The organism is Nocardioides alpinus, assembly GCF_900112035.1.
Lineage (GTDB): Bacteria > Actinomycetota > Actinomycetes > Propionibacteriales > Nocardioidaceae > Nocardioides > Nocardioides alpinus.
In genome coordinates this window covers 338029-394918 of the sequence record NZ_FOKC01000003.1, presented here as the reverse complement: position 1 = coordinate 394918, position 56890 = coordinate 338029, and the positions used below count along the sequence as shown (strand labels likewise).

The following is a 56890-nucleotide window of genomic DNA, read 5'->3' as shown; positions in this document are numbered from 1 at the left end:
GCGGTCGGCGCGGACCTGCGCCTGCACGGGGCTCGCTCCTGCGCCTGCCACCCCGTACGTCGACACCGCCAGCGTCGACACCACCAGCGCCACGGCGCCCACCAGTCCAGCTCGTCTCGTCGTCATGGCCTTGAGACTCCGTCAGAACAGGACAAGGTGCAAACTGTGCAGGATCTGCCGATGAATGCGCGTCTCGTCGGCAACGTCTGCCGTGGTCGGCACCACTCGAACCTCGGTTGAATCGTCCCCATGGCGCACACCCCCCGACGGATCAGGATCGGCATCGACACCGGTGGCACGTTCACCGACGTGGTGGCCTTCGACGAGGACTCGGGGGAGCTGGTCACCACCAAGACGCCCAGCACGCCGGGCAACCCGGCGGACGGCTTCATCGCCGGCATCGAGAAGATCCTCGGGATCGTCGGTGCCGAGGGCAGCGACATCTCGGCGGTCTCGCACGGGACCACCGTCGCGACCAACAAGCTGCTCGAGGGCAAGGTCGAGGCGCTCGGCTTCATCACGACCGAGGGCTACGAGTTCATGCTCGAGATCGCCCGGCAGTCGGTGCCCGACGGCTACGGCAACTCCTACTTCTGGGTCAAGCCCGACCGCATCGTCCCGGCCGACCGGGTCCGTACGGTCGGTGGCCGTCTCGACTTCACCGGCGCGGAGATCCGCCCCTTCGACGAGGACGCGGCCGTCGCCGCCGCGCGGTGGTTCAAGGCCCAGGGGATCGCCACGATCGGCGTGTGCCTGCTCCACGCCTATGCCAACGACGAGCACGAGCTCCGGATGCGCGACATCCTGCGCAGCGAGCACCCCGAGGCGATCGTCTCGATCTCGAGCGAGGTGCTGCGCGAGTACCGCGAGTACGAGCGCGCGATGACCACGCTCGTCGACGCGGCGGTCAAGCCCAACGTGAGCCGCTACGTCACCAACATCTCCGAGCGTCTCGTCGCCTTCACCGGCGGGCAGAGGACGGGCAACGTGATCCCGTTCTACGTGATGAAGTCCAACGGCGGCGTGCTGTCGGCCGACGAGGTCGTCCACCAGCCGATCACCACAGTGCTCTCCGGTCCGGCAGCCGGTGCTCTCGGTGCCGCGCTGATCGCCAAGGTCGCCGGCTTCCCACGGATCCTCACCTGCGACGGAGGGGGTACGTCGACCGACGTGTCGGTCGTGCTCGACGGCGAGCCCACCCTCACCACCGAGGGCACCGTCGGCGCCTACCCGAGCAAGATCCCGATGATCGACGTGGTCACCGTCGGCGCGGGGGGCGGCTCCATCGCCTGGCTCTCCCCGGAGGGCACCCTCAAGGTCGGGCCGCACTCGGCCGGCGCCGACCCCGGCCCGCTCTGCTACGGCAAGGGCGGCACCCAGCCGACCATCACCGACGCCCACGTCACCCTCGGCCGGATCCCTCCCCACCTGCTCGGCGGCGAGATCCCGCTCGACGTGGAGACCGCCCGCGCCGGCATCGCCGACCTCGCCGAGCAGCTCGGCCTCGACTTCGAGACCTGCGCCAACGGCATCCTGGAGATCTCCGCGTGGAACCAGGCCAACGCGCTGCGCCAGGTCAGCGTCAAGCGTGGCCTCGACGTCCGCGACTTCATGCTGACGACCTTCGGCGGCTCCGGCTCGCTGCTGGCCTGCCGGCTCGTGGACATCCTCGACCTCGCCGGCGTCGTCGTGCCCCCCAACCCGGGCAACGTCAGTGCCTTCGGCCTGCTGACCGTCGACGTCAAGAACGACTACGTCCAGACCCACGTGGCCAAGGAGTCCGCGCTCGACCACGCGGCGGTCCAGTCGATCCTCGACACCCTCACCGACCGGGCGCGCGAGGCGCTCGGCAAGGAGGGCTTCACCGAGGCCGAGCACCAGTTCCAGCGCACGATCGACGTGAGGTACGTCGGCCAGGCCTACGAGGTCCGGGTCGCCGCCCCCGAGGGGGTCGTCGACGACGCGTACGTCGCGCAGGTGGCCGATGACTTCCACGCCGACCACCGCCAGCTGTACGGCTACGACTTCCGCGGCGACGCGACCCAGGAGGTCGAGTGGGTCAACCTCCGCGTGACCGGCATCGGGCCGATCACGCGTCCGGAGATCCCGAAGCTCCCACCTCGCGAGAGTGGTCTCGATGCTCAGGCGCCAGGGCGCCCTCGCACGTCAACCAGCGAGAACACGCGCCCCGTCTGCTTCGACCCGGCGGTCGGCTACGTCGACACCCCGGTCATCTGGCGTGGCACCCTCGGCGCCGGGGACACCTTCACCGGCCCCGCCATCGTCGAGGAGTTCGGCTCCACCATCCCCGTCCACCCGGGTTTCGTCGTCCAGGTCGACGACTGGGCCAACCTCGTGATCCGCAAGGCCAACGACAAGGAGGACGTCGCATGAGCGCCGTCGACCCCGCCTACGTCACCGCGAAGCCGGTCAACCCGGCCGGTCTTCCCACGTCGTACGAGCACGGCAACCGGCTGACGGCCGAGGGCACCTCGGTCGACCCGATCCTCGTCGAGATCGTGCAGGGCACGCTCGCCAGCGTCGAGATGGAGGTGGAGACCGCCATCGGTCGCACCAGCCGCTCGCCGATGATCCGCGACGCCCACGACTTCCGCGCCGGCATCCACGACCGCCAGCTGCGCAAGCTCACCGGCCGCTCCTACAGCGCGCTGGTCCACCCGATCGTGCGCGACTTCCCGCTGGCGGAGATGCGCGAGGGCGACGTCTTCTTCCACAACGACGTCTACGAGTCCGAGGGCGGCATCGGGCACCTGCCCGACCTGTGCGTGACCGTCCCGGTGTTCCACGAGGGCGAGGTGGTCGCCTTCGTGCAGGCCTTCGGCCACCACGACGACATCGGTGGCGCGTGCCCCGGCTCGATGCCCAGCGGCGCGACCAGCGTCTACGAGGAGGGGCTCGCGGTCCCGCCGATCAAGCTGTGGGACGCAGGTGTGCCCAACAAGGCGGCGCTGCGGATCATGACGCGCAACTCCCGGATGCCCGACAGCCTGGCTGCCGACCTCGACGCCGAGTGCTCGGCCTGCCTGATGGGCGCGCGCCGGCTCAGCGAGCTGTTCGCGCGCTACGGCCGTGACGCGATCGAGACCGCGTTCGACGCGATCCTCGACACCACCACCGAGACCTACCGGCGCGAGATCCTGTCCAAGATCCCCGACGGCACCTACGTCTGGGAGGACTACGCCGAGCACGACGGCGTCGACGAGCCGCAGCTGCACACGCAGCGGATCACCCTGACCAAGGTCAGCGACGCCCCGGCCGATCCCGAGAACGGCCGCCCGGCGGGACCGCGGCTGATCATCGACTTCACCGGCACCAGTGCGCAGGCCAAGGGCCCGATCAACCACTGCGGCGACTACGTCGGCGGCAACTTCCTCAAGAAGTGGCTCGCCCCGATCCTGCGCAACCTCGCCGACACCCCCGAGCGGATGGCCGAGCTCGATGTGAACGAGGGCATCGTCCCCCTGATCGAGATGCGCTTCCCGGAGAAGGGCACGCTCCTCACGCCGATCCACCCGGGGCCGACCAACGCGCGCACGTTCGTGATCCTGCGGCTGCTCGGCGTGCTCGCCGGCGTGGTGGCCAAGGCGGTCGACGGCAAGATGCCGGCCGACCAGGAGACGATCCGCTACACCGGCGTCTACGGCAAGGACCTCGACGGCAACGACTACCTCATGCGCGAGGTGCTCGGCGGCGGCTCCGGCGGTCGCTACTACGCCGACGGCGAGGACACCATCCACGTCGTCCCCGACTCCCGCAACCTGCCGACCGAGTTCACCGAGTCGCGCTTCCCGTTCATCGTCGAGCGCCTCGGCCTCGCCGTGGACTCCGGCGGCGCCGGCCAGTTCCGCGGCGGACTGGGCTACGAGAAGCAGATCCGGATGCTCAAGGACGCGCACTTCATGTCCATCGCCGACCGCTCGATCCTGGCCTGCTGGGGCGTGCGCGGCGGCAAGGCCGGAGCTCCGTTCCAGGTCGTCATCGACCCGGGTGGCCCCGACGAGCGCGAGGTCGACGCCCTTGCCGACGCCGAGCCGATCCGGGCAGGGCAGGTCGTCCGCATCCGTACGACGGGTGGTGGCGGCTGGGGCGACCCGCTGGCCCGCGACCCCGAGCTCGTCGTGCGCGACGTGGTCTGGGGCAAGGTGTCGGCGGCTGCTGCGCTGCGCGACTACGGCGTCGTGCTGACAGGGTCGCGGGACGCCGGCGACCTCGGCTTCGACGCCTCCGCGACCGAGGTGGAGCGCGCGGGTCGTGCGGCGTGGAGCCGGGAGGACGACGCGTTCTTCGACCGCGGTCCGGGCTATGCGGCCCTCGCCGACGGGGCGACGCACGCGTCCGTCGACCGGATCTGAGCGGCATGGCCGGTCGAGGGGAGTCGGGACCCCGCGTCGCGATCCTCGGCGGCCACGGCAAGACCGGCCGCGCGGTCGGTGAGGCACGGGCCGCCCGCGGTGTCGAGCCGGTGCCGCTCGGACGGGCGGACTGGCCGGACCTCGCAGGGGCCGTCGCCGGGTGCGAGGCGGCGTACGTCATCGCCCCCAACCTGCACCCCGACGAGCCGGCGTACGTCACGTCGGCGCTGAGGGCGCTCGCCGAGGCCGGGGTCGGCCGGGTGGTCTACCACTCGGTCGCCTCGCCCTACGCGCCCTCGATGCCGCACCACCTCGCGAAGGCGCGCAGCGAGGACCTCGTCCGGCGCAGCGGCCTGAGCTGGACGATCCTCCAGCCCGGTGCCTACCTGCAGAACCTCGACCTCACCGGCCCGCTCGAGGTGCCGTACTCCCTCGACGTGCCGTTCGGCTTCCTCGACCTCGCCGACCTCGGTCGTGCTGCCGCCGTGGTGCTCACCGAGCCCGGCCACGGGGGAGCGACGTACGAGCTCGCGACGCGCGTCGCGACCGTCCGCGAGCTGGCCGACGAGGTGGGCGTGGCGGTGACGCAGGTGCCGGACCCGGGGTGGCACCCGTGGCTCAGTGCGATGTTCGCCTACTACGACGTGCACGGGCTGCCCGTCGGGACGCGGGTCCTGGCCTCCCTCCTCGCCTGATCTCCGGACGTCATACGGAGGGGGCAAACGGCTGCCCCCTCCGTATGACGTCGCGCGGGTGCACGACCCGGTGCGATCATCGGGGCGTGACCACTGCCCAGACGTACGCCGACCTCGGCGAGGCCGCCTGGCGGTGGGTGCTCGACCAGGTCCGCTGGGACGACGGCCCCTGGATCCCCGAGTCGGTGCCGCACGAGGGCGGACCGCCGGAGGAGCGCGACGGCATGCACAGCGGCATCGGCGGGCTGGCCCACCTGCTGGCCGAGGTGAGGACTGCCCGGCCCTGGACTGCGGAGGAGTCTGCCCTTGCCGACGGCATAGCCGCGCGGGTCCGAGCGGGGCTCGCGACGACCACGGCCTACTCCTACTTCGACGGTCTGGTCAGCGACCTCGGCGTGCTGTCCGCGTTGGACGCAGTCGGGGCGGCGGAAGCCATCGCCCGGCTCGCCGAGCTTGCCACGGACGACGGGTGGGAACAGCCGTGGATGACGCCACCACGGTTCGCCCCGCACGCCCGGATCAACGACGTCACCCTCGGCACCGCCGGCAACCTGCTCGGCGCGGTCTGGGCCCGACGGCAGGGCACGCCGGGTGCGGAGGACCTGGCCCACCGAGCTGCGGACATCCTGCTGGCGGAGGGCGAGCCGACCGACGCCGGCACCAACTGGTCCTTCCTGCCCCCGCGCCACACCGAGGAGGTGCGGGCCGAGCGTGGCGACATGCAGATGCCCAACTGGTCGCACGGTCTGGCCGGCATCGCTGCGGCCCTGGCGGTGGCGGGGGCCGAGCTCGGCAGGCCTGACCTCGTTGCGGCGGCCCGCAGCGGTGCCGAGCACCTCGTGACGCTGGGTGACAGGCGCGACGGCGGGTTCGTGCTACCGCACGAGATCCCCCGAGACCCGGACCTGGACGAAGTGACCTTCACCTGGTGCCACGGGCCCACCGGCACGTCCCTGCTCTTCACCGCGCTCGAGTACGCAGGCGTTGCGGAGGTGGCGGGGGAGACCCCGGCGCAGTGGCAGCGGCGCTGCCTGCGCAGCATCCGTACGTCCGGGATCCCGGAGCGCTTGCGCCCGGGCTTCTGGGACAACGACGGTCGCTGCTGCGGCACCGCCGGCGTAGGGGACATCTTCCTCGACGCGTGGCAGAGGCGGGGCGTCGAGGACGACCTCGTGTTCGCGCAGGTGCTGGGCGACGCGCTGGTCGAGCGCGCGGTGATCGACGGCGACCGCGCCTGCTGGCGCTTCACCGAGCACCGCAACGCAGAGCCGCTGCTGCCGCCGGGGGTCGGCTGGATGCAGGGCACGGCCGGCATCGCGGCCTGCCTCATGCGGCTGGCGCGGGTGCTGCGCGAAGGACGTACGGCGCCTGCCGAGGCGCGGCTCGACACGTGGTGGAACCTGCCCGAGTCTCAGGGCTCGATGAGCCCCGCCCGGATGGCGTAGCGGGTCAGCTCGACCCGGTCGCGCATCCCCAGCTTGCCGAGGATGTTGGCCCGGTGGCCCTCGACGGTCTTGGGTGCGATGTGCAGGTCGCGGGCGATCTCGCGGGACGACCGGCCCTCGGCGATCAGCTTGATCACCTGGTCCTCACGCGCCGTCAGCACCGAGGCGGGCACCCGCTCTCCACGGCGCAGCCGGTCGAGGTAGTCGCGCACCAGCGTGCTCTCCGCGCCGGGGTAGAGGAACGTCTCGCCGCGCATCGCGGCCCGGCACGCGCCGACGAGGTCCTCGTCGGCGACCGACTTGAGGACGTAGCCGCTGGCGCCGGCCTTGAGCGCGCCGAAGAAGTACTGCTCGTTGTCGTGCATCGACAGCATCAGGATCCGCGGCGGGTTGCGGCGCTGGGCGATCTCGGCAGCCGCCTGCAGTCCCGTCATCCGCGGCATCGCGATGTCGAGCACGACCAGGTCGACCTCGGTGTCCCGGACCCGCTCGACCGCCTCGACGCCGTCGGCCGCCTCCGCGACGACGGAGAGGTCGGACTCCTGCTCGAGGATCAGGCGCACCCCGCGGCGTACGAGCGTGTGGTCGTCGGCGAGCAGGATCCGGATCATGACGCCACCCCCACAGGAACCCGCAGGCGCACCGTCGTGCCGCGCCGCGGCTGACTGATCACCGACAGCTCGGCGCGCACCAGCGCGGCACGCTCGCGCATGCCCATCAACCCGGAGCCCTCGTCGAGTCCCTCGAACCCACGTCCGTCGTCGTTGACCTCCATCACCACCCAGTCCCCGAGCCGGCGCAGCGACAGCTCGACGGCGTGCGCGTCCGCGTGGCGGGCAGCGTTGGTCAGCGCCTCCTGCGCGACCCGGTAGACCACGACCTCGGCCTCCGGGGAGAGCGGCGGCAGGCCGGGCGCGAACGAGCGGCGTACGGCGGCGCCGCTGTGGTCGGCGAAGTCGGTCGCCAGCGCAGCGAGCGCGCTCGTGAGGCCGAGGTCCTCGAGCACCCCGGGGCGCAGCCGGCGCGCCACCCGGCGTACGTCGTCGAGGCCGGCGCGGGCGCTCTCGCGCACGGCAGCCAGCTCCTCGACCAGCTCGGACGGCGCGTGCGACTCGACCTGCTTGAGCCCCAGCAGCACGACGGTCAGGCTCTGGCCGACCTCGTCGTGGAGCTCCTGGGCGATGCGGTGCCGCTCGGCCTCCTGGGCAGCAAGGGCGCGGGCGTCCCCGGTGCGACGTTCCTCGGCCAGCCGGAGCAGGAGGCCGTTGACGCTCTGCGCGATGCCGAGGACCGGTCCCGAGCCCTCCTCGGGCAGCCGGGTGGGCTCGAGACGCTCGATGTCGCCGAGCCGGGCGATGAGCCGCTGCAGCGGGGCCAGCGCCCAGCGGATCAGCAGCGCGTCGGCGACCAGCACCACGGCGAGCCCGATCCCCACCACCAGGACCTCCGACGGCACCGGGTCGGACGACACGCGCGCAGGGGACAGGACCAGCACCAGCGCGCCCACCACGAGCACCGCACCGTTGATCAGACAGATCGTCCAGAACAGCAGGAGGTGGCTGGGCAGGCGCATGCTCCACCCTCCCAGATGGGGTCCGCACCCCATGGGTTCCAGGGCCTCGCACTCGTTGACTCGAACCATGCCGCCCCCGGACGAGAACACCGCCGTCGACCCGACCGGAGCCGCGTGGGTGGTCTGGCTGGTGATCGTCGGTCCCAGCCTGTTGTTCACGACGCTGATGTGCGTGCGCCGGGTGGGTCCCGGCGAGCTCGCGATGGTCGTCCGGCACGGCACGGTCATCCGCTCGCGCCGCCACGGCCTGCTGCTGCGGGTGCCGGTCCTGCAGGACTTCGAGACCGTGCCGGTGGCACCGCGCGTGCTGCCGCTGGTCGTCCGGTCCACCACCGCCGACGGCGTGGACGTGATCGCCCTGGCCCACCTGGAGCTGGAGGTGTGCGAGGCCCGGCCCGGCGACCCGTTCGTCCCGACCGCGGACGTCGTACGCCTCGCGGAGGAGACGGTCGGTGCCGCCGTCCAGCGGCTCGAGGTCCGCTCGCTCGTCGACGACCTGGAGTCACTGGAGGCCGGCTGGCCCGACCTCGTCACGCGGCGCCTGCCGGCGGGCACCCGGGCGACGGCGGTGGCCGTCACCGAGGTGGAGGCGCGGCTCACTCCGGGAGGACCGGCATGAACGCCCACGTCCTCGAGGTCGCCGTCTCGGTCGCCCTCATCAGCAGCGCGATCGGCTTCGCCGTCGGGCTGGCGATCGGCCGCGGGCGCCAGCCGCGCTGGCAGGAGAAGGGCAGCTTCGTGCACAAGGTGTCCATCGGCTTCGCCACCCTCGACCGGCTCGACGCCGTGCTGCTGCGCTTCGAGGTCGAGCCCGCCTCGCGCCTCGCCGGGGTCGAGATCGGGGAGCTGCGCCTGCCCACCGGTTCCGGCGTCGCGATCGTCACCCGCGGCAAGGACGTGCTCGTGCCGGAGTCACGCAGCGTGCTGCGCACCGGCGACCAGGTCCTCGTCGTCGCCGCGCTGGGGCAGGTCAGCGAGGTGGAGGAGCGCCTCCGGTCCGTCAGCCGCTACGGCCGCCTCGCCGGCTGGGCCGAGGACATGGACGAGTCCTCCGGCACCGCCCGCGCGTTCGGCGTACGCCGGAGGGTTGCGTGATCCTCACCTCCGCCGCACTGGCGGTCTTCATCGTCGCCTACGCCCTCATCGCGACCGAGCGCGTGCACCGGGTCGCCGCCGCGCTCGGCGGCGTCGCCGGCATGGTCGTGATCGGTCTCGTCGACGCCGAGACCGCCTTCTTCGAGGAGCACACCGGCGTCGACTGGAACGTGATCTTCCTGCTCTTCGGGATGATGATCATCGTCGGCGTCCTCAAGCAGACCGGACTCTTCGAGTTCCTCGCGCTGTGGGCGGCGAAGAAGTCCGGGGGGCACCCCTACAAGCTGTTGGTGCTGCTCGTCCTCGTCGGCGCCGCGGTGGCGCCGATCCTCGACAACGTCACGTGCGTGCTCCTCGTCGCCCCGGTGACGCTGTCGGTCTGCCGGCGGCTCGAGCTGCCGTCGTCGCCCTACCTGATCTCGCTGATCCTCGCCTCCAACATCGGCGGCATGTCGACCCTCATCGGGGACCCGCCCAACATCATCATCGCGAGCCGCGCCGGGCTGAGCTTCACCGACTTCCTCGTCCACTCGCTGCCCCTGACGATCATCCTGCTCGTCATGTTCATCGTCATGGCGCGATGGTTGTTCCGCAAGGACATGCAGGTCATGGGCAACGTCCACGGCCTCGACGACCTCCGACCCACCGACGCGATCACCAACGTCCGGATGCTGCGCCGCTCGCTCGTCGTGCTCGTCCTGGTGATGGTCGCCTTCAGCCTCCACTCCGTGATGCACCTCGACCCCTCGGTGGTCGCGATGATGGGCGCCGGGGCGATGGTGCTGGTGTCGCGCACCGAGCCCGAGGAGTTCCTCGAGGAGGTCGAGTGGGCCACCCTCGCGTTCTTCATGGCGCTCTTCGTCCTTGTCGGCGCGCTGGTGCAGGTCGGCATCATCGGCGCGATCAGCGAGTGGGCCGCGGCGACCATGGGGGAGCGGCAGCTGCTCGGCGCCACCGCGCTGCTCTTCGGCTCCGGTGTCATCGGTGCCTTCGTCGACAACATCCCCTACACGACCGCCACCGTCCCGGTGGTCGAGGAGATGGTGGCCGGCACCGGTGCCTCCGGCGCCGACAGCCCCCTGTGGTGGGCGTTCGTCTTCGGCGCCGACCTCGGCGGCAACGCGACGGCCGTCGCGGCCGGCGCCAACGTCGTGGTGCTCGGCATCGCGGCCAAGGCGGGGGAGCCGATCAGCTTCTGGGGCTTCACCAGGTACGGCGTCGTGGTGACCGTCGCGACGCTCCTCGTGGCCTGGGTGTACGTCTACCTCAGGTACTTCGCGCTGGCCTGAACGACGCCCACAAGAGTTGCCATCGGTCGGGCGCGTTGTTGGCCGAAAGTGCCGTGGGGTCGGTGTGAGCGCCGACACTAGGGTCGACGCATGAGGGTCCTGCTCGCACTCGGCGGAAACGCGATGACCAACGCCGACGGGCGGGCGCGTCCGGAGGACCAGATCGCCGCCGCCCAGGTGGCGATGGCTGCCGTCGCCGGCCTGCTCGAGCACGACCACGACGTCGTGATCACGCACGGCAACGGTCCTCAGGTCGGCAACCTCCTCGTCAAGAACGAGCTCGCCGCGGGCGTCGTACCTCCCGTCCCCCTGGACTGGTGCGGCGCGCAGACGCAGGCCACGCTCGGCTTCGTGCTGATGGACGCCCTCGACCGGGAGCTCGCCGCCCGCGACCTCGACCGTCGCAGCGCAGCGCTGGTCACCCGCACGCTCGTCGACGCCGACGACGCCGGCTTCACCACCCCCACCAAGCCGATCGGACGGCACCTCCCGGAGGCCGAGGCCCGCCTGCTGATGGGCCACGGCGAGACCTGGCAGGACCGCGGCGAGAAGGGGTGGCGGCGCGTCGTCGCCTCGCCCGAGCCGCTCGAGATCATCGACGCGCCGGCCGTCCTCGCGCTGATCGAGGCGGGCTTCGTCGTGGTCGCCAACGGTGGCGGCGGCATCCCGCACGTACGCCGCCCTGACGGCTCGCTGGCCGGCGTGGAGGCCGTCATCGACAAGGACCTCGGCGCCGGCCTGCTTGCCGAGACCACCGGGGCCGACGTCCTCGTCGTCGCCACCGACGTGCCCCACGCCGTCATCCGCTGGGGCGAGCCGGACGCCGAGCCGCTCGGGCGCCTGACGGTGGCAGAGCTGCGCGGCCACGCCGCCGACGGGCACTTCGCCTCCGGGTCGATGGGCCCGAAGGTGGACGCCGTGTGCCGCTTCGTGGAGGCCACCGGCCGCACCGGCGTCATCACCAGCCTCGACCAGATCACCGCTGCGGTCGCCGGCGAGGTCGGCACCGTCGTCGTACCGACACCCTCCGGTGGTTGAGGTGCGAGCGAAGCGAGCCTCGAAACCCCTCCCGAAAGGAAACTGCTGAACATGCCCAGCGCCATCGAAGTCCGCAAGGTCCCCATCCACTCGGTGTCCGACGCCTCCGAGCTCACACGCCTCATCGACGACGGCGTCATCGCGGCCGACCGCGTCTTCGCGATCATCGGCAAGACCGAGGGCAACGGCGGTGTCAACGACTACACCCGGATCATCGCCGACCGCGCGTTCCGCGAGGCTCTGATCGCCAAGGGTGCCGACCCCGAGCAGGTCAAGGGCGTGCCGATCGTGTGGTCCGGCGGCACCGACGGCGTGATCAGCCCCCACGCCACGATCTTCGCCCACCTTCCTGAGGGCGCCGTCCCCGAGGACGACCCGTCGCGCGAGGAGATGCGGCTGACCGCCGGCTTCGCGATGAGCGAGCCCCTCCTGCCCGAGGAGATCGGCTACGTCGCGATGATCGAGAAGGTCGCCGCGGGCGTGAAGGTCGCCATGGAGCGCGCCGGGATCACCGACCCCGCCGACGTCCACTACGTGCAGACCAAGACCCCGCTGCTGACCATCCACACCATCCGCGACGCCAAGTCGCGCGGCAAGAGCGTGTGGACCGAGCACACCCACGAGTCGATGGACCTCTCCAACGGCGCCACCGGCCTCGGCATCGCCGTCGCGCTCGGTGAGATCGACATGCCCACCGACGCCGACGTGATGCACAACCGCGAGCTCTACTCCTCGGTGGCCTCCTGCTCGTCGGGTGTCGAGCTCGACGTGGCGCAGATCGTCGTGGTCGGCAACGCCACGGGCGTCGGGGGCCGCTACCGCATCGGCCACTCGGTCATGAAGGACGCGCTGGACGCCGACGGCATCTGGGACGCCATCCGCTCGGCCGGTCTCGACCTGCCGGAGCGCCCGCGCACCAGCGACCTCGACGGCAGGCTCGTCAACGTGTTCCTCAAGTGCGAGGCCAGCCAGGACGGCATGGTCCGAGGCCGTCGCAACGCGATGCTCGACGACTCCGACGTGCACTGGCACCGCCAGATCAAGGCGTGCGTCGGCGGCGTCACCGCGGCCGTGACCGGAGACCCCGCGGTCTTCGTGTCGGTCTCGGCGGCCCACCAGGGCCCCGAGGGCGGCGGCCCGGTCGCCGCGATCGTCGACATGTCCTGACAGATCCCGGACGTCATACGGACGGGGCCAGTGGTTGCCCTGTCCGTATGACGTCGCAGCGGTCCGGCCGACACCGAGGGGCGCACGACGCGCGGTGTCGGTGGTTCGTGATGGGGTGTCGTCCGTGAGCACCTCGACCGCACCGACCCCGGCAGCCGTGCGCTACCGGCTGGTGGCCCCCGACCGCGAGGTCGTGGTGCCCGAGCTCGACGAGCACCAGCAGCGCGTCGTCGACCACGAGGGCGGGCCGCTGCTCGTCCTGGCCGGCCCCGGGACGGGCAAGACGACCACGCTCGTCGAGGCCATCGTCGACCGCATCGAGGTCCGTGGCGCCTCGCCCGACGCCGTGCTCGCGCTGACCTTCTCGCGCAAGGCCGCCGAGCAGCTGCGTGACCGGGTCACCGCGCGGGTCGCCCGCACGACGTCGGCCGCCTCCTGCTCGACCTTCCACTCGTTCGCCTACGCGCTGGTCCGCAAGTACGCGCCTGCCGAGCTCTACGAGGGCGCGATCCGGCTGCTGTCGGCACCGGAGGCCGACGTCGTGCTGCGCGAGCTGCTCCGCGACAACCCCGAGTCCGTGGTCTGGCCCGAGCAGCTCCGCCGGGCCGTCGGCACCTTCGGCTTCGTGCGCGAGGTGCAGGCGGTGCTCGCCCGCGCCCGTGAGAAGGGACTGGACCCGGCCGGCCTGCGCAGCCTCGGCGAGCAGCACGACCTCCCGGAGCTGGTGTCGGCCGGCCTCTTCATGGAGCAGTACCTCACGATCCTCGACAACCTCGGTGCCACCGACTACTCCGACCTGATCCGGCGCGCGGTCATCGAGGCCGAGGCCCACCGCGACGAGCTCCGCGCCCGCTGGACCCACGTCTTCGTGGACGAGTACCAGGACACCGACCCCGGTCAGGTCGCCCTCCTGCGCGCGCTCGCCGGTGACGGCCGCAACCTCACTGCGGTGGGTGACCCCCACCAGTCGATCTACGGCTTCCGAGGAGCCGACGTGCGCGGCATCCTCGACTTCCCGGCGAGCTTCCCGACCACCGACGGGCGGCCGGCTCCCACTGTCGTGCTCCGGCGCACCCGACGGTTCGGCCCTCGGATCCTGCTGGCGGCCAACCGGGTCGCGCACCGGTTGACGCTGACCGGCAGCATCGACGCCGACGCCCGGGAGGCGTTCCTCGCACCGGAGGCGGTGCCCGGCCCGCAAGGTGCCGGCCGGGTCGAGGTCGTCACCTACGACACCGAGCGCGCCGAGGCCGAGCGGCTCGCCGACCTGCTGCGCCGCGCGCACCTCGAGGACGGCATCGCGTGGGACCGGATGGCCGTGCTCGTCCGGTCCGGCCGCACCAGCATCCCGCCCCTGCGTCGCGCCCTGGCCGCCTCCGGCGTGCCGGTCGAGGTGGCCTCCGACGACCTGCCGCTGGTGCGCGATCCCGCGGTCCTGCCCCTGCTCGACGGACTGCGGGCCGTGGTCCACCTCGACAACGACGACCCCGACTCGCCCGACTTCCTCGACCCCGGCCGGATCGAGTCGTTGCTGCTCTCGCCGCTGGGCGGCCTCGACGCCTCCGACCTGCGCGCGCTCGTACGCCGCCTCCGCACGCGGGAGAAGGAACAGCCCGACGTGCAGGACCGACGTACGTCCCGCGAGCTGCTCCGCCTCGCCGTGGTCGCCCCCGGTTTCCTCGACGGCCTCGACGGACCCGACGTCGAGCGCGCCGCCGCGCTGGCCGACCTGCTGCGCGAGGGCGTGCACAAGCTCGCCGACCGCGCGGGCGTCGAGGACGTCCTGTGGCACCTGTGGTCGAGCACGACCTGGCCGCAGCGCCTGCGCCGGCAGGTCGACCAGGGCGGCGCCGGCTCGCGGCGCGCGCACCGCGACCTCGACGCGATCGTGGCGCTGTTCGAGCTCGCCTCACGGGCCGTCGACCAGCGCGACCACGTCGGGGTCGGCGCCTTCTTCGCCAGCCTGGTCGCCCAGCAGCTGCCTGCCGACACCCTGGCCGAGCGCGGCGTGCGCGGCTCAGCGGTCCGGTTGCTCACCGCCCACCGGTCCAAGGGCCTCGAGTGGGACCTCGTCGTGGTCGCCCACGTCCAGCAGGAGGGCTGGCCCGACCTGCGTCGCCGTACGACGCTCCTGGGTGCGGACCGCATCGGCGTCGACGTCGCCGGACACCCTGACCTCGTCCCACCCGTCACCACCCGGGCGCTCCTGATGGAGGAGCGCCGCCTGTTCTACGTCGCCTGCACCCGTGCCCGGCGCCGCCTCGTGGTGAGCGCTGTGAAGTCGCCCGACGACGAGGGCGAGCAGCCGTCCCGCTTCCTCGAGGAGCTCGGCGTCACCATCGAGCACCAGGACGGTCGCCCGCCCCGTCCGCTCTCGCTCGGCGGGCTCGTGGCCGAGCTGCGCCGCACCGCGGCCGATCCCGAGGTCTCCCAGCCGCTCCGCGAGGCCGCCGCGCGACGGCTCGCGGCGCTCGCGGCCGAGGAGGTCGACGGTCGGCAGCTCGTTCCCGCAGCCGACCCGGCCACGTGGTGGGGCACCCGCAGCGCCACGCGGTCCGTCCAGCCGATCCGCGACCCGGAGCGACCGGTGCCGATCTCGGCCAGCATGCTCGAGTCGATCCTCGTCTGCCCCGCCCAGTGGTTCTTCGAGCGGGAGGCGGGCGGTGTCTCCGCCGTGCACCAGTCGGCCAACCTCGGTCAGGTCCTCCACGCCCTCGCCGAGCGGGTCGCCCACGGCGAGCTGCCCGCCGAGGTCGATCCGCTGATGGCCGAGGTCGAGGCGATCTGGGACCGCCTGGCCTTCCGCACGCCGTGGTCGCGCCAGCGCGAGCTCGCCCGGATCCGCAAGGCGGTGGGCCGGTTCGTCCGGTGGCACCTCGACAACCCGCGGGAGTTCCTCGGCGCCGAGGAGCGCTTCCAGAGCGTCGTCGAGGTCGACGGCCGTCCCGTGCTCCTGACCGGGTTCGCCGACCGGCTCGAGATCGACGACTCCGGACGCGTGGTCGTCGTCGACTTCAAGAGCGCCCGCACGCCGCCCACTGGCCCGGCCGTTGCAGGCAACCTGCAGCTCGCCCTCTACCAGTACGCCGTCGACGCGGGTGCGCTCGACGAGGCGGCCGGGCGGTCGGTCGCCACGGGCGGCGCCGAGCTGGTGCAGCTCGGCATCGACGACGACTCCGCGACCGCCAAGGTGCAGGGCCAGCCGGCCCATGACGACGCCGGTCCCGAGCGGGCCGTGCTCCGGGCCGGGCTCGCCCGCGCGGCCGAGCTGGTCCGCGCCGAGACGTTCCCGGCAACCGCCGGACCGCACTGCCGCGACTGCCCCTTCGTCGCCATCTGCCCTGCCAAGGGCGCCGGGAGCGTGACCGTCCAGTGAGCGAGCCCGTCCGCGAGCCCCTGCGACTCGACAACCCCGAGGACCTCCGCGCCCTGATGGGGGCGACCTACGCCGCCAGCGACGAGCAGTGGGCCGCCATCACCGCGCCTCTGCGGCCCACGGTCGTCGTGGCCGGCGCAGGCAGTGGCAAGACCACCCTGATGGCCCAGCGGGTCGTGTGGCTGGTGGCGACCGGCAAGGTCCGCCCCGAGGAGGTGCTCGGCCTGACGTTCACCACCAAGGCCGCGGCCGAGCTGCGCCAGCGGGTCACCGCCGCGCTGGGCGCGGCCGGACTCCTCGACCGGTCGGTGGTCGTCGAGGGCGAGGACGTCCTCGAGCCGACGGTGGCGACCTACCACGCCTACGCCGCCGGGCTGCTCACCGATCACGGCCTCCGGATCGGCCACGAGCCCGACACCCGCGTCGTCTCCGACGCCTCCCGCTACCAGCTCGGCGCCCGCGTCATCGAACGCTTCACCGGCCACATCGAGCTCCTGACGGACCACCCCGCGACCGCCATCCAGAACCTCCTCGCCCTCGACGGGACGATGAGCGAGCACCTCGTCGGCCCCGACGACGTACGCCGTGTGGACGCGGAGGCACGCGTCGGGTTCGAGCGGGCCGTCGCCGAGGAGCAGGCCGGCAAGGCCCGCAAGACCTACCTCGAGCCGCCGGCCAAGGCGATCCACGCGATCGACCGCCGGGCCGAGCTGCTCCAGCTGGTCTCCGGCTACCGCACGCTCAAGGCCGACCTCGGGCTGATGGACTTCGGCGACCAGATCGCGCTGGCCGCCCGGCTGGTCGACGACCAGGCCGAGGTGGGGGAGATCGAGCGGGCCCGCTTCAAGGTGGTGCTGCTCGACGAGTACCAGGACACCTCGGTCGCCCAGGCCACCATGCTGTCGCGGCTCTTCTCCGGACCCGACCCCGACCACGGCCTGGGCCACCCGGTGATGGCGGTCGGTGATCCCAACCAGGCGATCTACGGCTGGCGCGGCGCCTCGGTGTCCAACATCCTCAACTTCGCCGACACGTTCCCGGCGGCCGACGGCGAGCCCGGACGGCTGCCGCTCACCGTCAACCGGCGCTCCGACCGGCGCATCCTCGACGTCGCCAACCGGCTGGCCGAGCCCCTGCTGGCGGCCTACGGCGACAAGGTGGCCCGGCTGCGCGCCGCCGACATCGCGGGCGACGGGCGCGTCGAGACCCACGTCTTCGAGCGCGCGGTCGACGAGCTGGCGTGGCTGGCCGCCGAGGTCCAGCAGGTGCACGACGCAGGCGCCGCGTGGTCCGACGTCGGCGTGCTGAGTCGCGACAACGCCCAGGCGGCGGAGGTCTACGACGCCCTCACCACGGCCGGGATCCCCGTCGAGATCGTCGGGCTCTCGGGCCTGATCCGGCTGCCCGAGGTGGCGGAGGTCGTGGCGACGCTGACGCTGCTGCACGACGTCACGGCCAATGCCTCGATGCTCACCCTGCTCACCGGTCCGCGCTGGGCCATCGGGCCCCGCGACCTCCGCCTGCTGGCGTTGCGGGCCGCAGAGATCGCTGGCGTGCGCGGACGCAAGGAGGCCGCCACGGTGGCCGACCAGCTCCTGCAGATCGCCGATGGGATCGACTCGTCCGAGCTGCCGGCGCTGAGCGATGCCGTGGAGTCGCCGGGCGAGGCGTCGTACTCGCCCGAGGCACTCGACCGCTGCGCGCTGCTGGCCACCGAGCTGCGCCGCCTGCGCAGCCACGTCGGCGACCCGCTGCTCGACGTGGTGCGGCGGATCATCGACACCACGGGCGTCGACGTCGAGCTCGCCTCGGCGACGTCGCCCGCGGCGGCCGCCCGCCGCGACAACCTCGACCTCTTCGTCAAGGCGGTGGCGGAGTTCCAGTCCGTCGACGGCGACGTGACGCTGCCGGCGCTGTTGGCCTACCTCACCGCCGAGGACGACCAGGGCAACGGCCTCGACGTGGCGACCCCGACCGCCGCCGACTCGGTCAAGCTGCTCACGGTCCACCGCGCCAAGGGCCTCGAGTGGCCCTCGGTCTTCTGCGTCGGTGTGGGGGAGACCCGTTTCCCGAGCAACCGCTCGCGCACCCTCTGGACGTCGTCGCCGGCGGTGCTGCCCGCACCGCTGCGCGGTGACCGCGCCGACCAGCCGCAGCTCGTGGGTCACGACAAGGCGGCGCTCGACGCCTACCGTGCCGCCACCCGCGCCCACGACGCCGAGGAGGAGCTGAGGCTGGGCTACGTCGCCTTCACCCGGGCCGCGCACCACCTCGCGGTGACGTCCTACGTCTGGGGCCAGCGGACCAGCGCCTTCGGTCCCTCGGACTACCAGCGCGTGGTGCGCGACCAGCTCGAGGAGTGGGGCGACCCGGTGGAGCGCTGGATGGAGAAGCCGCTGGGCAAGGCGCCCAACCCCAACGACGACGTCGACCCGTCACGCCCGTGGCCGGTCCCCGGTCCCGGGGAGGAGGCCCGCCGTCGGCTCGCTGCTGCCGAGCTCGTCCGCAGCGTGGACCGCACGGCCCCCGACGAGGGCCTCGACATGATCGAGACCGCGCGCGTCGCGGACTGGGACGAGGACCTAGTCCAGCTGCTCATCGAGGCGCGGGCCCAACGCGCCACCTCGGTGGACCTGCCGCTGCCCGACAGCCTGTCGGCCACCTCGGTGGCGCGGCTCAGGGACGATCCCGATGCGTTCGCCCGCGAGCTCGCCCGTCCGATGCCGCGTCCGCCCGCGCCCGCAGCCCGCTTCGGCACCGCCTTCCATGCCTGGGTCGAGGACCGGTTCGGCCAGCAGGCCCTGATCGAGCCCGACGAGCTGCCGGGTCGCGCGGACGCCGGCATCGACGACGAGGCCGACCTCGGCGACGTGGTCAAGCGCTTCGAGGACGGTCCGTTCGGCGACCGCGCCCCGCACGCGGTCGAGGCGCCGTTCGCGCTCGTCCTCGCCGGCCAGGTCGTGCGCGGTCGGATCGACGCGGTCTACGCCGAGCCGCAGGGCGGCTACCTCGTCGTCGACTGGAAGACCAGCCGGCACGAGACGGCCGACCCGCTCCAGCTCGCCCTCTACCGCCTGGCGTGGGCCGAGCTCACCGGGACGCCGCTGGAGCAGGTGCGAGCCGCGTTCCACTACGTCCGGAGCGGCCGTACGGTCGAGCCCGCCGACCTGCCGGACCGTGCCGCGCTGGAGCAGCTGCTCGAGCTCTGACCGGGTGGTCGCCGGCCGAGGTGGCGGCACATTGCGACGTGCGCGCCGCGGATCTGCGATCTGCCGCCATCCTGTGCGGGCGGGTGGGCGAGGTGGCGGCACATCGTGCAGCTGGCTCGCTCGGATCTGCGATCTGCCGCCACCGCGCCCGGGCTGCTGACGAAGGTGGCGGCACACTGCCACCTACGCGCCGCGGATCTGCGATCTGCCGCCACCCTGCCCAGGCCCTGCGGAGACCCAGGCGGGAGCTCAGCCGAGTGCCGCCGTGAGCGCGATCTCCACCATCTCGCCGAAGGTCTGCTCGCGCTCGTAGGAGGTGGTCTCCTCGCCGGTGACGATGTGGTCGGAGACCGTGCAGATCGCCAGCGCCTTGCGGCCGTGCTTCGCGGCGAGCGTGTAGAGCGCGCTCGCCTCCATCTCGACCGCCAGCACGCCGTACTTCACCATCTCGCCGAGCAGCTCGGGTCGCGCGGCGTAGAACGAGTCGCTCGAGAAGATCAGCCCGACGTGGAAGGGCGAGCCGCCCTCGCGGGCCTCGGCTGCCTCGACCGCGCCGCGCAGGAGGCCGAAGTCGGCGACCGGGGCGTAGTCGAGGCCGTGGAAGGCGATCCGGTTCATCGAGGAGTCCGTGCAGGCGCCGGACGCGATGATCACGTCGCGTACGCCGACGGCATCGGTCACCGCGCCACAGGAGCCGACGCGCACGATCGAGGCGACGTCGTACTCCTGGAAGAGCTCGTTGACGTAGATCGACATCGACGGCTGGCCCATGCCCGAGCCCTGCACCGAGACCGGGTGACCGCGCCAGGTGCCGGTGAAGCCCAGCATCCCGCGCACCTCGCTGTAGCAGCGGGCGTCGTCGAGGAAGGTCTCCGCGATCCACCTGGCCCGCAGCGGGTCGCCGGGCAGGAGGACGGTGGGGGCGATGTCGCCGGGCTGGGCGCCGATGTGCGTGCTCACGGCGCCCAGCCTAGGACTCAGCCCGCGTTGGCGACGATCTCGTCGGGGGTGTGCGGCAGGTCCAGGGTGTCGATGACCCTGCCCCGCTCCAGGTCGACCACGTGCACCCGGTCGTGGCGCGGGTCGGTGACGTACGCCGTGCCCTCCACGACCTGCAGTGCGGGCCGCGGCTGCTGCCAGTCCAGCGGCTCGCGCCACGCCTCGACGACCTCGATTGCGCCGGTCAGCTCGCCGGACTCGGGGTCGACGACATGCAGGGCTCCGTCGGTGCCCAGCACCAGTGCCTCGCCGTCGGGGCCGCGCCCGAGCGAGCGGAAGCTGTAGCTCGTGCCGAGGTCCACGAGCTGCACCGTGGCGTCGCGGGTGTCGATGAGGCTGATCCGCGTGGGGCGCTCGAGCTCGGCGTCGGCGTCGACCTTGTAGTCGCCGAGCAGCACGGGGGAGGCGTCCGAGCCGGCCTGGTTGCCGATCCGGCCGTAGGCGTCGGGGCTGTCGACCTTGCGGATCTCGCGACCCGACACCACCACGGCACCGTCCTCGCAGCCGAGCACGGCGGCGTCCTGCGCGAAGGCCTCGCCGTGCACGCCGGGGCAGGCGTCGGTCTCGGCGAGCACGAGCCCCGCCGGACTCATCAGGCGTACGCCCGAGCGCGCCTCCTCGGTGCCGACGGTGTGCACGACGTTGCGGTCGGCCAGCGCGACCGCGACGCCGTGGTGCGCGCCGCCCGTGTCGTACGACGTCAGCTCGGGCTCGCCGTCCTCGAGCTCGTCGACGTGGAACGAGACCGCCGTCCCGGTGCCGTCGTCGAAGAGCGTGGTCAACCCGTCGTGCGCCACCGCGTGGCCCGGCTCCTCGGCGGGGAAGTCGACGTCGGTGAGGCCCGGCGTGCCGGTGTAGTGGTGCCCGTGGTCGCCGTGCTCGTGACCCCACGAGCCCAGGTCGAGCACCTGCCAGCCGCCGGCGCCGCTGATCAGCACGTGGCGCCCGTCGCCCGCCGGCGAGGCGCGCACGAACCCGTCGAGCTCCTCCTCGGCGACCACGTCACCGGTCGTGACGTCGACGACCATCACGCCGCCGTCGTAGGTCATCGCCAGGCGCGGGTGCGCCGAGGCGGCCTCGGTGCCGGCACCCTGAGTGGGGGAGTCGCCCGTGGAGGTGGAGGTGGGAGCGGGTTCGGTCGCGCTGCCGCACGCGGAGGCGCCCAGCACGATGAGGGTGGCCAGCAGGACTCTGAGCTGTCGTTTGTTCATGAGAATGATTCTCAACTCAAATGAGAACCATTGTCAAAAGTTGTCGGCGATAACCTGACGGCGTGACCTCCGAACAGCCCCTCCCGCACGTGGCCCTCTCCCGTCATGCCCACAACCGCATGGGCCTCCAGCGCACCGACGAGGCGTGGCTCGCCGCGCGGATGTCCGACCCGGCGACGCGGGTGCTCGTGGTGGCAGGCAACCGGCTCCGCCCGGTGGACGGCGCGATCGTGTGGGTCGCGCCGGACGAGGCGCCGGACGGCACCCTCGTCCTCCTCGGTGACCGCGACGGTGTCGTGCACCTGGCGGTGATCGTCGCGCCCGACGCCGCCCCCGGGCAGCCGGAGGAGTGGGTGCCGCTGCGTGACGTGCTGACCCTCGTGGCCGACCACGCCCCCGACGAGGCGCCGCTGCTGATGCATGCGATCGGGCTCGCCGAGTGGCACCACGCCACGAAGTTCTGCCCGCGCTGCGGTGGCACGCTGGTCGACCGGGCTGCCGGGCACGAGCTCCGGTGCACCCGGTGCGACCGCGCGCAGTTCCCCCGCACGGACCCGGCGGTGATCATGGCGATCACCCACGGCGAGGGCGACGACGAGGCGATCCTGCTCGGTCGCAACCGGGCCTGGCCGGCGGGACGCTGGTCGACGCTGGCGGGCTTCTGCGAGCCGGGGGAGACGCTGGAGGACGCCGTGCGCCGTGAGGTGCACGAGGAGGTCGGCGTGCGGGTGGGGGAGGTGGGCTACTTCGGCAGCCAGCCGTGGCCGCTCCCGGCGAGCCTGATGCTGGGCTTCACCGGCCGGGCCGTCAGCACCGAGATCGACGTCGACGGTGCCGAGATCGAGGAGGGGCGGTGGTGGACCCGCGGCGAGTTCGAGGCCGCCGGGCGATCGGGCGAGCTCGTGGTGCCGCGCGGCATCTCGATCTCGTCCTCGCTCATCCAGGCGTGGTTCGGCCGCCCGCTCGACGGGCCCGGCTGGGGTTGAGGACCAGGTGTCTGGACACGCTTCGTGACCGCGTGACCCGGTGCGCGCTGGTCAGTCGCAGGTGTCGCAGATGCCCGTCGCAGGCACTGCGATGAAGCACCTGGGGCACAGGACGTCCGGCTTGTCGCTGGCGGCGGGGCGCGGGCGCGGCGTCGACGGGCTGGCTGCGCGGCTCGTACGGGTGGGGCGCGGCGTGCCGGTGCGCTTGTTCGCAGTCGGCAGGCGCGACTTGCTGGCTCCAGGAGGGGAGTCGTCGCGGATCTCGAAGCCGAGGCGGGTCAGCGCCTTGCTCGCACCCTCGGAGCCACCGGGGATGTCCGCAGGCGTCAGCGTGCGCCCGGTCGCCAGGCCGTGGGCGATGCCGGCGATGGCCGCGGCGTCGTACTCACGTCCGAGGTGCAGCAGGACGTGGGTCGACACCCCGCCACGTACGAGCATGTAGTTGCCGCCACCCGCCGTGTCCCAGGTCTCGATGGCGGTGAGGACGTGGTCACGATCGATCGAGTTCAGCAAGGACACGACAGCAGGCTAACCCCGCGGCGCGGCGAGTCTCCGGGCAGCCTCACGAAAGGGAGGCCAGCCTCTCCTTGATCTGCGCCACGGACGGGTTGGTGAGCGTGCTGCCGTCCGTGAAGAGGAGGGTCGGCACGGTCTGGTTGCCGCCGTTGGCCTGCTCGACGGTGAAGGCCGCGTCGGGCTGCTGCTCGATGTCGACGAGGTCGAAGGTGATCCCCTCGCGGTCGAGCTGGCTCTTCAGGCGGTGGCAGTAACCGCACCAGGGCGTGGTGAACATCGTGAACTGGCTCTCGGTCATGCCTGCTTCAACGGCGACGGCCGTGCCGGCATTCCCGCGGCCACCACGTGCCTGTTGACAGCGGTCGGCCGGCTGTCGGCGCCGGCGCATAGGGTGGCGCACGCCCCTCACACCCACCGGCCACGGCAGGAGAGCGACCTTGCTCGAAGCGCTCGACCCCGAGCAGCGCCAGGTCGCCGAAGCCCTGCGCGGACCGGTCCGGGTGCTCGCCGGCGCCGGCACGGGCAAGACCCGCGCCGTCACCCACCGGATCGCCCACGGCGTCGCCACGGGGCTCTACGCGCCGACCGAGGTCCTGGCGCTCTCGTTCACGACCCGCGCCGCCGGTGAGATGCGGGAGCGGCTGCGCTCGCTCGGCGCCCCGGGCGTCCAGGCCCGTACGTTCCACTCCGCCGCACTGCGCCAGCTCCGGTTCTTCTGGCCACGGGTGCACCAGCGTGAGCTGCCCGAGCTGACCGAGTCCAAGCTCGGCATGCTCGCGCTCGCGGCCCGCCGGCAGCGGCTCGGCGTCGACCAGGCGACCCTGCGCGACCTCGCGAGCGAGATCGAGTGGGCCAAGGTCTCCAACGTCAGTCCCGACACCTATGCCGGCATCGCCCGGTCCCGCGGTCGTGCGGTGTCCGGCATGGACCCCGAGGTCGTCGCCCGTGCGTTCGACGCCTACGAGGAGGTCAAGCGCGGCCAGGGCCGGATGGACATGGAGGACGTCCTGCTGTTCGGCGCCGGGCTGCTCGCCGACAACGAGGCGGTCGCGGCCCAGGTGCGCCGGCAGTACAAGTGGTTCACCGTCGACGAGTTCCAGGACGTCTCGCCCCTCCAGCACGCGCTCCTCGACCTGTGGCTCGGCGGGCGCGACGAGCTCTGTGTCGTCGGCGACCCGGCCCAGACGATCTACTCCTTCGCAGGCGCCGATGCGCGCTACCTGCGCGAGTTCACCCAGCGGTTCCCCTCGGCCACCAGCGTCGAGCTGGTCCGCAACTACCGCTCCACCCCCGAGGTCGTCGCGGGCGCCAACCGGCTCCTGGCCGGCACCCCGAGCAAGGGCGTCGACCTGGTGGCCCAGCGGCCGGCCGGCGCCGCCATCACCTTCCGCGAGGCCACCGACGAGGTGGCCGAGGCGGACGCCGTCGCCGACCGGATCGCCGCGCTGCGCGCCCAGGGCACCCCCGCGAGCCGGATGGCGGTGCTGCTGCGCATCAACGCACAGTCGGAGCGCTTCGAGGAGGCCCTCGCCGCGCGCAGCCTCCCCTACGTCGTACGCGGCGGAGCCCGGTTCTTCGACCGAGGCGAGGTGCGGCAGGCGATCACCCTCGTTCGCGGGGCGGCTCGCGGGGGAGAGGCCTCCGGCCCAGTGGCCGACTCGGTCGTGGCCGTGCTCTCCCAGATGGGCCACTCCACCCAGCCTCCCGAGGGTCGGGGAGAGGTCCGCAACCGCTGGGAGTCCCTGCAGGCGCTCGTCGACCTGGCCGCCGACTTCGCCAAGGAGCGGCCGGAGGCCGGCCTGGGTGACTTCGTCGACGACCTCGACCGGCGTGCGGGCGAGCAGCACGCCCCGGTGGCCGACGCGGTCACCCTCGCCACCATCCACTCCGCCAAGGGACTCGAGTGGGATGCCGTCTTCGTGGCCGGCATGCACGAGAAGATGATGCCGATCAACCAGGCGCAGACCCCCGCGGAGATCGAGGAGGAGCGGCGCCTGCTCTACGTCGCGATGACCCGCGCCCGCGACGAGCTCACCGTGTCGTGGGCGACCGCCCGGGAGCCCGGCGGGCGTGCCAACCGGGGGAGCTCGCCGTTCCTGGCCGACCTCCTCGACGGCGTGCCCGGCGTGTCCGCCCAGCGCCGCGAGCGCACCAAGCGCAACCGGGCCGCCCTGCACTGCCGCGAGTGCGGCAAGGCGCTCTCCAACGCCCGGGAGAAGAAGACCGGCCGGTGTGCCGACTGCCCGGCGTCCTACGACGAGGCGTTGTTCGAGCGGTTGCGCGAGTGGCGCCTGGCCCGGGCCTCAGGTGACAGCGTCCCGGCCTTCGTGATCTTCACCGATGCCACGCTCCAGCTCATCGCCGAGCACGCACCCACCGACGAGAAGGGGCTGCGCGCCATCAGCGGCGTGGGCCCGGGCAAGCTCACCAAGTACGGCGACGAGGTGCTCGCGCTGGTCGCCGGGGCCTCGGGAGACGGTCCGGAAAAGAAAAACTGAGTAATACCCATAAAATGGTTTGCCCCTGACGTGAGACAGGGTTTACCTTTTCTCTCACAACAACCCACGCGCATGGGATCGCTGACAACGATTCGCGCCCGATGCCCCGAAGGAGGTGGCCAGCATGGAGAACTACACGAAGACGATGACGGCTTGGATGCCGTCCTTCGGCATGTCCACCCTCGGCCGCCCCTGCGCGCACACGCGCGTCCTCGGTGCCGGCGCGGTGGCTGTCCAGGGCGACGCCGCCGCCATCGTTCGCATCAAGGGCGATTTCCCGGGTTCTCTCGTCTGGAGTCCGTCGAGCTAGGTCACACACCTCTCATCGGCAGCCTCCAGGCCGCGGAACCCTCACCGGGATCCGCGGCCTTTCTGTTTGTCCAGCACTGCTTGTCCACCCGCGATCAGGTCAACGAGGAGGAGGTGAAACACATGACCATCAGCGAACTCGTCCGCCCCCGCGCCGCCGATGTCGAGCTCCAGTCACCCTTGGGAGCCCTGCACGACGCCGCCGCCGGAGTGGATGAAGAGTTGCTGCCCTGCCGCGTCAACGACGCAGAGCTGTGGTTTGCCGAGTCCCCCGCGGACGTCGAGCACGCCAAGGCCCTGTGCACGGACTGCCCCGTGCGGGCGCTCTGTCTCGACGGAGCCCTCGACCGGCGCGAGCCGTGGGGCGTCTGGGGAGGGGAGCTCTTCCTCCAGGGCGTGGTGATCCCGCGCAAGCGGCCGCGAGGCCGGCCCCGCAAGTCCGAGCAGGTCGCAGCTCCTGCTGCACAGGTCAAGGACGGGGCCGCCGCGTAGGCGCCTGCCGCTCATCCCTCCGAGGAAACACAAGGAACACACCTCAATGAAGACCTACCGAAATGGAAGCACTGCCATGAATCTCATGCATGAAGAACTCGCACGCGCGCAAATGACCGCGCGCCTGGGAGAGGCGCACGAACTGCGACGCGGCCACCACCTGATGATGGCCCGCCGCATGAGCCGCAAGGCCGAGCTGGCCGCGCAGCAGGCGCGTCTCGCCCTCGCCCGCGCGATCTGATCCGGCTGTCCGGGCCAGGCCCGGACCGCAGGACGGCTCTCGCCCTGATCGCGGGTGAGCCACCAGAACCACGAGCCGGTACGTCGTCACCCTGACGACGTACCGGCTCGTGGTCATTTCTGTACCGTGGTGCCGTGGACGACGACACCGTCACCTGCGACTACTGCGGCACCCGGGCGCCCGCGGCCGAGACGTTGACCTGGACCACCTCGGTCGAGGACGGTCGGCGCCGCGCCTTCTGCGACTCCTGCTCCCGGACCCACCTCCGGGCGATGGAGGGCAAGCTCGACAGCGCGTGGTGGTGATGACGAGCGCGCAGGCTCAGGCCGTGTCGAACCAGGCGCACCCGCAGTAGGGATGGCGCTGCCAGCGGCGGGCCCGCGGTAGCGGCTCGTGGTCGAAGCGCCACGAGGTGAGCCACGTGGGGGGCGTCTCGCCCCGGACCCAGGCACCCAGCTCGCGCGCGGCCGCGCCCGCGCCCATCGCGGCCAGAGGGCGCGGCAGCTGCGGGTGACGCAGCCGACTCCCGTCGTCGAGCACAGCGGCCTCGACGCAGCGCGCACACGGCCCGACGCCCGGGGTCGCCCACGGTCCGACCTCGACGGCGTACGGCCAGACACCGACCAGCAGGTGGGGGAGCGACGACACGCTCCAGTCGTCGACGCCGTCCGAGACCTCACGCCCAGGCGTCACGGCGATGCCGACACCTGCGAGGGGGTCGATCGTCACGCCAGCCGCGGCCAGGGCGGCCGCCACGGGCGCGTGCCACGCGGCAGGGCAGTCGAGCTGCGCGCGCAGCGCGACGTCGTACGGGTTGCGGACCGGCACGGGCATGGACCCGAGGTTGCCACGCGGCACGCCGCGAAGGGCGGCCCTCCACAGGTCAGCTCGAGAGGGGGAAATGCACAGCGGCGGCGTCACCCGAAGGTGACGCCGCCGCTGTCAGCTCAATGGCTGAGGCTCACGCCTTGCCGAGGATGCGGTTCAGGTTGGTACCGCAGACCGGGCAGACGCCCTTGGCCATCTTGGTGCCCTTGTCGTTGACCTTGATCTCGCCCTCCGCCTCGCGCTTTTCCTTGCACTTGACGCAGTAGAACTCACCGCTCCAGGTCTCCGCCATGACGGCCTCCTTGCTTGTTTCTTCTTGGTCGTCGCGACGGGAAGTCAATCGGGGAAGCCCGCCGGGGAACGAGGCGTCTGCCTTGCTCCGCGGACGACCCTACGCCACGCGTGGCTCACGCTCACGCACCACACGCGCTGAGCGTGAAACCGATGGTCCGGAGGCTCAGCCCGATCAGTACCCTCAGGGCATGGCTGACCTGACCCACCTGCGCCTCGAGCGCCCGTCCGAGGGGGTCGCCCTGCTGACCCTCGACAACCCCGGCATGCGCAACGCGATGAGCGACGAGATGACCGCGTCGTGGACCGCGGCGATCGACGAGCTGGCGTCTGACGCCTCCGTCCGGGCGGTGGTGGTGACCGGCGAGGGCAGTGCCTTCTGCTCGGGTGGCAACACCTCGTGGATCGCCAGTGAGCCCGACGCCAGCGTCGATGAGCTCCGCACCCGGATGCTGCCGTTCTACCGGGCGTGGCTGTCCATCCGGCGCCTCGAGGTGCCGACCATCGCTGCCGTCAACGGGCACGCCATCGGCGCGGGGCTGTGCCTCGCGCTCGCGTGCGACATCCGCTACGCCGCCGACGGCGCCAAGCTGGGTATGCCCTTCAACAAGCTCGGCATGCACGCCGGCATGGCCGGCACCTGGCTGCTGCCCGACGTGGTCGGGCCCGCGCACGCACGCGACCTGCTGCTGACCGGACGCGTGGTCGAGGCCGACGAGGCACTCCGCCTGGGAATGGTGTCCCGCGTGATCGACGGCGACGGTTTCCTCGACGAGGTCCTCGCGACCGCCGCCGGCATCGCCGCCACCGCGCCGATCGCGAGCCGGCTCACCAAGATCGCGTTGGCCGACGGCGGCCACGCCGACTTCGAGGCAGCGCTGCAGTGGGAGGCACTGGCGCAGCCGTTGACGCTCGCGACCGCCGACCTGCAGGAGGGCATCGCCGCGGCGAAGGAGAAGCGCGCGCCGGAGTTCCGCGGTCACTGACATGGCAGGCACGAGCGAGATCGAGCGGGGCCCCGTCGCGACGCTGCGGCGGATCGCCTTCTTGATGGAGCGCCAGCGCGAGGAGAGCCGACGCATCGAGGCGTTCCGCAACGCCGCGCGGACGATCCTGCCGCTCGCGGAGGAGGACGTACGCCGTCGCGCGGAGGCGGGCACGCTCACGGAGCTGGCCGGGATCGGACCGAGCACCGCCGCGGTGATCACCGACGCCTGCCGCGGCGTCGTACCGGAGCGGCTGGTCGCGCTGGAGAAGACCGCCGGCCCGCTCGCGACGGGTGGCGAGGCGTTGCGGGCGCGGCTGCGCGGCGACCTGCACTCGCACTCCGACTGGTCCGACGGCGGCTCGCCGCTCGAGGAGATGGCGATGACGGCGATGGAGCTGGGGCACGCCTACCTCGTGCTCACCGACCACAGCCCGCGGTTGCGGGTCGCCAACGGGTTGAGCGCCGAGCGGCTCACCCGCCAGCTCGGGGTGGTGGACGCGGTCAACGAGCACCTCGCGGGGACGTTCACGCTGCTGAAGGGGATCGAGGTCGACATCCTCGACGACGGCTCGCTGGACCAGACCCCCGAGATGCTCGGCCAGCTCGACGTGCGCGTGGCGTCGGTGCACTCCAAGCTCAAGATGGAGTCGGCACCGATGACGCGCCGGATGATCGGCGCCGTGCGCAACCCCCACACCAACGTGCTCGGCCATTGCACGGGCCGCCTCGTGACGGGCAACCGTGGCACCCGCGCGCAGAGCCAGTTCGACGCCAAGGCCGTCTTCACCGCGTGCGCGGAGGAGGGGGTGGCGGTCGAGATCAACTCGCGCCCCGAGCGGCGTGACCCGCCGACGAAGCTGCTGGAGCTGGCGCGAGACCTCGGCTGCCTGTTCTCCATCGACTCCGACGCCCACGCGCCCGGCCAGCTCGACATGCTCGACCACGGTACGGCGCGGGCGACCGAGGCGGGCATCGATCCGGACCGGATCGTCAACACGTGGGAGCGCGACCGGCTCCTGGCGTGGGCGGCGTCGCGCCTCTGATCTGCGCGGCGGCCTCCGCGCGTTGATCGGCCCGGTGTCGGGGCCGAGGGCTAAATTCGGGCCATGAGCTCGTCGACCGGGTCGCCCGACGTGGAGGTGCGTCGTTCGCGCCGCCGTCGGCGCACGGTGTCGGCCTACCGCGACGGTGAGCGCATCGTCGTGCTCATCCCGGCGACGATGAGCAAGCGCGACGAGGCGACGTGGGTGGCCGACATGGTCGCGCGCATCGAGCGCCAGGAGCGACGCAAGCCGCGCTCCGACGACGACCTCGTCGCCCGCGCCACCCGGCTCAACGACCTCTACCTCGGCGGTCTCGCGGTGCCGGCCTCGGTGCGGTGGGTGACCAACCAGAGCGCCCGGTGGGGATCCTGCACGCCCGGCGACCGCACCATCCGGCTCAGCGACCGGCTGCAGCAGATGCCGGGATGGGTCGTCGACTACGTCCTGGTCCACGAGCTCGCGCACCTGCTCGAGGCGGGTCACACCCCGGAGTTCTGGGCGTGGGTGGACCGCTACCCGAAGGCCGAGAAGGCGAAGGGCTACCTCGAGGGCTACTCGACCGGAGCGCGGCTCGAGCCGCCGCCGGGGTCCGGGGACACCGCGGACTGAGGCGCGCACCGCCACCGCCGCGGCCGATCGGCAAGAGGCTCTCAAGGTTCGCCGTCGTCGGACCGAAGTCGTACAGCTTTGAACGATCCATGTCCTAGCGTGGTCCGGACATCCCGGGGACGCTCGTCGCCGGTCCGATCGTGACCCGTTGGGACCAACACTCGTGCCTGTCATGCAGCCCGAACGCCGCCAGCTCCTCAAGGCCGGGGTCTGGACCTTGCCCGTCATCTCGGTGGCTGTAGCAGCTCCGGCCTTCGCTACGTCGAACTCCAACCTTGCGACAACCACGGGCGTGCTCAGCCGAGACCGCGGGAACCCCCAGCCGCTCACCGCCACGTTGACGATCCGGAACACGGGCAGTGGATCCACGACAGCCCTCACGGCCACCTTCACCGTGGTCGGACTCACTGCTGCAACGGCGGCCCCTGGGTGGGCGTTGACGTCCATCGACCTGACGACCGGGGTTGTCGTCTTCACCAAGAGCAACGCGCAGCTGGCTGGCGGACCTCCTACGCAGGTCTTGACCGCTGGCCCCTTCGTGCTCCAGCGAGGTGCGTTGTCAGGTCAGGCCACGGTTGGTGTCGACGTCGACCCCGGTGGTGGTGGCATCCACGCCATCCTCAGCATCAGCGACTGATCACACGACTCGCTGCACTCGCTCCACCGCATCACCGATCAACCGCCGCATGTCCGGGAACATCTCGGGCAGCGCGTCGACCGCCCACCACCGCACGTCGAGGGACTCCTCGCTCGCGCGGTGGGCGTCGTCGCGTTCGGCGGTGGCCACGAAACGTACGTCGAGGTGGTGCACCGTCGTGCCGGGGGAGCAGAACTCCACCGCGTGCTCGTCAAGGTTGAGCGGCACCGGGTCGAAGTCGAGCTCGGCCAGCCCGGACTCCTCGTGGGCCTCGCGCAGCGCGACCCCGGCCACGGTGGCGTCGCCCGGCTCGCAGTGACCGCCGAACGCCAGCCAGACACCCGCCTTGCGGTGGTGGTTGAGCAGCACGGCATCCGCGGCCGGCGTCAGCACAAGGGTCCCCGCGGTGACGTGGTCCGGCAGGCACTCACGGGTCATCCCGTCGGGGTGTGCCTCGAGGTGCGCCAGGAAACGGTCGCGCAGCTCAGCGTCACGGGCGCTCGGTGGCACCCATGCGGACAGCAGTGCCCGGGCGTCGTCGTGCAGGGCCTGTCCTGAGCAGGGCGCTCCGCGCCCGTGCCGAAGGGTCACTCCGTGGGCCGGCCTTCGGTGCCGTCGCCACCGTCGAGCAGGTCGCGCAGGCCGGCGTCGAAGTCCTCGGCCGACAGCTGGCCCGGGGAGACCGAGTCCTCGCGGAAGCCCAGCGGGTCGTCGAGGTCGGCGGCGGTGGGCAGGAGGTGCGGCGACATCCAGACGCCGTCGCGGGCCTCGGCGCCCTGACGCGTGCGGAGCGATCCCCACAAGGTCGAGGCGTCGCGGAGGCGTCGCGGTCGCAGCTCCAGGCCGACGAGCGTGGCGAAGGTCTGCTCGGCCGGACCGCCGGCGGCGCGCCGGCGGCGTACGGTCTCCTGCAGCTTGGTCGCGGCCGGCATCCGCTCGGCAGTGGCCTGGCTGACGACCTCGTCGACCCAGCCCTCCACCAGCGCGAGGGTCACCTCGAGCTTCTCCAGGGCGGCCTTCTGCGCAGCCGACGGCTCGGGGTCGAAGAGACCGCCGGACAGGGCGTCCTGCATCGCGGCGGGGTTGCTCAGGTCGATCTCGCGCATCTTCTCCTCCATCGCGGAGGTGTCGAAGTCCATGCCCGCGCCGTACTCGGCAACCGCGCTGATCAGGTGGTCGCGCAGCCACGGGACGCCGGCGAAGAGACGCTGGTGGGCGGCCTCGCGGAGGGCGAGGAAGAGCAGGACGTCGTCGGTCGTCACGTCGGGGACCTCGGCGGCGAACGCCTCGACGTTGGTGGGCAGCAGCGCCGCCTTGCCGATCGGTCCGAGCGGCAGGCCGATGTCGGACGCGCTCAGCACGTCGCCGGCGAGTGCGCCGAGGCCGCTGCCGACCTGGTTGGCGACCATCGCGCCGCTGGCCTTGCCGAGCATCGCGATCAGCGGTCCGGCGAGCTGGCGCATCTCCTCGGGCATCGCCTGGCCCAGTGCTGCGGTGGCGGAGCCGGCGATCGGCTCGACGAGGACCTTCCAGACGTCGATGGTCTCCACGATCCACTCGGCCCGCGACCAGGCGGCGGTCGTGCTCACGCCGGAGGGGAACTCGGTGGTGGTGTCGAGCCAGTGGTCGGCCAGGCGTACGGCGTCGGCGACGGCACCCGACTGGGCGGCGCTGACGGTCGGGTCCGGCTCCTGCGCGGCGGCGCGCCGGGCCAGGTCGAGCACGGTGTCCCAGTTGACCGGACCGTCGTGCGGCGCGAACAGGGACTGCATCTGCGACATCAGCGCATTGAGGTCGGGCATGCCCCCGCCGCCGGCGCCGAAGCCGCCCATCTGGGAGAAGATCTGCTCGAACGGCGTGCCCTTGAACGGGTTGTTGTCGTCGGGCGTTCCGGGGCCTCCGGGGGTGTCACTCATGCCGTCCACGGTACCCACTCCGCCCAGCGCGCGCCCCTAGACTCTGGCCTGTGAGTGACCCCGTGCGCCTTGTCGCCATCCGAGACACCCCGCTGGACGTGACCGAGGTGGTCGACGCGCTCGGCGACGACGGAGCCGGCGGGCTCACCCTGTTCATCGGCCAGGTGCGCGACCACGACTCGGGGAAGGGCGTCACCGCGCTGGACTACTCGGCCCACCCCACGGCGCTCGCGCGGCTCGAGGACGTGTGCCGGCGGGTCGCCGCGGCCCACGACGTACGCGGGGTGGCGGCCGTCCACCGGGTGGGCCAGCTGCGGATCGGCGACCTGGCGGTCGTCGTCGCCACGACGGCGGCCCACCGCGGCGACGCGTTCGCCGCGTCCCGCGACCTGATCGACACGCTCAAGGCCGAGGTGCCGATCTGGAAGCACCAGGTCTTCGACGACACCACCGAGGAGTGGGTCGGCACGCCGTAGGACGTCCGCCGCGCGGACCCCGCGCGCATCTACGCTCGCCCCTGTGGAGATCCTGCTGTGGCTCGTACCGGCCGTCGTCGTGACGCTGGCTGCCATGGCGTGGGTGTCGTGGGTGGGTCGCGACGGGCGCGGTGAGGTCGACCGCGACGTGGCCGTCGAGCGCCTCGGCAAGGCCCTCGCCAAGGAGATGCCCGCCGGCACCCGACGTACGTCTGCTCCCGCACGCGACCGCAGCACCGGCATCGCGGTGCGTCCCAGCCACGGGGTCGCACCTGCGGACAACGGCGCCGCCCGCCCCCGTCGTGCCTCCTAGTGTCGGGGTAGTTGCGCGCGTTTGAGAGAGTTGCGCCCATGAGTCAGCGGACCAGGGCGGGGTTGCTCGCACTGTGCCTGCTGGCGGTGCTGTGGGGGACGGCTGCCTTCGTGCCGCTGCCCTACGTCACCTACTACCCGGGCCCGACCGTCGACATCCTTGCCGAGAGCGACGGCGACGAGACCGTGCAGGTCACCGGCCACGAGGCCTTCCACGGCGACGGTGAGCTCCGGATGACGACGGTCTACGTCAGTCGTCCCGAGGACGACGTCACGCTGCCCGAGCTGTTGCGCGCCTACTTCGACCCGGACGCCGCCGTGTGGCCCCGGTCGTCGATCTATGCCCCCGACGAGACCGACGAGTCCAGCAACCAGGAGTCCGAGGTCGCGATGCTGTCCTCACAGGACACCGCCATCGCCGCGGCGCTCACCGAGCTCGGCGAGGACTTCGACCCCGTCGTCGAGGTCCTCAGCGTCACTCCCGGTCTGCCGGCCGACGGCAAGCTCGAGGTGCGCGACATCCTCCTCGAGGTCGGCGGCGCCAAGGTGGCCGAGGGCCAGGACGTCGTGGACGCGGTCGACCGGGCCGAGGCGGGCGAGCCGATCCCGTTCGTCGTGCAGCGCGGCAAGAAGCGCGTCGACGTCGACATCACCCCCGAGCAGGTCGACGGCGACCTGCGGGTCGGGATCACGCCCGGCGTGGGATTCGACTTCCCGTTCCAGGTGAGCGTCAACATCTCCGACAACATCGGCGGTCCCAGCGCCGGCCTGATGATGTCGCTGGCCATCTTCGACACCCTCACCCCCGCGTCGGTGACGGACGGCGCCACGATCGCCGGCACCGGCACGATCACGCCGTCCGGCGAGGTCGGCCCGATCGGCGGCATCCAGCAGAAGATCGCTGCGGCCCGCGACGCCGGCGCCGAGCTGTTCTTCGTCCCGGCCGACAACTGCAACGGCATCGGGGGAGTCGACCCCGGTGAGATGCGACTGGCCAAGGCCACCACGATGCACCGTGCGGTGGAGACCCTCTCCGACTGGGCCGCCGACCGCGACGCCACGCTCCCGACCTGCGAGGACTCTGCTTCATGACCGACCACCCGTCCGAGCTTCCCGCCGAGACGCCGCCCCTCCCCGAGGACCCCGCGCTGGCCGCGGCCGTCCTGGAGATCGAGGCGCACGTCGCGCAGGCCGGCTGGGACCAGCCCGCCCGGCTGTACGCCCTCGTCGAGACCGCCCAGCTCGTCGCCCAGGAGCCGGCCCTCGCCGCGGCCATGTCGATCGACGGCCCCGGCGACGACGGCTCGTTCACCTCCATCGAGCAGGACGGACTGCCGCCCGGCCAGGCCCTCGAGGCGGCCCTCCACACCATCGTCTGGCCGCCGAGCGTGTCCGGATGTGCGGCCGTGATCGAGCGCCTCGTGCTGCCCCCCGGCACCGACGACGACATCCCGGACGACCCGACCGCCGCCGAGCTCTTCGCCCGCGAGCACCCTGACCGCCAGGAGGTCCGGATGGTCGCCGGCGTCACCCGCGCCGGGGCGTCCTACTGCGCCCTCCGGCTGCGGGCCCACGACGACGAGCAGTCGGTCGTCAACGGCACCGAGCTGGTGCCCGGCCTCCTCGAGCTCCTCCACGCCACCCTGGCCGACAGCTCGACCGACACCCCGACCGACACCGTGCACGATTCACCGAACGATTCACCCGAGCAGGGGCCCGCATGAGCACTCCATTCGACCGACCCAGTGGACCGGCGGGTCCCGGCGGACCCAGCGGTCCGACACCACCGCGCCCCGCAGCGGCGTCACGCCGCCCGGGAGCCCTGGTCATCACGGGCATCGTGCTGGTCATCGGCTTCATGCTGCTCAGCGGCTTCGCCTCCTTCTGGACCGAGCGCCTGTGGTTCCGGTCGGTCGGCTACAGCGGCGTCTTCACCACCCTGCTGCTCACCCGGATCGGCCTGTTCCTCGTCTTCGCCGGGCTGATGGCCGCCATGGTCGCGCTGACCATCGCGATTGCCTACCGCTTCCGGCCGCTGCTGTGGCCCGGGCTGCCGGGCATGTCGGACGACGGGATGGACCGCTACCGCGCGCTCCTCGGCCCGCGCATGGGTTGGGTGATCGGGGGATCGGCCGTCGTCATGGGCCTCTTCGCCGGCGCGTCCGCGACCGGGCAGTGGCGCAACTTCTCGATGTGGCGGCACAGCCAGAGCTTCGGCACCACCGACCCCTACTTCAACAAGGACGTCGGGTTCTACATCTTCGAGCTGCCGTTCTGGCACTACATCGTCGACTACGTGATGGCTCTGGCCGTCGTGGGGCTGATGGCCTCGGTGCTGGTCAACTACCTCTTCGGGGGCATCCGCCTCTCCGCGCGGCCCGGTGAGCGCCTCACCAGCGCGGCCCAGATCCAGGTGTCGGCGCTGCTGGCGATGTTCGTGCTCGCCAAGGCCGTCGACTACTGGCTTGACCGCTTCGACCTGGTCACCAACTCCGGCTCGATCTTCACCGGCATGGGCTACACCGACGACAAGGCCGTGCTGCCCGCCAAGGAGATCCTCGCCGGCATCGCAGTCGTCTGTGCCCTGCTCTTCCTGGCCAACATCTGGCGCCGCACCTGGTTGCTGCCGTCGGTCGGGGTCGCGTTGTTCGCGCTGTCCGCGATCATCCTCGGCCTCATCCTGCCGACCGTCGTCCAGGCGATCCGGGTCAACCCCAACGTGCCTGACCGCGAGGGCCCCTACATCCAGGCCAACATCGACGCGACCCGCAAGGCGTACGCCCTCGACCAGGTGGAGACCACCACGGTCGAGGACGCGCCGGTCACCGGCGGCGGTCAGGTCGACGAGCTGGACGAGGCGACGTCGAGCGTGCCGCTGGTGGATCCCAAGATCGTGAGCGAGGTCTTCGAGCAGCAGCAGCAGGTGCGGGCCTACTACTCGGTGAACGACGTGCTCGACGTGGACCGCTACGAGATCGCCGGCACCGACCGCGCGGTGGTGCTCGGTGTGCGTGAGCTCGACCAGCAGGGCATCGACGAGGGCGACCGCAACTGGTCCAACCTGCACACTGTCTACACCCACGGCGACGGTGTGATCGCTGCGTACGCCAACCAGCGTCCCGAGGACGACGAGAGCCAGTCGCTCAACATCCAGTGGGCGGAGGGGCAGGAGGCTGACGAGGACGCCCTCACCAGCCTGTCGGAGGAGGGCGTGGAGAGCCGCGTCTACTTCGGTGAGACGAGCCCGGACTACAGCGTGGTCGGCAAGTCGGACAGCGGCAACGACGTGGAGCTCGTGCTGCCGTCGGACGAGGACGAGGAGAGCCCGGAGACCACGTACGACGGCACTGGCGGGGTTCCGGTCGGGAACCTCTTCCACAAGCTGCTCTACGCGATGAAGTTCAGCGAGCCCAACTTCGTGCTGTCGGGGCGCGTCAACGAGAACTCCAAGGTGCTCTACGACCGCAACCCGCGGACCATGGTCGAGAAGGTGGCGCCGTGGCTCACGGTGGACTCCGACCCCTATCCCGTCGTGGTCGACGGCCGGATCCAGTGGGTGCTCGACGGCTACACCGTCACCGACAAGTACCCGCTGTCCCAGCGCGAGTCGCTCGAGACGATGACGGACGACGCGCTCCAGGACAACGACAACGGGTTCCAGACCCTCCCCACCGACGAGATCAACTACCTGCGCAACTCCGTGAAGGCGACCGTGGACGCCTACGACGGCACGGTCACGCTCTACGCCTGGGACGAGAACGACCCCATCCTCAAGGCGTGGGACGAGGTGTTCCCCGGTCTGCTCAAGGACCGGGCGGACATCCCCGAGGCGCTGGTCTCGCACCTGCGCTACCCCGAGGACCTCTTCAAGACCCAGCGCTACCAGTACCAGCGCTATCACGAGACGTCCGCCAAGGACTGGTTCGAGGGCTCGACGCGGTGGGTGGTGCCCAACGAGCCGACCGACAAGAACTCCGTCCGCAAGCAGCCGCCCTACCGCTTTTTCATCGACGACGACGGCGCGCAGCGGTGGTCGCTGACCTCGGTGTACGTCCCGCGTGAGCGGGAGACGCTCGTCGCCTACATGAGCGTCAACAGCGACGCGACCGACGAGGAGGACTACGGCAAGATCACCGTCCGCGAGCTGCCTGACGGCCGCACCGACGGCCCGGTGCAGATCGCGGCGGCACTGAGCACCGACGAGACCGTCCGACAGGAGCTCCTGAGCTTCACCAACGGTGACGCCGAGCCGATCTTCGGCAACCTGCTCACGCTCCCGATCGAGGACTCGTTCATGTACGTCCAGCCGCTCTACACGCGGCGTGACAGCGAGTCGGCGTTCCCGGTGCTGAGCTTCGTGCTGGTCTCCTACAACGGCCGCGTCGGCATCGGGGAGACCCTGCGCGAGGCCATAGAGGACTCCCTCGACGGCGTGGTCGCCACCCCGGATCCCGGGGACCCGGAGACGCCCACCGAGACGCCGACGGAGTCGCCCAGCGCGTCGCCCTCGGAGTCGCCGTCGGCGTCCCCGACGACCCCCGTGCCGGGCGGCACTCAGGCGCAGATCCGCGACCTGCTCCGCCAGGCCGAGGCCGCGTTCGCCGAGGCCGACGCCGCGCAGGCGGCCGGCAACACGGTCAAGTGGGCCCGCCTCATGGAAGAGGGCCGCGCGCTCATCGAGGAGGCCGTCCGGCTCGCCGGCTGACGTCGAGGAGGGCTCACGAGCCCCCCCGATTTGGGCGCATCCCGAGGTGGCTGTAATGTTCTGTTTACCGACGCGGGGTGGAGCAGCTCGGTAGCTCGCTGGGCTCATAACCCAGAGGTCGCAGGTTCAAATCCTGCCCCCGCTACAAAGTTTCAGGCTCGGAGATCACCGATCTCCGAGCCTGAAAGCATTTGAGATTTGATCCGACTGCCACAAACCGGCCATAAACCCCGTCTCGAAAGCACTCCGGGGCACATCAACCGCCCTCGGCATGGGATGCCACGGAGCCCCGCGGAGCCATCCGGGACCTCGCGCGCACCTCACGGGCATGGAGATCACCCACAGCACGCTGAGCGGCCTGGAGCCACTGCTGAGCATCGACGAACTCGCCGAGTACCTCGACGTCCCGGTCACCACGATCCGCGACTGGCGCACCGACGGCAAGGGGCCGTGCGCGATCAAGGTCGGTGGTCGCGTCCGCTTCGCCACCTCCGACGTCCTGACCTGGCTGCTCAGGCAGCGCGAGGCCGAGCCGGGGCGCGGACCCAGCGGTGGGTGAACGATCGTGGCTAGACCTCGCACCCCGATCGGCACTTTCGGCGAGATCCACATTGAAAGGACCCGCGACGGTCGAGGCCGAGCGCTGACCCGCTTCCGGGACCACGACGGTCAACTGCGTCGCGTCCAGGCCACGGCGGACACGCCGAAGGCCGCCGAGCGAAAGCTCAAGGAGATGCTCGCCGAGCGAACCGAGCAGAAAGTCGGACAGGGCGACCTCACGTCTGCCAGCTCTTTCCGGCACCTCGTCGACGTATGGCTGGCAGACCTCGACCTCGAGGACGCGCTCGCTCCCAGCACCCGAGCCCTCTACGAGCGCAACATGCGCCAGCTCGTCCTTCCGGCCTTCCAGCACTACGCGCTGCGCGAGATCAGCGTCCGCAAGGTCGACCAGTTCATCAAAACGCTCGCCAAGACCAAGAGCTACAGCATGGCGAAGCAGGCACGCACGGTCCTGAGCCTCGCCTTCGGGCTCGCCGTCCGCTACGACGCCATGCGCGAGAACCCGGTCCGCGACCCGGCTCGACTCCGCAAGCCACCCGCCCAAGCTATGTCGCTCACCACGCAGCAGGTCGATGAGATCCGTCGAGCCGTACACGGCTGGCGCCGCGGGTCCGGCCTGTCCGGCCCGCCGCCGGACGGACAGCTGGAGCAGATCATCGAGGTCATGCTCGGCACCTCCGCCCGGATCGGCGAGGTGCTCGCCATCCGTAAGTGTGACGTGGACGTGACGAGGTCGCCTGCGACGGTTCGCCTCTGCGGCACGATCGTGTCGCCCACTGGAAAGCCCACGCATCGCCAATCGCACCCGAAGACCATGAAGTCGACCAGGACCGTCTCCGTGCCATCGTTCACCGCAGAGGTCTTGCGCGCACGACTGGTGGCCATCGCATCAGAGGCACCAGACCACTTGATCTTCTTCAGCCGCAACGGCACGCCGCTGACAACGAACAACATCCGGCGACGCCTTCGCGCAGTGCTGGACGAGGCAGGCATCGAAGGCGTGACTCCCCACTCGTTCCGGCGCACCGTGGCGACCGTCCTTGATCGGGCCGGGGGAGCGGACCTGGCGGCCGAGATGCTCGGGCACACGTCGTCCAAGATCACCAAGGAGCACTACATCGAACCGGACGAGGCGGTGAACCCCGTGACGGCTGAGATCGTCGAGCTGCTCGCACCACGCCCGTTGAAGGACGAGCGATGACATATGGCAGGTCTTGACGCCCAAAGGCGGCGATAAGACGCAGCCATCGCAGCATGTGCGGACGTGTGCGGCGGACATACGCTGAGGCCATGTGCTTTGGACGGAAGCAGTCGAAGGCCTTGCACGTCTACGGCGCCGACGACATGCTCGCCGATGGCTCGGCGGCCGGTTGCACGTCCGGGTTGGCGCTCGCCATCGGCAGTGATCTGGCTGGTCGGGTCGTGATCTGTGCGGCGCTGGCTTTCGACCGGATGTTCGTCGACGTGGCCCGCAACGCGCAGCGCCGGTTCTCCTCGCCGCAGTGCCAGAGCCGCGTCCGTGCCGCCGCCGCGCACCGCGCCCGGAAGGCTGCGGCGTGAGGCCGGCGCGGTGCGATCCGGCCAGCGGGTTCTGGTTCCACGGGGAGTGGATTCCCGATCCGTACGAGTGGCTGGAGAATTTCGACGACCCTGAGGCGCGATCCTGGATCGAGGAGCAGGAGGCGGCGACGCACCGCATTCTCGATGCCGTGACCGGCCGGGAGCGGCTGCGAGCCGAGGTGGCGAGGGCATCGCGTTATGAGCGGTTGTCGCGGCCGGTCCGCGCCGGTGGACGCGAGTTCGTCTGGCAGGCCGGTCTCGGCGACGAGAAGCTCATGTTGACGATGCGCCGAGAGCTCGACGGACGGCTGGAGACGGTGATCGACCCGAACACCTGGCCGAGCACAGAGGCGCTTGTGTACGCCGTGCCGTCACCCGACGGCAGGCTCGTTGCCTTCGGCAAGGCGTTGGGCGGCACGCATGACGCGCGGATCGAGGTCATGGAGGTCGACACCGGGCTGGTCCGGCCTGATCGTCTACGTGGGTCGAATCACATGGACGCGGCATGGCGGCCCGACTCGTCCGCCCTGTTCTACGCCGCGCTCGATGACGGCAAGGAGTCGATCTACGAGCACCGGATCGGATCGGATGCACCTGCCAAGCAGGTCTTCGGTGGCCATGAGGACTATTGGTGCTCGGTGAGCGTCAGCGAGTGCGGTCGGTACGCCGTCCTGTACCAGTGGCACTTCGTCCACGCCAACGTCGTGTTCCTCCTGAGGCTGGCCGATGACGAGCTGGTGCCGGTTGCAGCGACCATGCAGGCGGTGAATCAGGTGCAGGTGGTCGACGACGAGCTCCTCATCGTCACCGATCTCGACGCATCGCGCGGCCGGCTCTGCAAGGCGTCGATGCGCAGTCCGACCGAGTGGCACACCGTCATTGCCGAGACTGACGACACGCTTCAGACCGTCGCTGGGATCGGTGGCCGGTTGTACGCGGTCTACTCCCACGCGGCGTCGCACCGGATCGCCGTGCATGACGTGGACGGCCGCCGCATCCGCGACGTGGAGCTTCCGGCGCTCGGGTCGGTGACCGGGAACGAGGGTGGCGGGGTTGTCAGCGGTGTCACCGGGAGCTGGCACGGCGACGAGGTGTGGGTCGAGTTCCAGTCGTTTGTCCAGCCCTTGTCGATCTACCGCTACGACTTCGACGTCGACGAGCTCACCGGGTACCACGTGCCCGAGGTGGCGATAGACGCTGTGACCCATCAGGTCTGGTACGAGTCGATGGACGGGACTGAGGTCTCGATGTTCGTCGTTCGGCCCAAGGATGCTGACGGACCAGTGCCGACGCGACTGAGCGGGTACGGCGGGTTCAACATCGACGTATCGCCGTGGTACTCACCTGTCCACGCGGCCTGGCTGAGAAGCGGCGGGGCCCTTGCCTATCCCAACATTCGCGGCGGTGGCGAGTACGGACGCGAGTGGCACGAGGCGGCGATCGGGACCAAGCGGCAGAACGCGTTCAACGACTACATCGCTGCCGCCCGTTGGCTGGTCGCCAACGGCTACACGACGACCGATCAGTTGGTGTCGCGCGGGAACAGCAACGGCGGCCTCCTCGTTGCCGTCACCGCCCTGCAGGCGCCGGATGCGTTCCGGGCTGTGTTCTGCCGTGCGCCGATTCTGGACATGATCCGATTCACTCGGTTCGAGAACGGGCGCACCGCGACCGTCGAGTTCGGCTCGCCCGACGATCCAGTCGAAGGTGCATACCTGGCCGGGTACTCGCCGTACCACAACGTCCGGTCGGGAGTTCGCTATCCGGCGGTCGCATTCGTGCCGGCGATGAATGACAAGGTGGCGCCGCCGTACGATCCAGTCAAGATGGTCGCGCGGATGCAGGCCGACGCCCCGGACGGCGGGCCGTACCTGCTGCTGCCGCTGCGCGACTCCGGGCATGACGGCGGCACCACGCTGGCAGCGGTCATCGAGCAGGATGTCGACGAACTGTGCTTCTACGGCTGGGCCCTGTCGAGGAACCACATGTCATCCGGGTGACATCGTATGAACTGATGTTCAGACCGGGACGCTCCCCCTTCAACGCGAGAATCCACCAACCGGACAAGAAGCACCGAGATGAACGGCACCGAGCTCCTGGCGAGCCGCTCTCGCAGGAGCTGCCGGCCTCGGGCATCCCCGGCCGGTTCGCGTACGCCTCGCTCGATGGCGACCCACAGGTGCCAATCGGAGTAGGACGCTCGCGGCGCGGCGTCGACTCCACAGACCCTCGCGAGCGACGGCCCCGCTACAGCGACACATCCCAATACACTGCGAAGGAAAATCCAGCAGCCGTTCGGCGACGCGCGGGGGCCACGTGCCGTCCTTAGCCACACAGAGCGGTCTCGACGATGCTTGGCAGGGCGTCGGACAGGTGGTCGTTGACCATCACGACGGTCGAGCGATCCGTCTCCGCCAATGTGTAGGCGTCGATGCTGAACCCCTCGCCCCGGCCGGAGCTGCCCACCGCTTCTCCACACGACACCTTGCGCACCGCCATCCCGAGGCCGTACTCGGTGAACTGGACCACGTCTCCTCGAGGTGTGGCCATGTCAGCCACACGGTCAGTGGCAACCAGCCGGCCGCCCCACAGGGCCTGGTAGAACGCATCGATGTCGCGTGCCGTCGAGACGACGCTGCCCGAAGCAGGCAGGAGCCGAATGAGGTGTTGGCCGGTTACTTCGTTCCCGTCGACGTGGCCACGGGCATCGGGCCTGCCGAATAACGTCGACGAATCCATCCCGGCCGGAGTAAAGATTAGACGCTCGAGCTGCGCGGAGAAGGGCCGTCGGCGGATCCGTTCAAGGAGAAGCTGGAGCACCCCGTAACCGAGGTTCGAGTAGTTGCCCCTACTGTCCGGTGCGAACTCGAGTCCGTGAGCCACCGCCCTCTCGACGAGCTGGCGTGTGTCAGTTCCTACCTGATCGACGTCGGCCTGTGTCGTGTCTGGCAGCCCGGAACGGTGGCTCAGCAGGTCCTCGATGGTGATAGGGGGAAGGCTTCTTAATTCCGGCACCCATCGCCGCGCCGGGTCGTCAAGGGCGAGACGGCCCTCGTCGACCAGTTGCATCACCAAGGCGGCGGTCATCGTCTTGGTAATGCTGGCGATGAGGAACCGCATATCAGGTGCCATCGCCACACGAGGGCGTCGTTGGGCGCGGCCAGCCGTGATGACCTCTGTCTGTTCGCCCACCCGGATTAGTGTGATGACACCGGTGGCGATGCCGTCGTACACCGACACCCGCTCCCGGGTGGCCGCCGCGACGGCCGCGAGCGAGTGCTCGCCTTCTCCGGGGTTCTGCTCGGACGTCTCGCTGGTCTGGCCTGAAGCGGGTTCCCGACGGGGTTCACCAGAGCAAGCGGTCAAGATCGAGCCGAGCACGATCACTAGAGCAATCCACCGGGACACCTCCACCACTCTCCTCCCCGCACTCCAGGAGGACCAGTTCGTGTCTGGACCAGTCTGCGTTAGTGCTGTCAGGCTACGGACTCGAAGCGCGCTCGGATGGGCCGTGCACACCCCGACTGCGCCTCGATCATGAGTTGCCCGACTCGTACCGTCCCGACCGGCGATCACGCTCGGCGCGAAGATCGGGGCCTGATGACTGGGTGCGCCCCTTCAGTTTCCAGCCCGCCCAGATGAAGAAAAGAACGAGCACAGCGAGAACGGTCCACATGAACATTGCTATGACCTCCTGTGCCACGGTACGTCTGCCGCGCCCGAACCACGCTGTTGTCTAGACAACGGGAGCAGCCGACGTCGACAACCGCCGCCAGACGCCGGACGGTTCTCCGGATGGCCCCCAAGGCGGCGGGGTCCAGCGCCTGCTGGTACTGCCAAAATGGGCGCCGTGCAGTGCCTCCAGGTCACACCCGACGAGCGACGACTTCGGTGTCGAGGCCACGAACGGCGCGTAATCCGAGAGGCGTCGGCGGTCCCACTTGCCGTCCGTCGCAGCACACGGTCCTGCTGATTCAGCATCACCGGTCTGACCTGCGGTTCTGGTCGTTCGAGGCCGCCGCCGGCTCGAGTCAGCGACACTTCCAGTCCAAAGCTCACGCGACGTGCTCCATGTCCCTACTGTGCAGGAAGACAGCACCATTTTGCGCCCGTCCCTGGTCGCCCGTCCATGGTCGCCCGTCCCAGGCGGACGGGCGAGGGGATGTGCGGCGTTCGCGCAGGCCGGAGTGGAGCCACGCGATCGATTGGCCGATGTCGGACCCCGGTCCGTAGCGTCGAACGTCGGGTCGACCCGAAGGGAAGGTGAAACGATGAACGACAAGGCAGGCCCGAACCAAGAGTCCCCCGACGACGAGCCCTCCGGAAAGGCTCGATTTTCAAGCCCGTGAGCGATGCGAATGGTGATAAGGTTGCCTTATGGCACTCGTGGCTGAATACCTGGGCGCCCGGCGCGATGAAGAACTCGCTCGCCTGCGTCGGGTCCTCGTGCTGCGCGCCATGCAGGCCGCAGGGATGAGCCAGCGCCAGATTGCGGAAACTGTGGGCATTTCCCAGCCGGCGGTGAGCCAGCAGTTGGCCGCTGCACCCAATCTTCGCTCACTCGATCCGGGGTTTCTCGTGGAGGCCGCCGCCCCGGTGCTCAAGCAGTTGGCAACCACGCACGGCTACACGAACCTCGCGGTATTCGGTTCGGTAGCCCGGCACGAGGCCCGACCCGACTCCGACATCGACCTGCTTGTTGATGCCCCCGCCGGGACGAGCGGCTTCGACTTCGTGAGGTTCAAGGATCTGCTTGAGACCGTGCTCGGCAGGGAGATCGATCTGGTGTCCCGCGGCGGACTGAAGCCACGGATCGACGACGACATCCGGCGCGAGGCGGTCCTCCTGTGATGGATCGCCGGACTGCCAAGGAACTGCTCCACGTCGAGGGTTGGCTTGCCCGCTCTGCGGAGATCGTCGCTCGCGGCAAGGACGCCTATCTGAGTGACGCGATGCTCCAGGAGGCGGGCGATTCCCTCATGATGAAACTCGGCGAAGCCGCCGGGCGCCTGGACCGGCTCGACGTCCCGGCTCCCAACGGAGTGCAGTGGTCCGATGCGATCTCGAACCGGAACTTCCTGATTCATCAGTACGACGAGATCGACCGAGAAATTAGCTGGGGCACGCTCTCAGTGGATCTCGCCGGGTGGCAACGGGCGGTCACGGAACTTGTCGCGCAGGCTAACGACGCGATTGATCGCGACCAGCGGGGCTGAGCAGCGTCACGGGAGCCCGGCGCGGTCGAACTCCTGCTGCAGCCGCGGACGGCGACGGTGGGTCTCCCTCAGCTCGGCGATCAACTCATCGACCTCAACGGCATGCTCGGAACCCGCGGCGAGCTTGCGCATTTTCGCCAGTCGCCGAGCGGCGAGTTGGTAGTGATGGGCGCCAGCCTCGACGAGCTCGTTCTCGACGAGCCGTTGATAGATGGGGAGGACGGCGATCGGGTCGACCTTCTCGTACCCCTTCACCAGTTCGCTCCACGTGTGGTCGCTGTCGAGGGCCAGCGAATGGGCGAGGTTCCACGCGAACTCCGGCTGTTTCAAGGTGAGCAGCGCAAACATGACGGCGTCATTGGGACTCGCCGCGAGGGTCGCCACGACCTCATCGCGGTAGACGGGCCAGGCGTTGCCGGCGGCCTTGTGCAGTCGCGCGGCTGAGGTCGACGAGGGCCACTTTCGGAACACCGAGAGCCGGGCCTGCAGCGCCTCGGTCGGCCGGTGCTCCTCGAGGAGCCCGCACCAGTAGTCCGCCGCCTTGAGTGATTGGAGCCCGCGGTCGAAGTCAGTGGCCTGCTTCGCCCAGTCGATGGCCAGGTCGATCTCACCGATCTCGTCGAAGGCCTCGGCGGTGTCCTGCACCCAGGCCGCGACCTTTCGGTCCTTGGCGTGGGTCCGGATGATCGACTCGATGTCGTGATCGAGGACCGCGAGCCGCCGCGCGTTCCAGTCGAGGGTGAACCACTCATGCGAGTGGCCCGACGTCCAACGATCCTCCTCTGAGGGCCGGGGGCCAAGGCGCGCCTCGACCTCTGACAAGCGCTTTCGGTACGCCTCCACACCGACATCGCCAAGAGCGGGTGCGTACGCCACAGGATCCAGCTCGAAGTAGTCGACCTCTTCATCGCCGAACTGGAACTTCATCATCCAATCGATCAATGTGCTGACCGGCGCAGCCGCGACCGCAGCCGCCTTCGGATGGAGCTCCAGCAGTCGACGACAGGCGTCGCCGATGATGCCGCTGGAGTCGTCGGCTCGGGCGATCACCTTGATCGCGGAGGCGAGTGATTTGTGGGTCACCGAGTAGATCTCGCTCGGTGGCGTCGTCGGGATCGCGGCTTCAAGGATGTCGACAGCGTCATGCATCTGCTGCCCATGAGCGTTGGCCGCGCTCCATCGATCGACGTCCGAGCGCGTGCGGATCAGCGGGAGTACGGCGTCTGCGAGCGTGGTCATCTCGACTCGACCTGTCGTTCCGATCGCCAGTCCGGACCCTCCGTCACCATGCCTGATCCACCTTCCCCGGGTCTCCAACAGCCGCTGGCCCCACGACATCGCTCAGTCGTCATGATCCCATCCGATCTCCACCACGCCATCGCCCGTCCCCACCCCCATTCAGCACCCTCCTGAGCCATGACGCCTCTGGCAGGTCGAGGCTCAGAGTCGCGAAAAGAACTCCGGGTTGACCCGATCAGCGCCCGGTTCCCGCGATGACTCAGGGAAGATCGGGATCTGGATGGTCGGTCGAGAACTCTTCCTCAGCGGTGTCTTCGATGAGCCCCTGGTCGCGCAGCCACTCGACGGCTCGGCGCTGCGCTCGAACATCGCGCAGGTTGTGCCAGGCCGAGATCAGTTCGGGGTCGTGCTCGTAGAGCTCGTTCTTGAATCGTCGGAACGGTCCTCGCCCTCGCAGTGCATGGCTCAGGCGTTGGCCGGCCTCGCGGTCGCTGATGCCCTCGGCGAAGTCGGCCATGTCCTGAAACCACACGTACGACGGGAGCGGGTCGATGGCGATGAGATCCAACTCATCGATCTCGACAGGGTTCTCCCCGTCGATGCCCGTGTCGCTGGTCCAGAACGCGACCTCGCCCGTTCGCGGATCGATCAGCCATCGGTGCTCGTAGTCAGTCTGATCCGCAAGCGCCGTTGCAACCCCCTCTACGTCGACTGCGCTGAGTTGGAACATCCGTTCAGGCTAGAACCCCTACGCGGTGTTCGACAGGTCCGTGGACTGACGGTGGCACTTTCGCGGGGTTGACGCCGTCCAGGAGTTCGTCTCCGTGAGGTGCGATAGCGCGCCGGGCCCGGACCGCCGTTTGTCCGTGACGGCGACGACCGCATGCACGCTCGCACTTAAACCCTTCACCCCAGTCATGCTTGACGATTCAGCCCAAGGGTCTCCACACATCTTGTAGGTGTCGCAGACCCCCGCGCCCGTCCTCGCAGTGCGCCTCTGCTTCTTCGACATACACCGTTTGCAGATCGAGGTGGGTTCTGTGGGAAGGCGCTTGTAGACGACTGGCCCCCTGGTCGACTTGTGGACCAAGGTCGGCACCTGCATGCCAAGGAGGGGTGTATGAATTCGCACCGTGGTCGCATCCTGGGGTACGAAGCCGAGGCCGGCGCTTTCGCTTCGGCCGTGCTGCGGGAATGCAGGTGTTCTGGACGGGGACGGCGGTAGGCAATGTGCTCAAGGGACTGCTTGCAGGCGGGGAAACAGTTGCAGTGCGTTCTCGCGCAGAACCCCGGCAACCTCCTTGTGCTGCATGAGGTCGGTGTCGATGAGCGAGTTGATGTTCGCTGCGATACCCGGTGCTCCGCCGAACGGGAAGTCAGATCCGAACACCAGCTGGCTGGCGTCGACCAGGTTGAGCAATGCGGCGATGTGACGCGGAAAGGGCCATCCGGCCCCGACCTCGTAGTGCAGACGGCGCAGCGTGGCGATCACGTCGACCTCACCCTTCGGTTGTCCGCCGACCGGGAAGAGGCCGGCTACGCCGGCGAGGCGGTCTGCCAGCACGGGCAGCGCGGCTCCAGCGTGAGGGACGATCAGCCGAATGTGCGGATACCTGGCGAGAGTGCCGTTGAGAACCATGTTCGATACCGCCCGGGTCGTGTCGAGCAGGAACTCCAGCATCGGCCTCGGGTAGCCCAAGGAGGTCGCCTCCCAGCAGGACGGTGACGTGGGGTGGAGGAACAGCACCGCGCCGCGTCGGTCGAGCTCGGCGAACACCGGATCCAGACGGCTGTCGCCGAGGTAGATGCCGTCGTAGTTGGTCTCCATGCTGACTCCGTCGACCTTCAAGGTGTCGAAGGCATAGCGGATCTCGGCCAGCGAGGCGTCGACATCGGGCAGCGGAAGCGACGCGAAGAGCCCGAATCGGCCTGGGTTGTCCTGGACGGTCTTGGCGCCCGTGTCGTTGACTCGTCGCGCCCACTCCACCTTGTCGGCGCCGAAGTCGACGCCGGGGCTGCTGATCGAGAGCATCGAGGTGCCGATGCCCAGGCTGTCCATCATGGACAGGTGGGCTGGTGCACTCCAGGTCGGCAGCACAGGGAATCCGTCTGGCGCGCTGTGACCGTTGTCGATCAGGGCCTGTCGATAGTCGGTCGGCAGGAAGTGGGCGTGGACGTCGATCTTCGGGATCCGTCGGAGGGAGGTTCGCGACGGAGCGGATGCAGATGCGTTGTCTGTCAGCGCGACTGGAGAGGCGCCAGCGAGTGTGACGCCCGCAGACCCTTGGAGGAGTCGCCGGCGGTTCAAGCGCGGTGTGTGGACGGGCGCAGGATCGGCGGATCCGGCCCCAGCGTGGGGACGGGATGTGGGCATGGGATCTCCTGATGTCGGGGTGGGGTGTGTGACGTTGCCGGTGGTCATGAATTTTCTTCCGCGAACTGGAGGCCGTGCTTGTCAGCAAGCAACAAGCTGGCGTAGGTGCTCACCAGCCCCCGGTGGGTGGGATGGTCGAGGTAGGTCTGCAAGGCGTCGGCGGATTCGAACACCGCCGAGATGCCGAAGTCGTCGTTGCCGGTTCGCATCCCAAGGTCGGTTCCGCATGCGTACGAGACAACGCCTGGCAGGGAGGCCGCCAGGTCGCGGAGCCCGTCCGCGAGCTTCCTGATCGCCTCCGGGTCGGCCTCCGGCTTCCAGCGGAAGACGATGACGTGATGGTGCATCTCAACCGCTCCGTTCCTCGGCCCACTGACGGGCAAGGACGGTGTAGTACGAGAGCAGCTCGGGACGGTCGACCGCGCCCGCGCTCACGGCGTCGGCCGGTTCGACGCCCTGCAGGATGCGCTTGAGCGGGATCTCGAGCTTCTTGCCGGTCTTCGTGTGCGGGATCGCGTCGACGACGTGCATCTCGTCCGGCACGTGGCGCGGCGATCCTTGGGATCGCAGCGCGGCCTGCAGCCGCGTCAGGTCAGCCGCGGTCAGCTGGTGTCCGGGGGACGGGACGAGGAACATCGGCATCCGGTAGGAACCGTCGGGCAGCTCGACCCCGAGCACCAGGGCCTCGGAGACGGCGGGGTCCTTCTCCACGATCTGGTAGAGGTCGGAGGACCCGATTCGCACGCCGTTGCGGTTCAGGGTCGAGTCCGAGCGACCGTGCACGATGAAGGTCCCGTGGCCGGTGTGGGTCGCCCAGTCACCCTGGCGCCACACCTGGGGGAACGTGTCGAAGTAGGCAGCGTGGTACTTCGACCCGTCCGGGTCGTTCCAGAAGCCGATCGGCATCGAGGGATAGGGCGCGGTGACGACCAGCTCACCGACCGTGTCCCGCACCGGTGTGCCGTCGGGCCCGAAGGTCGAGGCCGCTACGCCCAGCTGCGGGCCGGAGATCTCGCCGGCGCGGACGGGCAGGTTGGGAGCTCCACCGAGGAATGCGCTGACCACGTCCGTCCCTCCGCAGACCGACACCAGCGGCAGATCGGGTCCCACCTCGTCGCGTACCCAGTCGAAGAGGGCTGGGGCGACAGGGGCGCCGGTAGCCGCGACCTGGGTCAGGGAGCCGAGGACGTGGTCGCGGCTGGGGCGCAGTCCTGACGACGCGCTGTGCTGCAGGTGCCCGGGGCTGGTCCCGAACACGGTGACCTGCTCCTGCTCGACGATCTGCCAGAGGCGATCAGGGCCCGGATGGATGGGACTGCCCTCGTAGACCACCGTGGTGGCACCGACCAGCAGGGCGGAGACCACCACGTTCCACAGCATCCAGTTCGTTGTGGTGTACCAGAACAGGGTGTCGCCAGGCCCCAGGTCGTGCTGGAGTCCGAGCAGGCTCAGGTGCGCCAGGAGCACACCGGCGTGCCCGTGGACGATTCCCTTCGGTACGCCCGTGGTGCCCGAGGAGAAGAGGACCCACAGCGGATGGTCGGTCGGCACCTGCTCGACCTCGACATGGTTGACCGAGGGGGAGATCGCGTCTTGCCAGCCAACGACCTCGACGCCGTCGAACGTGTCGAGGGCCAGCCCGGACCGTTCGACGCAGACGACGGTCCGCACCCCCAGATCGTGGGCGAGCTCGGCGACGACCGTTCGACGATCCACGATGGTGCCGGCCCACTGGTACGCGGTCACGGCGACCAGGACGGTGGGTTCGAGCTGCCGCAGCCGATCGCCGGCCGCCGCCGCCCCGTAGTCCGGGGCACAGCCCGCCCAGACCGCTCCTACGGATGCACACCCGAGGAACGCCACGATCGCCTCGATGGAGTTCGTCAGGTAGCCGACGACGCGGTCGCCCCGGCGTACGCCATGGGCGCGCAGGGTGTGGGCAAAGGCGGCCACCTGCTGCCCGAGCTCGCTCCATCGGAGCTCGGTGCGGGTGCCGTCCTCGTGGATGGAGACGACGGCGGCGCCGGGACGGTCGCAGTGTCGGAGCACCTGGTCGGCGTAGTTGAGGTGGGCGCCCTCGAACCAGCGCTGGTGCGGCATCGGGTCGTCGCTGAGCACCCGGTCGTACGGAGTGGAGGCACGGACGCCGTAGAAGTCCCACACGAGCTCCCAGAACTGGCCGGGTTCGGTGATCGACCACCGGTGCAGCTGCCAGTAGTCGCCGGCGACGACGCCGTAGCGGCTCGCCGCGGCCTCCACGAAGAGGTCAAGCGAGGTACGGGTGGTCGTCGCCGGCACGGGAGTGGGTGGGGGGCTCATCTCGATCAGCCGCTGTGGGCGCCGGTCATCATGCCCGCGAGGTCCTCGGGGGCCAGGAACGACGGCGGCGGAGGCGGACCCCAGTTGTAGAGGCCCTTGGTGCCCTCCCAGACGCCGGGCTCCCACAAGGCATCTTCGACGATGCAGTCGATGTCGGAGTAGTACTCGGAGAAGTTGCCGGCCGGGTCCTTGAGGTACCAGAAGAAGTTGGAACCGACGTGATGGCGACCCAACCCCCAGACATGGCGCCCCGGGTCCTTCTCCAGCATCGCGGTGGCACCACGGCCGATCTCGTCGATGTCCTCGACCTGCCACGACGTGTGGTGCAGGAAGTTGACGGGTGCCTGCTGCACGAGCACGTTGTGGTGATCGGTCGAGCACCGCATGAATGCGGCCAGCCCGGGCACGCGGTCACTGACCTTGAAGCCGATGCCGTCGGTGAAGAATCGCTGCGTGGCCTCCTGGTCGGTGGAGCCGATGACGACGTGCCCCAGCTTGCGCGGCTTGACCGGCCCCTCGCGCAGCACGCCCGGAGCCCGCCCGGACCGATCGACGCGCCCCGGCCCGTTGTAGGGCGTGGGCTGCGAGGTCTGCTCGATGCGTGGACTGACCGAGACGGCAGCGCGGAAGCCGGCGATCGGCTCCTCGGTGATCACCGCACCTTTCGTGTGCTCGATCGGGAGGTCGAGGGCGCGCAGCTGCTGGGCGATCCGGTCGACGTCATCGGGGTCGTCCACGCCGATGCCGATGTCGAGGAGCCGACGCACCTGTGAGTAGGCGATACGAAGCTGCTGCCCGCCGTCGGTGGTGCTGAAGCTGCCGTCTCCGTCGTGGGTGAGACCGAACTCCTCGTAGTAGGCGACGGTCTCGTCGACGTTGGGAACTCCGATGGTGATGGAGGTGAGTCTGTGCAGTGACATGGCAAGTCCTTCCGGTGGCGTCGTCAGGCGCCGGGGGTCTGGGCGGGTGGGGCGGCGACGAAGCGTTGGCGCTGCTCGCCCAGGCCCTCGATCCAGCTGTGCAGCTGGTCGCCGTCCTGCAGGAACCTCGGAGGAGTGCGCCCGGCGCCCACGCCTGCCGGGGTGCCGGTGAAGATGAGGTCGCCGGGCAGCAGCGTGATGGTGGTGGACAGGCTGGCGATGAGTGCTGGCACGGACTGGATCAGGTCGCTGGTGCGACCGTCCTGCACGGTCTCGCCGTTGACAGCGCAGCCGAGGGCGAGGTCGTCCCGGTCCGGCACCGCATCGACGGTGACCAGCCAGGGTCCGACTGGCGCGAACCCGGGGAAGGACTTGCCGATGCTGAACTGGGGTGCCGGGCCGGCGAGCTGGGTGACCCGCTCCGAGATGTCCTGCCCGATGGTGAGGCCGGCGACGTGTCCCCAGGCGTCAGCTTCGTCGACGCCGCTGGCGCTCCGGCCGATCACGACGACCAGCTCGACCTCCCAATCGGTCTTGCCGCCCGGGGGCAGCACGATCTCGGTGTCGGGACCGGTGAGGCTGGTGACGAACTTGGTAAAGGTCGGTGGCAGACCCGTCGGCGGCTCGAAGCCGGACTCCGCGGCGTGGCTGCGGTAGTTCAGGCCGATGGCCACGATCTGGCGTGGCGCGGGGGACGGGCTGCCGAGCTGGTCGCGCGTGACGAGCACGGGTTGCTGGTCCGTCGTGTCGAGGGTGTCGGCCCACGCGTGGAACCCGTCCCAGTCCTCGTAGAGGGCCGGAAGGCCCGGGCCGAACTTGCCGGCGCTGGCCTCGGCGACGTCGATGCCGTGGATGACGCCGGTGCCGGTGACGGTGGTGATCAGGACGGCGTGGCCGTCCACGTTGGCGAGCTGCATGGTGTGCTCCTGGTTGGTGGTCGTCGGGGTCAGATGAGGGCGGTGATCTGCTCCTCGACACCGAGCAGCGAGCGCCCGTACAGCTCGAAGCCGATCTCGGGGTTCACCACGGCGTGCCGGCTGCCGGTCTCCAGGTCCCGCCACACGCGCTGCATCGGGTTGGCCTCGGCGAAGCTGCCGGCGCCGTGCACGTTGAGCAGCAGGTCGACGGCCTCGCGACAGCTGCGGGCAATGGTGCTGACGTCGGCCCGCACCCGCGCCCGAGTGGCGAAGTCGAGGTACTCCCCGGCTTCCGCAGCGCGGTCGATGTCGCCTGCGGCGCGCAGCATGTGCAGCTCGGCGGTGTCGATCAGCTGGGATGCCTGCGCGACCTGGAGCTGGGTGGTCGGGGCGAGCGAGGACTTCTCGTAGAACGTGTAGCTGATGCCACGTCCCTTGGCGAGGGAGGACTTGACGATCTCCAGCGCCTGCTTGGCGAGGCCCACCTGAGGGGCGATGAGCACCAGAGCGAGGACGGGCACCAGCGCCGAGCGGTAGAGCGACTCGTCCTGGTGCTCGGTGGGGTAGTCCCCGCCGATGGCCCGGGTCACGGAGAGGATCCGGTGGTCGGGCACGAACACCTCCTCGGCGACGAGGGTGTTGCTTCCGGTGCCGCGCATGCCGGCGACGTACCACGTGTCCTCGACCGACAGCTCGCTCATGGGGATCAGGGCCATGCCCTGGTCGATCGGCTCACCGGCGTCGTTCACGACGGGGATGCCCAGACCGGCCCACTGGGAGTGCAGGCAGCCCGACGCGAAGCCCCACTTGCCCGTGACGACGAGTCCGCCGTCGACCTTGCGGCTGGTGGCCGTCGGTGAGAGGACGCCGCACACGCGGGCAGCGGGGTCCTCGCCCCACACCTCTTGCTGGGCGCGGTCGGGGAAGAGCCCGGTCATCCACGAGCAGACGTTCATCAGCGTGCTGACCCAGGCGGTGGAGCCGTCACCGCGGGCCAGCTCGACGCTGACGCGCAGGGAGGTGGTGAGGTCGGTCTGGAGTCCGCCGAGGCGCGACGGCACGGAGACGCCGTAGAGGCCGGCGGCCTGGATGGCCTCGATGTTCTCCTCGACCACCCGGCGCTGCCGCTCCGTGGTCTCCGCATTGCGACGCAGCAGCGGCACCAGCTCGGCGGCGCGGGCCACGAGGTCGTCGCTCGTCGGTGCCGCGGCGGTCGCGGGTCGGTCTGCGGTGGTGAGTGTCATGAGAGCTCCTGCGGGTCGGCCGACCCTCGGGAGGGCCGCGATGGTGGGTGATCGCCGCAACAGTGCGACACACCTCACACGCGGCGCTTGCGTCGCCAGTCCAGAGTTCTGGCGGCCCGTTGGACTCGTGTGACGGCCATCACGTGAATGCAGATGCGAGGGCAAGATTTGGCCTTGCAGGCCAAGTCGGTCGAGAACGTGACGTGCTTCACTTCGGGAGTCGAGAGGAATCGTCCTCCTGCCGCCCGAGCTTCTGGAGAATCGGCCATGACACTGACCAGCCTGCAACCGCAGTTCGATGCGACGGCCTTTCGCCGTGCGCTGGGACACGTGCCGACCTCGGTGTGCGTCGTGACGACCGCCGACGACGACGGTCCGACGGGGATGACGGTCGGCAGCTTCACGTCGATCTCCCTGGACCCCCCGCTGGTGGGGTTCTTCGCCGGCTCCGGGTCCTCGACGCTCTCGCGCATTCGCGGGGCCGGGACGTTTACGGTCAGTCTTCTCAACGATGGGCAGGGCGCTCTTTGCCAGGCGTTCGCCCGCAAGGGGCAGGACCCGTTCGCGGGAGTCCCTCTCGTGGCGGGCGATCACGCCGCACCACGTCTGGCGGAGGCCCTCGGCTGGATCGACTGCGAGGTCGACTCGGTGGTGACGATCGGTGACCACGACGTTGTCGTCGGCCGCGTCGTCCGTCTCGACGTACCACCCCTGCCGCGCCGGCCACTGGTCTTCTTCCGCGGCACCCTGTGCCAGCTCGACGCGCGGACCGTGCCGAACCAGGGCAACTGGCAGCGTGACCACTACGCCGAATGGTGAGTCCTGAGGTGCCGGAGCAGTCCGATGGACGATGGCTGCTGACCCTGTCCGGATCGGGTCGGCACCTGCCTGCGAGCCATCCGCCGACCATCGCGATGGCGCGCGAGGTGCTCGGCCCCGCCGCCGTCGACTGGGCGGTGGACGTCGGCCACGAGATGGCCTCGACGATCATCGCCGAGATGCCCGTGCTGAGCGGCGGCGAGGAGGCGTTCGAGACGGTGCGGATGGGAACGGAGTCGTCGACGCTGCACTCGATGCTCATGCTGGTCTCAGAGGTGCCGACGACGAGCGTGGTTCCCGCCGAGGCGCTGGAGGGCGACCGCGACTTCGTGCGGCGAAAGATCCCGCTCGACCAGGTCCTTCACGGCATCCGCCTCGGCCACTCGATGATGGCTCGAGCCCTTCTGGAGGCGGCGTCGACGGTGGTCGATGAGCCTCTGCGCACAGTGGAGATGAAGCGCACGTCGGAGCTCCTCTTCCGCTTCATGGACGACTTCGCCTCGGGCATGGCCGCTGAGTACCTCACTGAGCACGACCGTTGGGTGACCAGTGCGGCCGCGGAACGGGCGGAGCTGGTTCGGACGATCCTTGACGGCCACATAGTCTCTTCGCCGAGTGCCTCGGGCACACTCGGCTATCCGCTGGACCGTCACCACCTGGCCCTTGTGGTGTGGCGCGACCCCGGGAGCGTGGAGACGCCAAGCGACCTGCAGCGGGTGGCCGCCCGGTTGCTGGAGGGCAGTGGTTGCAGCGCCAGCCTCGTCGTCCCTTTCGGGGCTTCCTCAGTGTGGGTGTGGTCCTCCTGGCGTTCCCGCGACGTCGAGCGACCGGCTCTCGTCAGCCCCGACGACGTTCCGGGGGTGCGCGTCGCGGTGGGTGCCATGGCGACCGGCGTCGACGGGTTCCGCCAGTCGCACCACGAAGCAGCCGAGGCAGCCGAGCTCGTCCGATCCTCCGCGCGTGTGCCAGATGCGGTGACGTGGTACGCCGACGTGGAGCTGGCCGTGCTGCTCAGCAGGGACCTCACCCTTGCCCGGGCGTTCGTGGCGCGCGAGCTCGGGCCGCTGGCCGCGAACACCAAGTCGGCCGCGGAGCTCCGGGAGACGGTGGCTGCCTACCTCGCCTGCGACCGAAGTCTCGCCCGGTCTGCGGAGATCCTCCACGTGGCCCGGAACACCGTCGCGTACCGGGTGAAGAAGGTCGAGCAGGAGACGGGCAGGGACCTACGCGTCCGTCGGCTCGAGCTCGAGTGTGCGCTGCGCCTGGCCGACGGACCGGGCGGAGTGCTGGACTCGTAGGTCAGTCGACCAACGGGATGGGGCCGGTGTCGTGCTTCGCTCCGGCGTGACTGTGCAGCGCGAGCAACGGCACTACGAGGACATCGACGATGACGTCGATGCGCTC

At 70.3% G+C, this 56890-nt stretch carries 55 protein-coding genes and 1 tRNA gene (2 of these 56 running past the window's edge); 35 read left to right on the top strand and 21 right to left on the bottom strand.

The genetic code is table 11. The annotated features are described in order from the left end of the window. Window positions 1-126: the 5' portion of a FlgD immunoglobulin-like domain containing protein gene (locus BM127_RS09630; protein WP_091197843.1), read on the bottom strand. It extends 645 nt beyond the left edge of the window; 126 of the gene's 771 nt are visible here — the first part of the coding sequence; the start codon lies at window positions 124-126; the stop codon falls past the left edge of the window. Window positions 127-249: 123 nt separating this feature from the next. Here BM127_RS09630 and BM127_RS09625 point away from each other — a divergent pair, with 123 nt between their 5' ends. The 4 genes from BM127_RS09625 (at window position 250) to BM127_RS09610 (ending at window position 6513) form a co-directional block, all read left to right on the top strand. Further along, window positions 250-2394: a hydantoinase/oxoprolinase family protein gene (locus tag BM127_RS09625; RefSeq protein WP_091197841.1), complete on the top strand. Its 2145-nt coding sequence runs from the start codon at window positions 250-252 to the stop codon at window positions 2392-2394. Beyond that, complete coding sequence (locus BM127_RS09620) at window positions 2391-4373, top strand: hydantoinase B/oxoprolinase family protein (protein WP_091197839.1); 1983 nt, start codon at window positions 2391-2393, stop codon at window positions 4371-4373. Before BM127_RS09625 ends, BM127_RS09620 begins: the two co-directional genes overlap by 4 nt. Window positions 4374-4378: 5 nt before the next feature. Continuing rightward, window positions 4379-5068, top strand: a complete 690-nt coding sequence (locus BM127_RS09615) for an SDR family oxidoreductase (RefSeq protein ID WP_091197836.1) — start codon at window positions 4379-4381, stop codon at window positions 5066-5068. Between the two features lie 86 nt (window positions 5069-5154). After that, window positions 5155-6513 (top strand): lanthionine synthetase LanC family protein, encoded by a 1359-nt coding sequence (locus BM127_RS09610; RefSeq protein WP_198554414.1) that lies wholly within the window; start codon window positions 5155-5157, stop codon window positions 6511-6513. On the opposite strand, the gene BM127_RS09605 is transcribed toward BM127_RS09610, so the two are convergent. Continuing rightward, complete coding sequence (locus BM127_RS09605) at window positions 6480-7124, bottom strand: response regulator (RefSeq protein WP_091197832.1); 645 nt, start codon at window positions 7122-7124, stop codon at window positions 6480-6482. The genes BM127_RS09610 and BM127_RS09605 overlap by 34 nt on opposite strands. Then, window positions 7121-8086 (bottom strand): sensor histidine kinase, encoded by a 966-nt coding sequence (locus BM127_RS09600; RefSeq protein ID WP_091197829.1) that lies wholly within the window; start codon window positions 8084-8086, stop codon window positions 7121-7123. The genes BM127_RS09605 and BM127_RS09600 overlap by 4 nt, the downstream gene beginning before the upstream one ends. A 67-nt stretch (window positions 8087-8153) precedes the next feature. On the opposite strand from BM127_RS09600, the gene BM127_RS22250 reads away from it, so the two are divergent. The 7 genes from BM127_RS22250 to BM127_RS09570 all read left to right on the top strand — a co-directional run bounded on the left by BM127_RS22250 (window position 8154) and on the right by BM127_RS09570 (window position 19260). Then, a complete protein-coding gene (locus BM127_RS22250; RefSeq protein WP_157829613.1) occupies window positions 8154-8705 on the top strand; it encodes an SPFH domain-containing protein in 552 nt (183 codons plus the stop codon). Beyond that, window positions 8702-9181, top strand: coding sequence for a TrkA C-terminal domain-containing protein (locus BM127_RS22245; protein ID WP_157829614.1), 480 nt, complete (start codon window positions 8702-8704; stop codon window positions 9179-9181). The genes BM127_RS22250 and BM127_RS22245 overlap by 4 nt, the downstream gene beginning before the upstream one ends. Further along, window positions 9178-10470 carry an ArsB/NhaD family transporter gene (locus BM127_RS09590; RefSeq protein WP_308249289.1) on the top strand — a complete coding sequence of 431 codons (1293 nt, stop codon included), beginning with the start codon at window positions 9178-9180 and terminating at the stop codon, window positions 10468-10470. Before BM127_RS22245 ends, BM127_RS09590 begins: the two co-directional genes overlap by 4 nt. Window positions 10471-10560: 90 nt before the next feature. Further along, window positions 10561-11508, top strand: a complete 948-nt coding sequence (locus BM127_RS09585) for a carbamate kinase (RefSeq protein ID WP_091197825.1) — start codon at window positions 10561-10563, stop codon at window positions 11506-11508. A gap of 51 nt (window positions 11509-11559) precedes the next feature. Further along, window positions 11560-12675 (top strand): barbiturase, encoded by a 1116-nt coding sequence (gene bar / locus BM127_RS09580; protein ID WP_091197822.1) that lies wholly within the window; start codon window positions 11560-11562, stop codon window positions 12673-12675. A gap of 124 nt (window positions 12676-12799) precedes the next feature. After that, window positions 12800-16051, top strand: coding sequence for an ATP-dependent helicase (locus tag BM127_RS09575; protein ID WP_231263356.1), 3252 nt, complete (start codon window positions 12800-12802; stop codon window positions 16049-16051). Next, a complete protein-coding gene (locus BM127_RS09570; protein WP_231263355.1) occupies window positions 16048-19260 on the top strand; it encodes an ATP-dependent DNA helicase in 3213 nt (1070 codons plus the stop codon). The genes BM127_RS09575 and BM127_RS09570 overlap by 4 nt, the downstream gene beginning before the upstream one ends. Before the next feature lie 249 nt (window positions 19261-19509). Here BM127_RS09570 and deoD read toward each other — a convergent pair whose 3' ends face one another. Together deoD and aztD are read right to left on the bottom strand one after the other, a co-directional pair. Beyond that, a complete protein-coding gene (gene deoD, locus BM127_RS09565; RefSeq protein WP_091197820.1) occupies window positions 19510-20220 on the bottom strand; it encodes a purine-nucleoside phosphorylase in 711 nt (236 codons plus the stop codon). Window positions 20221-20237: 17 nt separating this feature from the next. Next, window positions 20238-21470 carry a zinc metallochaperone AztD gene (aztD, locus tag BM127_RS09560; RefSeq protein ID WP_091197818.1) on the bottom strand — a complete coding sequence of 411 codons (1233 nt, stop codon included), beginning with the start codon at window positions 21468-21470 and terminating at the stop codon, window positions 20238-20240. Window positions 21471-21532: 62 nt separating this feature from the next. Here aztD and nudC point away from each other — a divergent pair, with 62 nt between their 5' ends. After that, the gene (gene nudC, locus BM127_RS09555) at window positions 21533-22456 is read left to right on the top strand and encodes an NAD(+) diphosphatase (RefSeq protein WP_231263354.1); all 924 of its coding nucleotides are present in this window, start codon (window positions 21533-21535) and stop codon (window positions 22454-22456) included. Window positions 22457-22507: 51 nt separating this feature from the next. Here nudC and BM127_RS09550 read toward each other — a convergent pair whose 3' ends face one another. Both BM127_RS09550 and BM127_RS09545 read right to left on the bottom strand, forming a co-directional pair. Beyond that, the gene (locus BM127_RS09550; protein ID WP_091197812.1) at window positions 22508-22975 is read right to left on the bottom strand and encodes a ScoMcrA-related endonuclease; all 468 of its coding nucleotides are present in this window, start codon (window positions 22973-22975) and stop codon (window positions 22508-22510) included. 43 nt (window positions 22976-23018) lie between these two features. Beyond that, complete coding sequence (locus tag BM127_RS09545) at window positions 23019-23270, bottom strand: mycoredoxin (RefSeq protein ID WP_091197809.1); 252 nt, start codon at window positions 23268-23270, stop codon at window positions 23019-23021. Between the two features lie 139 nt (window positions 23271-23409). Between BM127_RS09545 and BM127_RS09540 the strand changes: the two genes are divergently transcribed. The 5 genes from BM127_RS09540 (at window position 23410) to BM127_RS22240 (ending at window position 26817) form a co-directional block, all read left to right on the top strand. Continuing rightward, window positions 23410-25470, top strand: coding sequence for an ATP-dependent DNA helicase UvrD2 (locus BM127_RS09540; RefSeq protein WP_231263353.1), 2061 nt, complete (start codon window positions 23410-23412; stop codon window positions 25468-25470). Window positions 25471-25594: 124 nt separating this feature from the next. Next, window positions 25595-25780, top strand: a complete 186-nt coding sequence (locus BM127_RS09535; RefSeq protein WP_091197803.1) for a hypothetical protein — start codon at window positions 25595-25597, stop codon at window positions 25778-25780. Window positions 25781-25902: 122 nt separating this feature from the next. After that, the gene (locus BM127_RS09530) at window positions 25903-26271 is read left to right on the top strand and encodes a WhiB family transcriptional regulator (RefSeq protein ID WP_091197800.1); all 369 of its coding nucleotides are present in this window, start codon (window positions 25903-25905) and stop codon (window positions 26269-26271) included. 46 nt (window positions 26272-26317) lie between these two features. Continuing rightward, window positions 26318-26512 carry a hypothetical protein gene (locus BM127_RS09525; protein ID WP_091197797.1) on the top strand — a complete coding sequence of 65 codons (195 nt, stop codon included), beginning with the start codon at window positions 26318-26320 and terminating at the stop codon, window positions 26510-26512. Between the two features lie 134 nt (window positions 26513-26646). Then, a complete protein-coding gene (locus tag BM127_RS22240; protein WP_157829615.1) occupies window positions 26647-26817 on the top strand; it encodes a hypothetical protein in 171 nt (56 codons plus the stop codon). A 16-nt stretch (window positions 26818-26833) separates the two neighbouring features. Here the strand turns inward: BM127_RS22240 and BM127_RS09520 are convergent, their stop codons facing one another. Continuing rightward, on the bottom strand, window positions 26834-27346 hold the full coding sequence (locus tag BM127_RS09520) for a hypothetical protein (RefSeq protein ID WP_139227702.1): 513 nt from the start codon (window positions 27344-27346) through the stop codon (window positions 26834-26836). Between the two features lie 127 nt (window positions 27347-27473). Continuing rightward, a complete protein-coding gene (locus tag BM127_RS22235) occupies window positions 27474-27632 on the bottom strand; it encodes a DUF5679 domain-containing protein (protein WP_090969683.1) in 159 nt (52 codons plus the stop codon). 190 nt (window positions 27633-27822) lie between these two features. Between BM127_RS22235 and BM127_RS09510 the strand changes: the two genes are divergently transcribed. The 4 genes from BM127_RS09510 to BM127_RS09495 all read left to right on the top strand — a co-directional run bounded on the left by BM127_RS09510 (window position 27823) and on the right by BM127_RS09495 (window position 30908). Then, window positions 27823-28617, top strand: coding sequence for an enoyl-CoA hydratase/isomerase family protein (locus tag BM127_RS09510; RefSeq protein WP_091197792.1), 795 nt, complete (start codon window positions 27823-27825; stop codon window positions 28615-28617). Window position 28618: 1 nt separating this feature from the next. After that, the gene (locus tag BM127_RS09505) at window positions 28619-29662 is read left to right on the top strand and encodes a PHP domain-containing protein (protein WP_091197790.1); all 1044 of its coding nucleotides are present in this window, start codon (window positions 28619-28621) and stop codon (window positions 29660-29662) included. 63 nt (window positions 29663-29725) lie between these two features. Beyond that, on the top strand, window positions 29726-30271 hold the full coding sequence (locus tag BM127_RS09500; protein WP_091197787.1) for a M48 metallopeptidase family protein: 546 nt from the start codon (window positions 29726-29728) through the stop codon (window positions 30269-30271). A 172-nt stretch (window positions 30272-30443) separates the two neighbouring features. Next, window positions 30444-30908 carry a hypothetical protein gene (locus tag BM127_RS09495; protein ID WP_091197785.1) on the top strand — a complete coding sequence of 155 codons (465 nt, stop codon included), beginning with the start codon at window positions 30444-30446 and terminating at the stop codon, window positions 30906-30908. Here the strand turns inward: BM127_RS09495 and BM127_RS09490 are convergent, their stop codons facing one another. Further along, window positions 30909-31499, bottom strand: a complete 591-nt coding sequence (locus BM127_RS09490) for an NUDIX hydrolase (RefSeq protein ID WP_231263352.1) — start codon at window positions 31497-31499, stop codon at window positions 30909-30911. Next, window positions 31496-32824: a zinc-dependent metalloprotease gene (locus tag BM127_RS09485; RefSeq protein WP_091197782.1), complete on the bottom strand. Its 1329-nt coding sequence runs from the start codon at window positions 32822-32824 to the stop codon at window positions 31496-31498. The genes BM127_RS09490 and BM127_RS09485 overlap by 4 nt, the downstream gene beginning before the upstream one ends. A 50-nt stretch (window positions 32825-32874) precedes the next feature. On the opposite strand from BM127_RS09485, the gene BM127_RS09480 reads away from it, so the two are divergent. The 10 genes from BM127_RS09480 to BM127_RS09435 all read left to right on the top strand — a co-directional run bounded on the left by BM127_RS09480 (window position 32875) and on the right by BM127_RS09435 (window position 42438). Beyond that, window positions 32875-33300, top strand: coding sequence for a molybdenum cofactor biosynthesis protein MoaE (locus BM127_RS09480; RefSeq protein ID WP_091197780.1), 426 nt, complete (start codon window positions 32875-32877; stop codon window positions 33298-33300). Window positions 33301-33343: 43 nt separating this feature from the next. Continuing rightward, complete coding sequence (locus BM127_RS09475; protein ID WP_231263351.1) at window positions 33344-33613, top strand: hypothetical protein; 270 nt, start codon at window positions 33344-33346, stop codon at window positions 33611-33613. Window positions 33614-33651: 38 nt separating this feature from the next. Beyond that, window positions 33652-34704, top strand: coding sequence for a YlbL family protein (locus BM127_RS09470; protein ID WP_091197778.1), 1053 nt, complete (start codon window positions 33652-33654; stop codon window positions 34702-34704). After that, window positions 34701-35336 (top strand): PPA1309 family protein, encoded by a 636-nt coding sequence (locus tag BM127_RS09465; protein WP_198554416.1) that lies wholly within the window; start codon window positions 34701-34703, stop codon window positions 35334-35336. The genes BM127_RS09470 and BM127_RS09465 overlap by 4 nt, the downstream gene beginning before the upstream one ends. Then, the gene (locus BM127_RS09460) at window positions 35333-38317 is read left to right on the top strand and encodes a UPF0182 family membrane protein (RefSeq protein WP_091197776.1); all 2985 of its coding nucleotides are present in this window, start codon (window positions 35333-35335) and stop codon (window positions 38315-38317) included. Before BM127_RS09465 ends, BM127_RS09460 begins: the two co-directional genes overlap by 4 nt. Window positions 38318-38388: 71 nt before the next feature. Then, window positions 38389-38462, top strand: a tRNA-Met gene (locus BM127_RS09455). A gap of 183 nt (window positions 38463-38645) precedes the next feature. Next, on the top strand, window positions 38646-38876 hold the full coding sequence (locus tag BM127_RS09450; protein WP_091197773.1) for a helix-turn-helix domain-containing protein: 231 nt from the start codon (window positions 38646-38648) through the stop codon (window positions 38874-38876). Between the two features lie 6 nt (window positions 38877-38882). Continuing rightward, complete coding sequence (locus BM127_RS09445) at window positions 38883-40079, top strand: tyrosine-type recombinase/integrase (RefSeq protein WP_091197771.1); 1197 nt, start codon at window positions 38883-38885, stop codon at window positions 40077-40079. Window positions 40080-40168: 89 nt separating this feature from the next. Continuing rightward, entirely contained in the window at window positions 40169-40438 is a 270-nt protein-coding gene (locus BM127_RS09440) for a CGNR zinc finger domain-containing protein (RefSeq protein WP_231263349.1), read from the top strand. Next, entirely contained in the window at window positions 40435-42438 is a 2004-nt protein-coding gene (locus tag BM127_RS09435; protein WP_091197765.1) for a prolyl oligopeptidase family serine peptidase, read from the top strand. Before BM127_RS09440 ends, BM127_RS09435 begins: the two co-directional genes overlap by 4 nt. A 325-nt stretch (window positions 42439-42763) precedes the next feature. On the opposite strand, the gene BM127_RS09430 is transcribed toward BM127_RS09435, so the two are convergent. Continuing rightward, complete coding sequence (locus BM127_RS09430; RefSeq protein ID WP_157829616.1) at window positions 42764-43825, bottom strand: serine hydrolase domain-containing protein; 1062 nt, start codon at window positions 43823-43825, stop codon at window positions 42764-42766. A gap of 990 nt (window positions 43826-44815) precedes the next feature. Here BM127_RS09430 and BM127_RS09425 point away from each other — a divergent pair. After that, window positions 44816-45289: a nucleotidyltransferase domain-containing protein gene (locus tag BM127_RS09425; protein WP_091197759.1), complete on the top strand. Its 474-nt coding sequence runs from the start codon at window positions 44816-44818 to the stop codon at window positions 45287-45289. Next, complete coding sequence (locus tag BM127_RS09420) at window positions 45289-45654, top strand: HepT-like ribonuclease domain-containing protein (protein ID WP_139227701.1); 366 nt, start codon at window positions 45289-45291, stop codon at window positions 45652-45654. Before BM127_RS09425 ends, BM127_RS09420 begins: the two co-directional genes overlap by 1 nt. A gap of 6 nt (window positions 45655-45660) precedes the next feature. On the opposite strand, the gene BM127_RS09415 is transcribed toward BM127_RS09420, so the two are convergent. The 8 genes from BM127_RS09415 to BM127_RS09380 all read right to left on the bottom strand — a co-directional run bounded on the left by BM127_RS09415 (window position 45661) and on the right by BM127_RS09380 (window position 54667). Next, a complete protein-coding gene (locus tag BM127_RS09415) occupies window positions 45661-46893 on the bottom strand; it encodes a DUF6880 family protein (protein WP_091197754.1) in 1233 nt (410 codons plus the stop codon). Between the two features lie 259 nt (window positions 46894-47152). Continuing rightward, window positions 47153-47623 carry a UPF0158 family protein gene (locus BM127_RS09410; RefSeq protein ID WP_091197752.1) on the bottom strand — a complete coding sequence of 157 codons (471 nt, stop codon included), beginning with the start codon at window positions 47621-47623 and terminating at the stop codon, window positions 47153-47155. Between the two features lie 504 nt (window positions 47624-48127). Beyond that, complete coding sequence (locus BM127_RS09405) at window positions 48128-49267, bottom strand: amidohydrolase family protein (RefSeq protein ID WP_231263361.1); 1140 nt, start codon at window positions 49265-49267, stop codon at window positions 48128-48130. A gap of 44 nt (window positions 49268-49311) precedes the next feature. Beyond that, entirely contained in the window at window positions 49312-49614 is a 303-nt protein-coding gene (locus tag BM127_RS09400) for a Dabb family protein (RefSeq protein WP_091197749.1), read from the bottom strand. A 1-nt stretch (window position 49615) separates the two neighbouring features. Continuing rightward, entirely contained in the window at window positions 49616-51586 is a 1971-nt protein-coding gene (locus BM127_RS09395; protein ID WP_091197746.1) for an acetoacetate--CoA ligase, read from the bottom strand. Window positions 51587-51591: 5 nt separating this feature from the next. Then, window positions 51592-52506: a VOC family protein gene (locus BM127_RS09390; protein WP_091197745.1), complete on the bottom strand. Its 915-nt coding sequence runs from the start codon at window positions 52504-52506 to the stop codon at window positions 51592-51594. A 23-nt stretch (window positions 52507-52529) separates the two neighbouring features. Further along, window positions 52530-53423, bottom strand: a complete 894-nt coding sequence (locus BM127_RS09385; RefSeq protein ID WP_091197743.1) for a fumarylacetoacetate hydrolase family protein — start codon at window positions 53421-53423, stop codon at window positions 52530-52532. Between the two features lie 29 nt (window positions 53424-53452). Then, window positions 53453-54667, bottom strand: a complete 1215-nt coding sequence (locus BM127_RS09380; protein WP_091197740.1) for an acyl-CoA dehydrogenase family protein — start codon at window positions 54665-54667, stop codon at window positions 53453-53455. A 174-nt stretch (window positions 54668-54841) separates the two neighbouring features. Here BM127_RS09380 and BM127_RS09375 point away from each other — a divergent pair, with 174 nt between their 5' ends. Together BM127_RS09375 and BM127_RS09370 are read left to right on the top strand one after the other, a co-directional pair. Further along, window positions 54842-55486, top strand: coding sequence for a flavin reductase family protein (locus BM127_RS09375; protein WP_198554418.1), 645 nt, complete (start codon window positions 54842-54844; stop codon window positions 55484-55486). Between the two features lie 8 nt (window positions 55487-55494). After that, the gene (locus BM127_RS09370; RefSeq protein ID WP_175507364.1) at window positions 55495-56784 is read left to right on the top strand and encodes a PucR family transcriptional regulator; all 1290 of its coding nucleotides are present in this window, start codon (window positions 55495-55497) and stop codon (window positions 56782-56784) included. Window position 56785: 1 nt separating this feature from the next. On the opposite strand, the gene BM127_RS09365 is transcribed toward BM127_RS09370, so the two are convergent. Continuing rightward, window positions 56786-56890 carry the 3' portion of a TetR/AcrR family transcriptional regulator gene (locus tag BM127_RS09365; RefSeq protein WP_198554419.1) on the bottom strand. 501 nt of this gene lie beyond the right edge of the window, so 105 of the gene's 606 nt are visible here — the last part of the coding sequence; its start codon lies off the right edge, out of view; the stop codon is at window positions 56786-56788.

Excerpts from the sequence above, each read along its gene's own strand:
- BM127_RS09625 (WP_091197841.1), top strand. The coding sequence starts at position 250 with ATGGCGCACACCCCCCGACGGATCAGGATCGGCATCGACACCGGTGGC.
- BM127_RS09600 (WP_091197829.1), bottom strand. The coding sequence starts at position 8,086 with ATGCGCCTGCCCAGCCACCTCCTGCTGTTCTGGACGATCTGTCTGATC.
- BM127_RS09410 (WP_091197752.1), bottom strand. The coding sequence starts at position 47,623 with ATGTTCCAACTCAGCGCAGTCGACGTAGAGGGGGTTGCAACGGCGCTT.
- BM127_RS09390 (WP_091197745.1), bottom strand. The coding sequence starts at position 52,506 with ATGTCACTGCACAGACTCACCTCCATCACCATCGGAGTTCCCAACGTC.
- BM127_RS09420 (WP_139227701.1), top strand. The coding sequence starts at position 45,289 with ATGGATCGCCGGACTGCCAAGGAACTGCTCCACGTCGAGGGTTGGCTT.
- BM127_RS09530 (WP_091197800.1), top strand. The coding sequence starts at position 25,903 with ATGACCATCAGCGAACTCGTCCGCCCCCGCGCCGCCGATGTCGAGCTC.
- BM127_RS09395 (WP_091197746.1), bottom strand. The coding sequence starts at position 51,586 with ATGAGCCCCCCACCCACTCCCGTGCCGGCGACGACCACCCGTACCTCG.
- BM127_RS09615 (WP_091197836.1), top strand. The coding sequence starts at position 4,379 with ATGGCCGGTCGAGGGGAGTCGGGACCCCGCGTCGCGATCCTCGGCGGC.
- BM127_RS22250 (WP_157829613.1), top strand. The coding sequence starts at position 8,154 with ATGCCGCCCCCGGACGAGAACACCGCCGTCGACCCGACCGGAGCCGCG.
- BM127_RS09380 (WP_091197740.1), bottom strand. The coding sequence starts at position 54,667 with ATGACACTCACCACCGCAGACCGACCCGCGACCGCCGCGGCACCGACG.
- BM127_RS09520 (WP_139227702.1), bottom strand. The coding sequence starts at position 27,346 with ATGCCCGTGCCGGTCCGCAACCCGTACGACGTCGCGCTGCGCGCGCAG.
- BM127_RS22235 (WP_090969683.1), bottom strand. The coding sequence starts at position 27,632 with ATGGCGGAGACCTGGAGCGGTGAGTTCTACTGCGTCAAGTGCAAGGAA.
- BM127_RS09385 (WP_091197743.1), bottom strand. The coding sequence starts at position 53,423 with ATGCAGCTCGCCAACGTGGACGGCCACGCCGTCCTGATCACCACCGTC.
- BM127_RS09450 (WP_091197773.1), top strand. The coding sequence starts at position 38,646 with ATGGAGATCACCCACAGCACGCTGAGCGGCCTGGAGCCACTGCTGAGC.
- BM127_RS09485 (WP_091197782.1), bottom strand. The coding sequence starts at position 32,824 with ATGAGTGACACCCCCGGAGGCCCCGGAACGCCCGACGACAACAACCCG.
- BM127_RS09605 (WP_091197832.1), bottom strand. The coding sequence starts at position 7,124 with ATGATCCGGATCCTGCTCGCCGACGACCACACGCTCGTACGCCGCGGG.
- BM127_RS09545 (WP_091197809.1), bottom strand. The coding sequence starts at position 23,270 with ATGACCGAGAGCCAGTTCACGATGTTCACCACGCCCTGGTGCGGTTAC.
- BM127_RS09505 (WP_091197790.1), top strand. The coding sequence starts at position 28,619 with ATGGCAGGCACGAGCGAGATCGAGCGGGGCCCCGTCGCGACGCTGCGG.
- BM127_RS09535 (WP_091197803.1), top strand. The coding sequence starts at position 25,595 with ATGGAGAACTACACGAAGACGATGACGGCTTGGATGCCGTCCTTCGGC.
- bar (WP_091197822.1), top strand. The coding sequence starts at position 11,560 with ATGCCCAGCGCCATCGAAGTCCGCAAGGTCCCCATCCACTCGGTGTCC.
- BM127_RS09585 (WP_091197825.1), top strand. The coding sequence starts at position 10,561 with ATGAGGGTCCTGCTCGCACTCGGCGGAAACGCGATGACCAACGCCGAC.
- BM127_RS09495 (WP_091197785.1), top strand. The coding sequence starts at position 30,444 with ATGCAGCCCGAACGCCGCCAGCTCCTCAAGGCCGGGGTCTGGACCTTG.
- BM127_RS09620 (WP_091197839.1), top strand. The coding sequence starts at position 2,391 with ATGAGCGCCGTCGACCCCGCCTACGTCACCGCGAAGCCGGTCAACCCG.
- BM127_RS09400 (WP_091197749.1), bottom strand. The coding sequence starts at position 49,614 with ATGCACCATCACGTCATCGTCTTCCGCTGGAAGCCGGAGGCCGACCCG.
- BM127_RS09470 (WP_091197778.1), top strand. The coding sequence starts at position 33,652 with ATGAGTCAGCGGACCAGGGCGGGGTTGCTCGCACTGTGCCTGCTGGCG.
- BM127_RS22245 (WP_157829614.1), top strand. The coding sequence starts at position 8,702 with ATGAACGCCCACGTCCTCGAGGTCGCCGTCTCGGTCGCCCTCATCAGC.
- BM127_RS09460 (WP_091197776.1), top strand. The coding sequence starts at position 35,333 with ATGAGCACTCCATTCGACCGACCCAGTGGACCGGCGGGTCCCGGCGGA.
- BM127_RS09525 (WP_091197797.1), top strand. The coding sequence starts at position 26,318 with ATGAAGACCTACCGAAATGGAAGCACTGCCATGAATCTCATGCATGAA.
- BM127_RS09510 (WP_091197792.1), top strand. The coding sequence starts at position 27,823 with ATGGCTGACCTGACCCACCTGCGCCTCGAGCGCCCGTCCGAGGGGGTC.
- BM127_RS09465 (WP_198554416.1), top strand. The coding sequence starts at position 34,701 with ATGACCGACCACCCGTCCGAGCTTCCCGCCGAGACGCCGCCCCTCCCC.
- BM127_RS09440 (WP_231263349.1), top strand. The coding sequence starts at position 40,169 with ATGTGCTTTGGACGGAAGCAGTCGAAGGCCTTGCACGTCTACGGCGCC.
- BM127_RS09500 (WP_091197787.1), top strand. The coding sequence starts at position 29,726 with ATGAGCTCGTCGACCGGGTCGCCCGACGTGGAGGTGCGTCGTTCGCGC.
- BM127_RS09415 (WP_091197754.1), bottom strand. The coding sequence starts at position 46,893 with ATGACCACGCTCGCAGACGCCGTACTCCCGCTGATCCGCACGCGCTCG.
- BM127_RS09425 (WP_091197759.1), top strand. The coding sequence starts at position 44,816 with ATGGCACTCGTGGCTGAATACCTGGGCGCCCGGCGCGATGAAGAACTC.
- aztD (WP_091197818.1), bottom strand. The coding sequence starts at position 21,470 with ATGAACAAACGACAGCTCAGAGTCCTGCTGGCCACCCTCATCGTGCTG.
- BM127_RS09405 (WP_231263361.1), bottom strand. The coding sequence starts at position 49,267 with ATGCCCACATCCCGTCCCCACGCTGGGGCCGGATCCGCCGATCCTGCG.